58 protein-coding genes (2 of these 58 only partly in view) are annotated in these 56738 nt (G+C 40.9%); 23 read left to right on the top strand and 35 right to left on the bottom strand.

Going from position 1 to position 56738, the window contains the following annotated elements:
• The 6 genes from DFQ04_RS01050 to DFQ04_RS01025 all read right to left on the bottom strand — a co-directional run.
• On the bottom strand, positions 1-843 hold the 5' portion of the coding sequence (locus DFQ04_RS01050) for a M81 family metallopeptidase (protein ID WP_133551835.1). Its footprint begins 723 nt before the window's first position; the window shows 843 of its 1566 coding nt (coding positions 1-843); the start codon lies at positions 841-843; the stop codon falls past the left edge of the window.
• 123 nt (positions 844-966) lie between these two features.
• A complete protein-coding gene (locus DFQ04_RS01045) occupies positions 967-1203 on the bottom strand; it encodes a YdcH family protein (protein ID WP_133551833.1) in 237 nt (78 codons plus the stop codon).
• 65 nt (positions 1204-1268) lie between these two features.
• Positions 1269-1742: a hypothetical protein gene (locus DFQ04_RS01040; protein WP_133551831.1), complete on the bottom strand. Its 474-nt coding sequence runs from the start codon at positions 1740-1742 to the stop codon at positions 1269-1271.
• A 54-nt stretch (positions 1743-1796) separates the two neighbouring features.
• Entirely contained in the window at positions 1797-2504 is a 708-nt protein-coding gene (locus tag DFQ04_RS01035; protein ID WP_133551829.1) for a 2-phosphosulfolactate phosphatase, read from the bottom strand.
• Positions 2504-3598 (bottom strand): glycine cleavage system aminomethyltransferase GcvT, encoded by a 1095-nt coding sequence (gcvT, locus tag DFQ04_RS01030; protein ID WP_133551827.1) that lies wholly within the window; start codon positions 3596-3598, stop codon positions 2504-2506. The genes DFQ04_RS01035 and gcvT overlap by 1 nt, the downstream gene beginning before the upstream one ends.
• Before the next feature lie 145 nt (positions 3599-3743).
• Entirely contained in the window at positions 3744-4070 is a 327-nt protein-coding gene (locus tag DFQ04_RS01025; RefSeq protein WP_133551825.1) for a HesB/IscA family protein, read from the bottom strand.
• Between the two features lie 94 nt (positions 4071-4164).
• Here DFQ04_RS01025 and mce point away from each other — a divergent pair, with 94 nt between their 5' ends.
• Both mce and thiL read left to right on the top strand, forming a co-directional pair.
• Complete coding sequence (gene mce / locus DFQ04_RS01020) at positions 4165-4566, top strand: methylmalonyl-CoA epimerase (RefSeq protein ID WP_133551823.1); 402 nt, start codon at positions 4165-4167, stop codon at positions 4564-4566.
• A gap of 101 nt (positions 4567-4667) precedes the next feature.
• Positions 4668-5696, top strand: coding sequence for a thiamine-phosphate kinase (thiL, locus tag DFQ04_RS01015; protein ID WP_133551821.1), 1029 nt, complete (start codon positions 4668-4670; stop codon positions 5694-5696).
• An 89-nt stretch (positions 5697-5785) separates the two neighbouring features.
• On the opposite strand, the gene DFQ04_RS01010 is transcribed toward thiL, so the two are convergent.
• A complete protein-coding gene (locus DFQ04_RS01010; protein WP_133551819.1) occupies positions 5786-7246 on the bottom strand; it encodes a sulfatase family protein in 1461 nt (486 codons plus the stop codon).
• 230 nt (positions 7247-7476) lie between these two features.
• Between DFQ04_RS01010 and DFQ04_RS01005 the strand changes: the two genes are divergently transcribed.
• Entirely contained in the window at positions 7477-8535 is a 1059-nt protein-coding gene (locus tag DFQ04_RS01005) for a leishmanolysin-related zinc metalloendopeptidase (RefSeq protein ID WP_133551817.1), read from the top strand.
• A 67-nt stretch (positions 8536-8602) separates the two neighbouring features.
• Here DFQ04_RS01005 and dtd read toward each other — a convergent pair whose 3' ends face one another.
• The 5 genes from dtd to DFQ04_RS00980 are packed head-to-tail and all read right to left on the bottom strand — an operon-like array spanning position 8603 to position 11364.
• Positions 8603-9055: a D-aminoacyl-tRNA deacylase gene (gene dtd, locus DFQ04_RS01000; RefSeq protein WP_133551815.1), complete on the bottom strand. Its 453-nt coding sequence runs from the start codon at positions 9053-9055 to the stop codon at positions 8603-8605.
• The gene (locus DFQ04_RS00995; protein WP_133551813.1) at positions 9052-9771 is read right to left on the bottom strand and encodes an NAD-dependent epimerase/dehydratase family protein; all 720 of its coding nucleotides are present in this window, start codon (positions 9769-9771) and stop codon (positions 9052-9054) included. The genes dtd and DFQ04_RS00995 overlap by 4 nt, the downstream gene beginning before the upstream one ends.
• Positions 9768-10391, bottom strand: a complete 624-nt coding sequence (locus DFQ04_RS00990) for a thioredoxin family protein (protein WP_166637225.1) — start codon at positions 10389-10391, stop codon at positions 9768-9770. The genes DFQ04_RS00995 and DFQ04_RS00990 overlap by 4 nt, the downstream gene beginning before the upstream one ends.
• 29 nt (positions 10392-10420) lie before the next feature.
• The gene (locus DFQ04_RS00985) at positions 10421-10837 is read right to left on the bottom strand and encodes a YkvA family protein (protein ID WP_133551809.1); all 417 of its coding nucleotides are present in this window, start codon (positions 10835-10837) and stop codon (positions 10421-10423) included.
• Between the two features lie 5 nt (positions 10838-10842).
• The gene (locus DFQ04_RS00980) at positions 10843-11364 is read right to left on the bottom strand and encodes a DUF7935 family protein (RefSeq protein WP_133551807.1); all 522 of its coding nucleotides are present in this window, start codon (positions 11362-11364) and stop codon (positions 10843-10845) included.
• A 112-nt stretch (positions 11365-11476) separates the two neighbouring features.
• Here DFQ04_RS00980 and DFQ04_RS00975 point away from each other — a divergent pair, with 112 nt between their 5' ends.
• From DFQ04_RS00975 to tnpA, 4 genes are all read left to right on the top strand, one after another.
• The gene (locus tag DFQ04_RS00975; protein ID WP_133554282.1) at positions 11477-11791 is read left to right on the top strand and encodes a HesB/IscA family protein; all 315 of its coding nucleotides are present in this window, start codon (positions 11477-11479) and stop codon (positions 11789-11791) included.
• 33 nt (positions 11792-11824) lie between these two features.
• A complete protein-coding gene (locus DFQ04_RS00970; RefSeq protein ID WP_133551805.1) occupies positions 11825-12319 on the top strand; it encodes a DUF6265 family protein in 495 nt (164 codons plus the stop codon).
• 78 nt (positions 12320-12397) lie between these two features.
• The gene (locus DFQ04_RS00965; RefSeq protein WP_133551802.1) at positions 12398-12931 is read left to right on the top strand and encodes a DUF4136 domain-containing protein; all 534 of its coding nucleotides are present in this window, start codon (positions 12398-12400) and stop codon (positions 12929-12931) included.
• 158 nt (positions 12932-13089) lie between these two features.
• Positions 13090-13542 carry an IS200/IS605 family transposase gene (gene tnpA / locus DFQ04_RS00960; RefSeq protein ID WP_133551800.1) on the top strand — a complete coding sequence of 151 codons (453 nt, stop codon included), beginning with the start codon at positions 13090-13092 and terminating at the stop codon, positions 13540-13542.
• A 113-nt stretch (positions 13543-13655) separates the two neighbouring features.
• Here the strand turns inward: tnpA and DFQ04_RS00955 are convergent, their stop codons facing one another.
• Genes DFQ04_RS00955 through DFQ04_RS00940 form a run of 4 tightly spaced genes read right to left on the bottom strand, consistent with a single transcriptional unit; the run spans position 13656 to position 16386 of the window.
• Positions 13656-14114, bottom strand: a complete 459-nt coding sequence (locus DFQ04_RS00955; protein WP_133551798.1) for a DUF4268 domain-containing protein — start codon at positions 14112-14114, stop codon at positions 13656-13658.
• Positions 14115-14120: 6 nt separating this feature from the next.
• The gene (gene folB / locus DFQ04_RS00950; protein WP_133551796.1) at positions 14121-14486 is read right to left on the bottom strand and encodes a dihydroneopterin aldolase; all 366 of its coding nucleotides are present in this window, start codon (positions 14484-14486) and stop codon (positions 14121-14123) included.
• Positions 14486-15469 carry a DivIVA domain-containing protein gene (locus DFQ04_RS00945; protein WP_133551794.1) on the bottom strand — a complete coding sequence of 328 codons (984 nt, stop codon included), beginning with the start codon at positions 15467-15469 and terminating at the stop codon, positions 14486-14488. Before DFQ04_RS00945 ends, folB begins: the two co-directional genes overlap by 1 nt.
• The gene (locus tag DFQ04_RS00940) at positions 15466-16386 is read right to left on the bottom strand and encodes a WD40 repeat domain-containing protein (RefSeq protein ID WP_133551792.1); all 921 of its coding nucleotides are present in this window, start codon (positions 16384-16386) and stop codon (positions 15466-15468) included. Before DFQ04_RS00940 ends, DFQ04_RS00945 begins: the two co-directional genes overlap by 4 nt.
• Positions 16387-16422: 36 nt before the next feature.
• Between DFQ04_RS00940 and DFQ04_RS00935 the strand changes: the two genes are divergently transcribed.
• Together DFQ04_RS00935 and DFQ04_RS00930 are read left to right on the top strand one after the other, a co-directional pair.
• Positions 16423-17052 carry a 4'-phosphopantetheinyl transferase family protein gene (locus tag DFQ04_RS00935; protein WP_133551790.1) on the top strand — a complete coding sequence of 210 codons (630 nt, stop codon included), beginning with the start codon at positions 16423-16425 and terminating at the stop codon, positions 17050-17052.
• A 15-nt stretch (positions 17053-17067) separates the two neighbouring features.
• Entirely contained in the window at positions 17068-17646 is a 579-nt protein-coding gene (locus tag DFQ04_RS00930) for a redoxin domain-containing protein (protein ID WP_133551788.1), read from the top strand.
• On the opposite strand, the gene DFQ04_RS00925 is transcribed toward DFQ04_RS00930, so the two are convergent.
• The 3 genes from DFQ04_RS00925 to DFQ04_RS00915 form a co-directional block, all read right to left on the bottom strand.
• Complete coding sequence (locus tag DFQ04_RS00925; protein WP_133551786.1) at positions 17640-18485, bottom strand: transglutaminase-like domain-containing protein; 846 nt, start codon at positions 18483-18485, stop codon at positions 17640-17642. The two genes, DFQ04_RS00930 and DFQ04_RS00925, sit on opposite strands and share 7 nt — an antisense overlap.
• Positions 18486-18521: 36 nt before the next feature.
• Complete coding sequence (locus DFQ04_RS00920) at positions 18522-20138, bottom strand: acyl-CoA carboxylase subunit beta (RefSeq protein ID WP_133551784.1); 1617 nt, start codon at positions 20136-20138, stop codon at positions 18522-18524.
• Positions 20139-20272: 134 nt separating this feature from the next.
• Positions 20273-21073: an N-acetylmuramoyl-L-alanine amidase family protein gene (locus tag DFQ04_RS00915; protein ID WP_133551782.1), complete on the bottom strand. Its 801-nt coding sequence runs from the start codon at positions 21071-21073 to the stop codon at positions 20273-20275.
• Here DFQ04_RS00915 and DFQ04_RS00910 point away from each other — a divergent pair.
• Positions 21072-23867, top strand: coding sequence for a putative LPS assembly protein LptD (locus DFQ04_RS00910; RefSeq protein WP_449353860.1), 2796 nt, complete (start codon positions 21072-21074; stop codon positions 23865-23867). The two genes, DFQ04_RS00915 and DFQ04_RS00910, sit on opposite strands and share 2 nt — an antisense overlap.
• Here DFQ04_RS00910 and DFQ04_RS00905 read toward each other — a convergent pair whose 3' ends face one another.
• Positions 23868-25082, bottom strand: coding sequence for an arginine deiminase (locus tag DFQ04_RS00905; protein WP_133551780.1), 1215 nt, complete (start codon positions 25080-25082; stop codon positions 23868-23870).
• A gap of 187 nt (positions 25083-25269) precedes the next feature.
• Between DFQ04_RS00905 and DFQ04_RS00900 the strand changes: the two genes are divergently transcribed.
• Entirely contained in the window at positions 25270-26022 is a 753-nt protein-coding gene (locus DFQ04_RS00900; RefSeq protein WP_133551778.1) for a DUF4197 domain-containing protein, read from the top strand.
• A gap of 39 nt (positions 26023-26061) precedes the next feature.
• Here the strand turns inward: DFQ04_RS00900 and DFQ04_RS00895 are convergent, their stop codons facing one another.
• From DFQ04_RS00895 to DFQ04_RS00885, 3 genes are all read right to left on the bottom strand, one after another.
• Complete coding sequence (locus DFQ04_RS00895; protein ID WP_133551776.1) at positions 26062-26628, bottom strand: hypothetical protein; 567 nt, start codon at positions 26626-26628, stop codon at positions 26062-26064.
• 69 nt (positions 26629-26697) lie between these two features.
• Positions 26698-28401 carry a lysine--tRNA ligase gene (lysS, locus tag DFQ04_RS00890; RefSeq protein ID WP_133551774.1) on the bottom strand — a complete coding sequence of 568 codons (1704 nt, stop codon included), beginning with the start codon at positions 28399-28401 and terminating at the stop codon, positions 26698-26700.
• 157 nt (positions 28402-28558) lie between these two features.
• Entirely contained in the window at positions 28559-29740 is a 1182-nt protein-coding gene (locus DFQ04_RS00885; RefSeq protein ID WP_133551772.1) for a proline dehydrogenase family protein, read from the bottom strand.
• Between the two features lie 515 nt (positions 29741-30255).
• Here DFQ04_RS00885 and DFQ04_RS00880 point away from each other — a divergent pair.
• The 9 genes from DFQ04_RS00880 to DFQ04_RS00840 all read left to right on the top strand — a co-directional run bounded on the left by DFQ04_RS00880 (position 30256) and on the right by DFQ04_RS00840 (position 40069).
• Positions 30256-31353, top strand: coding sequence for a chorismate mutase (locus tag DFQ04_RS00880; protein WP_133551770.1), 1098 nt, complete (start codon positions 30256-30258; stop codon positions 31351-31353).
• Between the two features lie 78 nt (positions 31354-31431).
• Complete coding sequence (gene aroB / locus DFQ04_RS00875; RefSeq protein ID WP_133551768.1) at positions 31432-32466, top strand: 3-dehydroquinate synthase; 1035 nt, start codon at positions 31432-31434, stop codon at positions 32464-32466.
• 27 nt (positions 32467-32493) lie between these two features.
• Positions 32494-33726: a 3-phosphoshikimate 1-carboxyvinyltransferase gene (locus DFQ04_RS00870; protein WP_133551766.1), complete on the top strand. Its 1233-nt coding sequence runs from the start codon at positions 32494-32496 to the stop codon at positions 33724-33726.
• On the top strand, positions 33723-34547 hold the full coding sequence (locus DFQ04_RS00865) for a prephenate dehydratase (RefSeq protein WP_133551764.1): 825 nt from the start codon (positions 33723-33725) through the stop codon (positions 34545-34547). The genes DFQ04_RS00870 and DFQ04_RS00865 overlap by 4 nt, the downstream gene beginning before the upstream one ends.
• Positions 34544-35692 carry a pyridoxal phosphate-dependent aminotransferase gene (locus tag DFQ04_RS00860; protein WP_133551762.1) on the top strand — a complete coding sequence of 383 codons (1149 nt, stop codon included), beginning with the start codon at positions 34544-34546 and terminating at the stop codon, positions 35690-35692. The genes DFQ04_RS00865 and DFQ04_RS00860 overlap by 4 nt, the downstream gene beginning before the upstream one ends.
• A 7-nt stretch (positions 35693-35699) precedes the next feature.
• Positions 35700-36548, top strand: coding sequence for a prephenate dehydrogenase (locus DFQ04_RS00855; protein WP_133551760.1), 849 nt, complete (start codon positions 35700-35702; stop codon positions 36546-36548).
• 139 nt (positions 36549-36687) lie between these two features.
• Positions 36688-37659 (top strand): Kelch repeat-containing protein, encoded by a 972-nt coding sequence (locus DFQ04_RS00850; RefSeq protein WP_133551758.1) that lies wholly within the window; start codon positions 36688-36690, stop codon positions 37657-37659.
• Positions 37660-37750: 91 nt separating this feature from the next.
• The gene (locus DFQ04_RS00845; RefSeq protein ID WP_133551756.1) at positions 37751-38446 is read left to right on the top strand and encodes an SIMPL domain-containing protein; all 696 of its coding nucleotides are present in this window, start codon (positions 37751-37753) and stop codon (positions 38444-38446) included.
• Positions 38447-38551: 105 nt separating this feature from the next.
• Positions 38552-40069 carry a M20/M25/M40 family metallo-hydrolase gene (locus DFQ04_RS00840; RefSeq protein WP_133551754.1) on the top strand — a complete coding sequence of 506 codons (1518 nt, stop codon included), beginning with the start codon at positions 38552-38554 and terminating at the stop codon, positions 40067-40069.
• 3 nt (positions 40070-40072) lie between these two features.
• Here DFQ04_RS00840 and DFQ04_RS00835 read toward each other — a convergent pair whose 3' ends face one another.
• Positions 40073-42337 (bottom strand): helix-turn-helix domain-containing protein, encoded by a 2265-nt coding sequence (locus tag DFQ04_RS00835; RefSeq protein WP_133551752.1) that lies wholly within the window; start codon positions 42335-42337, stop codon positions 40073-40075.
• 84 nt (positions 42338-42421) lie between these two features.
• Between DFQ04_RS00835 and DFQ04_RS00830 the strand changes: the two genes are divergently transcribed.
• Positions 42422-43042 (top strand): FMN-binding negative transcriptional regulator, encoded by a 621-nt coding sequence (locus DFQ04_RS00830; RefSeq protein ID WP_133551750.1) that lies wholly within the window; start codon positions 42422-42424, stop codon positions 43040-43042.
• Positions 43043-43101: 59 nt separating this feature from the next.
• Here the strand turns inward: DFQ04_RS00830 and DFQ04_RS00825 are convergent, their stop codons facing one another.
• Together DFQ04_RS00825 and DFQ04_RS00820 are read right to left on the bottom strand one after the other, a co-directional pair.
• Positions 43102-44484: a S8 family peptidase gene (locus DFQ04_RS00825; protein ID WP_133551748.1), complete on the bottom strand. Its 1383-nt coding sequence runs from the start codon at positions 44482-44484 to the stop codon at positions 43102-43104.
• Between the two features lie 198 nt (positions 44485-44682).
• The gene (locus DFQ04_RS00820) at positions 44683-46290 is read right to left on the bottom strand and encodes a DUF748 domain-containing protein (protein WP_133551746.1); all 1608 of its coding nucleotides are present in this window, start codon (positions 46288-46290) and stop codon (positions 44683-44685) included.
• Between the two features lie 157 nt (positions 46291-46447).
• Between DFQ04_RS00820 and DFQ04_RS00815 the strand changes: the two genes are divergently transcribed.
• Complete coding sequence (locus DFQ04_RS00815; RefSeq protein WP_133551744.1) at positions 46448-47242, top strand: endonuclease/exonuclease/phosphatase family protein; 795 nt, start codon at positions 46448-46450, stop codon at positions 47240-47242.
• A complete protein-coding gene (locus tag DFQ04_RS00810; RefSeq protein WP_133551742.1) occupies positions 47239-48075 on the top strand; it encodes a 3-keto-disaccharide hydrolase in 837 nt (278 codons plus the stop codon). The genes DFQ04_RS00815 and DFQ04_RS00810 overlap by 4 nt, the downstream gene beginning before the upstream one ends.
• Positions 48076-48105: 30 nt before the next feature.
• On the opposite strand, the gene DFQ04_RS00805 is transcribed toward DFQ04_RS00810, so the two are convergent.
• The 9 genes from DFQ04_RS00805 to DFQ04_RS00765 all read right to left on the bottom strand — a co-directional run.
• A complete protein-coding gene (locus DFQ04_RS00805) occupies positions 48106-49512 on the bottom strand; it encodes a Gfo/Idh/MocA family protein (protein ID WP_133551740.1) in 1407 nt (468 codons plus the stop codon).
• Between the two features lie 149 nt (positions 49513-49661).
• Positions 49662-49865, bottom strand: coding sequence for a YgaP family membrane protein (locus tag DFQ04_RS00800; protein WP_133551738.1), 204 nt, complete (start codon positions 49863-49865; stop codon positions 49662-49664).
• A 111-nt stretch (positions 49866-49976) separates the two neighbouring features.
• On the bottom strand, positions 49977-51011 hold the full coding sequence (locus DFQ04_RS00795; protein ID WP_243739607.1) for a glycoside hydrolase family 113: 1035 nt from the start codon (positions 51009-51011) through the stop codon (positions 49977-49979).
• A gap of 9 nt (positions 51012-51020) precedes the next feature.
• The gene (locus tag DFQ04_RS00790; protein ID WP_133551736.1) at positions 51021-51782 is read right to left on the bottom strand and encodes a DUF6503 family protein; all 762 of its coding nucleotides are present in this window, start codon (positions 51780-51782) and stop codon (positions 51021-51023) included.
• A gap of 10 nt (positions 51783-51792) precedes the next feature.
• Positions 51793-52521, bottom strand: coding sequence for a hypothetical protein (locus DFQ04_RS00785; protein WP_133551734.1), 729 nt, complete (start codon positions 52519-52521; stop codon positions 51793-51795).
• Positions 52518-53804, bottom strand: coding sequence for a glycosyltransferase family 87 protein (locus DFQ04_RS00780; RefSeq protein WP_133551732.1), 1287 nt, complete (start codon positions 53802-53804; stop codon positions 52518-52520). Before DFQ04_RS00780 ends, DFQ04_RS00785 begins: the two co-directional genes overlap by 4 nt.
• Positions 53805-53848: 44 nt before the next feature.
• Positions 53849-54745, bottom strand: a complete 897-nt coding sequence (locus tag DFQ04_RS00775; protein WP_243739606.1) for a hypothetical protein — start codon at positions 54743-54745, stop codon at positions 53849-53851.
• 16 nt (positions 54746-54761) lie between these two features.
• Positions 54762-55454, bottom strand: coding sequence for a glycosyltransferase family 2 protein (locus tag DFQ04_RS00770; protein WP_133551730.1), 693 nt, complete (start codon positions 55452-55454; stop codon positions 54762-54764).
• Between the two features lie 5 nt (positions 55455-55459).
• A protein-coding gene (locus DFQ04_RS00765) for a cellulose synthase family protein (RefSeq protein ID WP_133551728.1) crosses the window boundary here: on the bottom strand, positions 55460-56738 show its 3' portion. It continues 191 nt past the right edge of the window; 1279 of the gene's 1470 nt are visible here — the last part of the coding sequence; its start codon lies beyond the right edge, outside the window — the gene reads right to left on this strand; it ends in the stop codon at positions 55460-55462.

The following is a 56738-nucleotide window of genomic DNA, read 5'->3' as shown; positions in this document are numbered from 1 at the left end:
TTCAGCGCTGGCTTTCACCTGAGCTTCATCATCCCCAGTCACCATCACGACAGCGTGGTTTCTGGGTTCGTCCGCCCAGGCATATCCGATCCAAATGGCTGCATCGATGACTCCTTCCTTCTTGGTTTCTGGGTCTACCTTGGCATACAGAGATTTTCCAGGGTCGATTCGGGTACTGGTTTTTTCTCCTGGCAAAAGAATCGGGACAGGGATCCATGCCTTGTATTTGGGTTTTCCTTTTCCAGTTTCCAATCTTTCCAACAGATTTTCTACCGCTCTTTTCTTAGTATCTAAAGCATCCTCATGCGGAGCCATTCTGTAGCAGGTGATCAGGTCTGAGTGCTCGGCAAGTCGCATCGAAACATTTCCATGCAAATCCATCGAAGTAGAAATAAGCGCATCGGGCCCCACTACTTCCCTAACTTTGATAATAAAATCGCCCTCAGGATCATCCAGGCCCTCCACACTCATGGCTCCATGGATATCAAAAAACACCCCATCATAGGGCAAATTCTTCTTGAGCATTTCCAAAGTCACACCCACTAAAGAATCATAGGCGGAACGCGTAACCATCCCTCCCGGAATAGCATGCCCCCGAAGCGTTGGAAACCAAATTGCCCTTGTCCGAATGGTAGAATCAGGCTCCATAAAAGGGTAATATGAAAAAACTTCCTCTCCCACTCTGACCCGAAAGGACTCTGCAGTGGACCTTGCCGGAGAAAAGGTGCTGGACTCTATGGCCAATCCTGCAATAGCAATCCGAGGTAGAGGTTTTGATTCTTCCTGACTTTTGCAGGAAAAAAGGAAGATAATTCCGAGGACAAAAAGAAGGGTGTTTTTCATAAGGAAGGAGATAAACCAGCCCTGAAGATAAAAAACTCAGTTGGTCCTAAATCAAAAAACTGAAAAAGCTGAGTTTTGACCTTGAAAGACACTAAAAAAGCCCTGGAAATTCAGGGCTTTGACTTAGTTATCTTTTAAAAATTGATAAATCTCATCCTTCAAGTGCAGGCGCTTAATTCGAAGTTGATTTATGGTTTCATCGGAAGCGGGTTCAGAATCTGATTCAATCCGGTAAATCTCGTGGTCGAGTTCGTCATAGGAATCAAATAGATTTTTGAAATACTCATTGTCTACTTTAAGCTCAAGGATTTTCTCTTCAAACTCTGGAAATTCTTCGGTTAGGGGATGTTTTCTGATCATAGCTTTTAGGGATTTTATCTTAAGACAAGTCTACCCCTTCCTCAGCTAAAAAACCATGACAAAGGTCACTCAATGGGAAGATTAAAATCGGGAACCTCATAGGAATGGAATGAATCAAGGACTCTCCAACCCAATAATCTCCAAGTAATAAATCCTTCAAGGATAAGTTTCTCGTCCTTTTCTGAGACTCCCAAGTGATGCCAATCTATTCCTGCCACAAAACCACTCATGGTTGAGTTGGTCTCTTCCTGTAGAATCTCACCGGTATCTTTATCCCGAACTAAATTCAAAAAAATAGAATTGGTCAAATTCTCTTCAATCCGAATTACCTCCATCTTCCCATAAATAATCCGGGCTTCAGTTTTCTTCGATTTTGGCATTAACAAAAACCCGGAAATCCCGATAAACAAAACCAGAAAAACGTGCTTTAAATTATAGCCTTCAAAAAATTTCCTTCCTCGTAGGATCAAGCCTAAGGCAAAAAACAGGAAAGCCAACATCAAAAAAAGGTTTAATAAACCCCAAAGGATAAGAATCATTTTGAAAAGATTTAATCTATAAACTATAAATCTATTTCATCCAAAAAACATTTCCTATACCTGAACTAAAAAACCTTCTTCATTAACCTTTACAACCAAATCATATAAATCCAATGTAAGACAGAAATCTATATCTGCATCGATGCCATGATTCTGAAGCCTTTTCGCATGGGAAGCTTGAGATAAATAGGTTTTCAACTGATGGCCTTCCCGTTCAAAAAGTGATTTCATAGCCAAGGCTCCATCCTCATCTGCCAAATGGGTTGATTCCAAAGATTTAACCAAAGCACCAGCATAAAGAGAATCTTCTAAATTGAATCTACCCTTCCACCCTGCACAATGCACCAAGACGTCTTTCCCTTTAGCTTGGATAAAAGCGACAGTAGCTTCAAGATTTGGAAAGGCTCCAATCAAAATCTCAGCTGCTCCCTGGGATTTATCAATGGCTTGAGTTCCATTCGTGGTAGTCATCGCCAATCGAATTCCCGAATAGTTTCCGGATAAAAAGGCAACTGGGGAATTTCCCAATTCAAATCCGGGAGCAGTATGGCCATTGCGCTCACCAGCAATCTTAAAGCCCTTGCTCTCCATAGCTCTGCAAGACTCCAAGTCTGCAAAAGGAAGAATTTCCTTTACTCCATTTGCCAAAGCTGCAACCATGGTAGAGGTGGCTCGAAAAATATCCACCACTACCACGATTTTTCCTTCCAATTCATGCAAATGAATCAGATCCGGACTAAAGCAAACTTCTATATGATTCATTATCCTTTCAATAAAGGAAGTTTTTCAACTTGAGCTTTGAGATTTTTATTTCTTACCTGGATGAAAATCTCTGTTCCGGGCTTGCTGAATTCTGTTTTCACATAACCCAAACCAATCCCCACACCCATACTTGGAGATTGGGTACCGGAAGTCACCTCTCCGATGATTTCTCCTGCAGCGTCAACAATTGGGTAGTGTCCTCTTGGAATCCCTCTTTCCTGCATTACAAATCCAACCAACTTTCGGGAAACACCTTCTTCCTTGTGCTTTTTGATGGCTTCAGAATTAGTGAAATCCTTAGTGAATTTGGTAATCCAACCCAAACCCGCTTCAATTGGAGAAGTGGTGTCGGTGATGTCATTTCCATAAAGGCAATATCCCATTTCCAAACGCAAGGTATCTCGGGCTCCAAGGCCAATAGGTTTGATGTCAAAGTCTTTTCCAGCTTCAAAGATGGCTTTCCACACCTTCTCTGCATCCTCATTTTTCACATATATCTCAAATCCTCCAGCGCCGGTGTAGCCTGTTCCGGAGATGATGACATCTTTCACTCCTGCAAATTCTCCGACGGTAAAATGGTAAAATTTAACTTCAGTAAGATTGACCGGAGTCAAAGATTGAACAGCCTCGATTGCCTTTGGCCCCTGCACCGCAAAAAGTGAATACTCGTCAGAAGCATTGGTCAACTTAGCACCCATGGTATTGTACTTGTTTACCCAGGCCCAGTCCTTATCGATATTCGAAGCATTGACAACAAGCATGTATTTTTCATCAGAAAACTTGTAAACGATCAAATCATCCACAATTCCTCCTGTTTCATTCGGGAAGCAAGAATATTGAGCTTGACCAACCACCAACTTGGAAGCATCATTCGAAGTCACTTTTTGAATCAGCTCCAAGGCATGCGGTCCTTCTACAAAAAATTCACCCATATGGGACACATCAAATACCCCTACTCCATTTCGAACGCAAAGATGCTCTTCATTATCTGAGCTGTAGCGAACTGGCATATTAAAACCTGCGAAAGGAACCATTTTCCCTCCAAGGGATACGTGTAGGTCATTTAAGGCAATCTTTTTGATCTGGTCTTCCATATTTGGGTCGTTTTTTATCGTGGGCAAAGGTAAGGAATGAAGTGAATTTAGGAGAATTGAAATGAGATTTTTGAGGGGATAAACACACAAATAAAAAAGGCATCCTTTTCAGAATGCCTCTTGATTTCTTTTAGTAAGAAGACGTTTAGACGGAGAAGCTTTCCCCGCATCCGCAGGTTCGGCTGGCATTTGGATTGACAAACTGGAAACCTTTTCCATTCAATCCATCAGAAAATTCCAAGGTAGTTCCGGCTAGATAAAGTAGACTTTTACGATCTACGATAATCTTTACTCCTTTGTCTTCAAAGACATGGTCTGTATCAACAATTTTGGCATCAAAGCCCAAATCATACATCAGTCCGGAGCATCCGCCCCCTTTGACTGACACTCGGATATTTTCATTTTCTGTTCGTCCTTCTTCTTTTTTCAATTCAAGAATCCGGTCTTTTGCCTTATCTGAGACGATGATCATAGCTTATTTACTTTACCTTTGATAGTTCTTTCGAATGTGGGTAAAACACCCTACTCGAAAAAAAGATTCAGCCACAAAGATACAAATTTAGCGCATGAGGAAAATTGAACATATCGGAATTGCAGTTGCTGACCTTCAAAAATCCAATGAACTTTTCAAACGACTTCTTGGAAAAGAGCACTTTAAAACAGAAGTGGTAGAAGGGGAAGGAGTGGAAACCAGCTTTTTTCAGGTGGGAGAAACCAAGGTAGAATTACTTCAGGCGACCCGATCAGATAGTCCGATTGCCAAGTATTTGGAGAAAAAATCAGAAGGAGTTCACCATATCGCTTTTGATGTTGCCGATATCCAAGCTGAGGTAAAGCGACTGAAGGATGCTGGCTTTGAAATCTTGAATGAAACGCCAAAAGAGGGGGCAGACAATAAATTAGTGGTATTTTTGCATCCTCGAAGTACCAATGGAGTGCTGGTTGAACTTTGTCAGGAAAAAAAGTAGGCAGTTTCCAGTAGGCAGGAAGGAGTTTGTAAGGCTCAGACCAGAATGCTAAAACCTGAACCAGTCCAGAAAAATCGTAAATCAAAAATCGTAATTCTATAATGTCGGATAAACGAACAGAAATCAGTGAATTGGGTGAATTTGGTCTCATTGACCATTTGAATGAAAAAGTAAAACTTAAAAACTCTTCATCTCTTAAAGGAATTGGGGATGATGCTGCAGTGATTGATGCTGGAGATCATGTAAAGGTAGTTTCCACCGATTTACTTTTGGAAGGAGTTCACTTTGATCTTTCTTATGCACCCCTGCCGCATTTAGGGTTTAAGGCGGTTGCTGTCAATGTCTCTGATATTGCTGCGATGAATGCTATCCCCAAACAAATCACGGTGAGTATTGCGCTTTCCAACCGGTTTTCTGTTGAGGCAGTTGATGCGCTTTACTCGGGAATTCATGCCGCCTGTGAGCATTATGGAGTGGATTTGGTAGGAGGCGATACCACTGCTTCACGAAGCGGATTGGTTATTTCGATCACTGCCATTGGCGAAGCCAAAAAAGAAGAACTAGCCTATCGCTCCGGAGCAAAGGCTAATGATATTCTTTGCGTCACAGGAGATTTGGGTGGTGCTTTGGTAGGTCTTCAAATTTTAGAAAGGGAAAAGCAAGTATTCTTGGCCAATCCCGATATGAAACCGGATTTGGAAAAATATACTATCGTTACAGCCAGACAGTTAAAACCTGATGCACGAATGGATATCATCCATGAATTAAAAGAAATGGGAGTCGTTCCTACGTCTATGATGGATATTTCTGACGGCTTGGCATCCGAGATTTTTCACATCTGCAAAGCCTCTGGAGTTGGTGCAACGATCTATGAAGATAAATTACCAATCGACAAACAGACATTCGACACCGCAGTTGAATTGAATCTGGATCCAATTACCTGTGTACTTAATGGAGGCGAAGACTACGAGCTTTTATTTACCATTGACCAAAAGGATTTTTCAAAACTTGAAAAGCATCCAGATATCCACTTTATCGGCCACATGACCAAGGCTGAAGAGGGTAAATACCTAGTTACAAAAAGCGGGACGGCAGTTCAACTGAAAGCTCAAGGCTGGAAGCATTTTTGAGAAGCGAGTTTTTAGAAGCAAAAAACAAGACAAAAGCCGAATATTTCTATTCGGCTTCTTTGTTTATTCCTTCCCTAAAGACAGAATTCTTATCTATTGATTTGTAGATAATTACTAGCCCTCAGGCTATCCTGACGATCATATAGATAATTCCATCGCGTCATGTACTCATCCGCCGGCAGAAACTCATCTTTTCTCTCTTTAAGTTTGGTTTGAAGCAGATTTTCAAGTTCTTTTTGAAGGGATGCATACTTAGGATTATCCACCAGGTTTGTAAGTTGATAAGGATCGGATTGGTTGTCATACAATAACCATGGACCCCTCAAATCTTTTACGTAAGTATATCTCGAAGTCCTAATTCCTCGGTATTCTCGCCCTCCATTCGCAAATCTCCATTCATGAAAGGGGACAGGAAGCATAATTAACGATGCCTCATTGGAAATATCTTTCCCAGAAATTAATTCATCCGAAAAATCCCTTCCCTCAATAGTAGATGGTTTCTCCAATTGACTTAAGCCCAAAAGTGTAGGAAGCAGGTCTGGTGTACCAATTGGATTTTTTATCCTTCTGGAGATTTTGCCCAATCTATCTGGATATCTTATAAGCAAGGGAACCTGAATAGACTCATCCCAAGGCCTTTGCTTCTTTAATACTCCTTTTGACATCAGCATATCTCCATGCTCCGAGGTAAAAACCACCAAGGTATTATCCGAAATACCCAGACTATCCAGAGCACGGATCAACTTCCCAAATGCATGGTCTATTGCCGTTGCATGGGCATAATATCCAGCCAAAACTCTTCTGGCACTATCCTGAAATTCTTCCGGGACATTGGGTCTCAGAGTTAAATTAGAAGCGTCGTAGAGCTTTTTGAATTCGGCAGGAGCTGAAAAATAGGGATCATGTGGCGGTCCATAAGATAAAACAAGGGCAAATGGCTTGGTCTTATTTTTTGTCATAAAACTGATAGCACTATCGGTCTGAGGAAATACATCATAACCCGGCCAGGTTTGCTTTTCATCCTTTTCATCGAAGTAAAAGCTATTGTTGTAGTCATGGGTAACCTCCCTGACTTTCCAATAATCAAATCCCTGTCTGCGATCTGCAGGAACGGGTTTATCCCGACCACTGAAGGGTTCTTCCCCTCTTTTGTGCCCATTAAGATGCCATTTTCCTATATATCCTGTTTGGTATCCTGCCTCTTTATAAATCTCACCCAAAGTCAAAGCTTTATTTGGAAGGGGTTTGTCATTGTAAAAAATTCCGTGAGTAAGAGGATATTGCCCTGTGAGAAAACTGGCCCGCCAAGGTGCACAAACAGGTAGAGTCGCGATAGAATTTTCAAAAATCAGACTTTCAGAGGCGAATTGATCCAAATTGGGAGTCAAAATCTGGGTATTCCCCATGTACCCCATTTCCTGAGCCCGCCATTGATCAGCTAGGATAAAAACCAGATTAGGTTTGATACTTTGAAAGCTCGGTTCTTTGTGAAATGGGAAAGACATTACCAAGCAATACACAGGAAAAAACCATTGGAAAAGTAGATTCATGGCTAATTGATTTTTTTAAAATTAAAAACTAATCCCAATGAGTGCATCCTGCACTTCCCCTGCTTGGTGGTTGGAATTATTTGTTTACAGAAACTCAGTGTTTTTTTATCAAGGCATAGAATATTTCGAAATTAAACGCCCCTCCCTTCAAACATTTGGCAAAAGAAATCAATTATATATAAGGCTTTCGCTTCAGCCAATTTCATTCAATTATTTTAACCTAATTTTAAATGACTTTAGCTTATTTTACTCGAAAAGGTGGACTAATCGCTTCAAGTATTGCCTTATCCACATTATTATTCTCTTGTTCGGAAACAGAAACTGGCCAAACAGACCCAACCAGTTTGAACAATGAACTCCAAAAAAGTAATTTGACCCTACTTACACCCGATTCTCCAATTTACCTTGAGAACGGAGAAAAATTGGGACAAGGGTTAAACTCAAGAGCAACAACTGCACCTGGAGATGACAGGGGAAGATTCAATATTTCATTAAAATTTATAACCCCGGTGACAGATCGTCAGCGAGAAATTTTTGATGAAGCAGCAGCAAGATGGGAAAGAATCATTATTAAAGATGTTAACTCCATAACTGGACCTCAGACAGGAATTCCTTCTGCTTTTGTTGGTTTTCCTCCCGTAATTGGCGCGGGAGAGGTGCTAGACGACTTGATTATCGAGGTGGCAATCGCTCCGATTGATGGCCCTGGAAGAATCCTGGGACAGGCTGGTCCTAGATTCTATAGAACATCCAATTTTCTTCCGTTGACAGGCGTAATGTTTTTTGACTTGGCAGATCTTGATTTTCTAGATCAATTGGATCTTTTTGATGATGTGATCGTCCACGAAATGGGACATGTTCTCGGTGTAGGAACCGCCTGGAATAGTTTCGGTAGGGAACTTAGAAAAGGCACAAACACTGCGGATGTTTATTTTTCAGGTGAAACTGCAAATAAACATTGGGCAGCTGAAGGAGGAGAAGGATTTTTACCAATTGAAAATCTTGGAGGTCAAGGCACCAGAAATTCTCATTGGAGAGAAGGAATTCTTGTGAATGAACTCATGACTGGATTTATCAACCTTGGAGATAACCCACTAAGCCGAATCACAGCCGGATCAATGAGAGATTTGGGCTATGGCACTGCCATCGTCGGGGAACGGTATGAACTTCCTAAAGGGGCCCCTGGCATTAACCCTGCTGCATTAATGAACAGAACATCTGAAGGCATTAATATCGCAGAAATGGAAACGCTGCTTGAACCAATTGGTTTTATCGTCGACAACGAATAGTCGCTAAGGAGTTGGAAGCGAAACTCCTAAATTGAAAAGGCCAGCAAGATTGATATGCTGGCCTTTTTTATACCTTATTTTTCGAGTCGATAACGATCGTGACTGGCCCGTCATTGATCAGGCTAACTTTCATATCCGCCCCAAACTCCCCCGTTCCTATCGATTTTCCCAACTCATTTTCCAAAGCAGATATCATCTTTTCATACATGGGAATGGCAAAATCCGGCTTAGCCGCCTTGATGTAGGAAGGGCGATTTCCTTTTTTGGTGCTGGCATGAAGTGTAAATTGAGAAATCAAAAGAATCTCTCCTCCTACTTCCAATACACTCCGATTCATCACTCCGTTTTCATCTGGGAAAATTCTTAGGTTGACAATTTTCTTAGAAAGCCAATTAATATCTTCTTGGTTATCAGCATCCTCAATCCCTAGAAGAATCATCAATCCGATACCGATTTCTGATTTGACTTTCCCTTCGATTTTAACGGAAGATTCTGAAACACGCTGAATTACTGCTATCATTTACTTAAATCTTGCATTTGTCCGGAAGTGATGATATCTGCTTGCTGATCTTTGGAGTCAAGTGCAGTTTTCACCATCGCCTTGGCCACCTGGTGATCATAAATCGGTCGAATGTTTTTAAATAATTTCAGCCAAACCATGGGCTTCATCACAATTGAAGCTACCTGCTCGCCAAGACGGAATTCATGTCTATTTCCCAATAAAAGGGAAGGACGGAAAAGTCCGACATAGTCAAATTTAAAAGCTTTGAGATCCTCTTCTGTTTCGCCTTTAACCCGGTTATAAAAAATCGAAGAAGTAGAATCAGAACCCATTGCAGAAACATAAAGGAATTTTCTGGCTCCTAATTTTTTCACCCAAGCCGCAAAGGAAATGACTAGATCATGGTCGATGGCATAGAATTTTTCCTGAGAACCGGCGACTTTGATAGTGGTTCCAATGCTGGAAAAAGCATGAATTTCCGCCGATTTAGCATGAATTGCTTCTACAAACGAATGGTATTCTCCTCCCAAAGTTTGAGACTTTACTTTGTCTTCCCAATCCCATTCCAAAATCTTGGACATGTCCCCTTCTATTTGGATCAGTTTATCATGCTTAAGCGCCAACTTTCTCCGTCCTACACTAAGTACAAAACTGTATTCTGGACTTTTCAAAAGTTGATGGAGCAGCTGCATTCCCACCATTCCAGAGGTTCCGGATATCAAGGCGATTTTCATGAGATCAAAGTAGATTTAATTAAGGGATAAAGCTCTTCCTCCAAATCCTTATTCTTATTTCTTGCATACCAAAGATGCACCTCTTCCTGAAATTCCTTGTAGGGAAGGCCCTTGGAATCATGCTTATATTCTTTGTATCTGTCCAAAAGATACTTTGGCTTTGGTCCCCAAGTAAATAATTCGCATTTCAAATCTCCGGTAAAGGCGACCATTTTAGGAATTGAACGAGCCCCGTTGGTCAAATATTCATCCATGATTTCAGGGTATTCATCCCGCATGATGATACGTAGCTCAATTAAAGGATTTAGCTCGGCTAATTTGGCAATGTAAGGAATGGATTGAGCCCCATCTCCACACCAGGCTTCATTGATAATCAGCCACTTTTGTGGCTCAATGATATACTGAATCAATTTCTCCATTTCCGGGGAAACCTTAGCAGTTTTATTCCAGCGATTCATCCGTTGCAAGGACATTCGGGTATAATCCAGATAAGCAGGGCTTTGATTGGCACCGGTGGTTCTATTTTCCTGAACTAGCAATTCAGTAAATTTCACAAACTCCGGGTAGGTAAACCCTTTTTCAAAAATCAAATGTGTGACTGGGTGACTTAAAGATTCCATTCCGCAATGTTTAGGAAAGGAAACAGGATTTATACTTCTTGGGTTCGCTCCCATTCCAAGAAACTTTCCACTTCGTCTCTTACTTTGGCATATATCGCCATGACGACAGATAGATCATCAGCAAAACCCAAAAAACCAAGAAAATCAGGAATCAAGTCGATAGGAGAAAGGAAGTAAACCAAAGCCAAAACTATCAGACCCAAGGTGCTAAATGCAATTTTGTGTTCTCCTCGAAAATGGGCTTTGATCATTCGAATGAAAATCTGGATGGGCTTTAAAAACTTCTGAACTTTTGGATTTTGACCAACTCTGGAAATTTTTGCTACTACATTTTGAACCAATTCAATCAATTTCTGCTCCTGACGGACAATCACTTCCACCTGCTTACCAAACATGGCTTTTGCACGGTCGATTATTCCTTGAGATTTTTCGGTAAATGGCTCCATAGTCTTTAGAAATACAATTGAACTTCGGATTTGACCTCTTTCAAAGCATAGGAAATTGCATCATTTTTTCTTTCCAGAGACAGGGCAAAAATAGCCTTTGCCAAATCCATCCCGGAAGCCTCAGACTCAAGAGATTGCCTGCTTAAGTTAATGATGGTGACAACTTCCTCCACAGCTCTTCTCACTGCTTCCCAAGTTTTATCGGAGAAATAAACCTGCTGACTCAAGTTGTGATTGAATTCTTCCCTAACCTCATTCAATAGCATGGGGTGTAGCTCAGCCGCCAAAAACTGGCTTGGATTGGATCTTCTCACCAAGTTATTTGGAGTGATTCGCTCCAACAACAAGCAAAGCCTCTCAGCAGCCTGAAGACGAATCGGAAGTATAGTCTGTGTGTTTTGTGTTTTTAAATCCACCAGCATCTTTTCCCGCTCTTTGGAAAGAAAAGACATCACAACCAAATACATCCCATAAAGAACTGCACCTGCCGGAAGAATGAGTTTCAAAAGCTCTAAGAAGTATTCCATGAAATTGATTTTGTTTTCGAATATCGTAATTCTGATTGGTCAAAAAACCGGCCGATTCTATAATTTTGAAGAAATTTCTGAACCAAAGCCCTCAATTTTTGATTTTTCTCCCATGCTAGTTCCTATACAAATCACCCCAAAAGCAGAGGCCGAAATCAAACATATCATGGCCAATAAAAATATCCCGGAAAATTATTTTCTGCGGGTTGGGGTCAAAGGAGGAGGATGCGGAGGAATGTCTTATGCATTGGGTTTTGACAAATCAAAGCCTGAGGATCAAGAGTTTGAAATAGCAGGAATTCCCGTTTTGATCGAAAAAAGACACTTCATGTTTTTAATGGGGATGCAGATAGATTTCTTCGAGGGAGATGAGGCTAGAGGATTTACCTTTGTGAATCCCGACCTCCCCAAACGTCATGATCTTTGATTTTTTGAATATCTTCAGGGAAACAATATCCCGATGAAGGCTTTATTTTCATTTTTCCTTTTCCTGACAATCAGTCACACTACCTTATCCCAAGTCAAGCAGCTAAGTCCTGAAGATACACCTGGAAAAGGGAAGGTCGATGACTTACACTGGATGGTTGGCTATTGGGCCGGGCCTGGTTTGGGAGGAGAATGTGAGGAAGTCTGGATGCCCGCTGTAGATGGACATATGGTGGGTACTTTCCGATTTTGGCAGGATGGAAAATTGGTTTTTTCCGAATTCATGAATCTTGTCCAGGAGGGAGAAAGCATATCCATGAAATTGAAACATTTCAGTGCAGACCTTACAGGATGGGAAGAAAAAGAGGAATGGACCACCTTTAAGTTGATCGAAATGACTGAGAACAAGGCATGGTTTGACGGCTTGACAATCGAGCGCAAAGGTGGTCAGCTGATTTTTCAAGTGAACATTTCAGAAAGTGGAGAACCGAAAATCGAGACATTTACCTACAGCAAAAAGTCACTCTAAAGCTCTGATCGTGAAAATTATTGAACTTTATTTTTTAGTTTACGTCTCATTAATTATTCTTCCCTAAACCAAAAAACCATGAAAACTATTTTAGCAGTCCTCCTCACAATTTTTGCGCTATGCTCCTGCAAAGTCTCCGACTCAGTCACTGCAGATCAAAGAACCAAATACTCTGAAAAATTAACCGTAGATCAAATCACCAAATCCTCAGATTTGGCTGATAAGAAAACTTTCAAAGTAATCGAGACAAAAGATGTTACGAAAAATACCGCTCAAGTAAACCGGATTTTTGAAAAGAAACTGATTGAAAACGGCTTCGCACCGGTAGATGAAAACCCCGAACTTTTGATTCAGAGTGTGATTACTTCGGTAGATTTTGAAAAAGAAGTCTTGGGTTTTTCAAGCACAGTAGGATTGACTGACAGCAATTCTTACTCTCCACCTCGAACCGAGTACGGACAATATGGAAAAGTAATTTTCCTAATTCAAGATGCAAAAACTAACGAGGTGCTTTGGATGGGAACCGGAACAGGACTTTTAACTGCAAACGAAGTACTAAATTCCAAGGAAATCAAATTCGCTTTGAATCAATTGATTGCGGGATTGAAATAGGCTTGAGGTTTTCTTTTCATTGTCTTGAGTTCCTTGATTTTTTTGGAAAATTCTAAAAATTCAGCCCCAAAGGGGCAAAATTTACCAGCGAAGGGTAAAACCCTTCGCTGATTTAATTTGGAATAATTATCCTAAAGCCCCAAAGGGGCGAAACTTTTATGCCACAGTCATTTGTCAAGAATTACCTCCACATTATTTTTAGCACAAAGCTCAGAAGACCCTTTATTTATCCACCCTTTGATGAAAAACTCTATGCCTACCTAGGAGGGATTTGTAAGAATCAGGATTGTCAACCGATTCAAATTGGAGGACATCGAGATCACGTTCATATCCTTTGTTTACTGTCTAAAAAAATCACTTTAATAAAATTTATGGAGGACTTGAAAACCCATTCCTCAAAATACATGAAGACCCTTTCTTCTGAATTGAAAGATTTTTATTGGCAGGATGGGTATGGAGCTTTTTCAGTCAATCCAAGTCAGGTAAGCATCGTTCGGGATTACATCCTTAATCAAGAACTGCATCATCAGAAAAATTCTTTTCAGAAGGAATACCTCGCTTTTTTGAAAAAATACCATGTTGAATATGATGAGAGATATATTTGGGATTAACTGGTATTCGTTTCGCCCCTTTGGGGCTATCTCCTAATACGACCTTGGCATTTTTTCAAATGGCTATGCCATTTGCTTGGCTATTTTGCCCCCTTGGGGCTATTAGTACTTTTTCAAAAATCCTCAAACCCCGGCTTCACATTATCCCAAAACTCATCCAGCGCGATGATTCTAGGCTTGAGAAAGGAAATGATTTTTGACCAATCTTCCTTTTCCAACACATTTACTGAAGGTAAAATTTTCTCAATTTTTGAAACGGTCTGTCCCAATTCATTTTGGCTATGGAGCTTCCAATCCCAATCTTCTTTTAAACTGGATTTCAGCAGGTTTTTCAATTCTTTGAATTGATCAAAAAATAACTCCTGAAGCTCTGGATCATGATGTCCTAGTTCTATGCCAATAGAGGCAAATTCACGCTCAGCACGCATTCGGAAGTAAATGTCTTTAATCCCTGTTCGGTAATTGGGCCAGTTGATCTTTCTACCCTGGGCATTAGGAACTGGCTTCATGTATTGCCCAAAGGCAATCCAGAATTCAGTTTTGATTTTGGATGTTTCGGACCGGGTATACATCCTTTTTCAGGAAAAATCCTCCGGATAGCAAACTGTCACCGCAGAATATTGCACGATTCCACCTAAAGCCGGATGATGTTTTTTAAGGGTCAGTTTAACAGTTTTCACCTTGGGATAAACTTCCAGAATATCTGAAATGATGCGATGGCCAAGATGTTCCAGCAACTTGACTTTGACATCCATTCTGGCTTTTATCAATTGATAAAGTTTCGCATAATCAACCGTATCCTTGAGACTATCGTGGAGCATGGCTTCCCTGAAATCTGTCTCTAATTCCAGATCCAAAGTGAAGCGGTTTCCTAGGACAGACTCCTCTGGATAGGCTCCATGGTACGCGTGAAATTCAATTCCCTCAAGGGCTACTTTTCCCATTAGTCAAATTGGTCAAAAAATGATCCTGAGGACTTCTTGGGATCTTCAGGCTGAGGTTCTTCATTAGGCTGTTCTGGCTCTTTTTCAGCTACAATTTCCTCCTGAATCTCTTCCTCCTCTTTCTGAATTTCTTCCATTTCTTCTTCCACAACCATTTTTACAGGTTCCTCTTCCTCCTCCATTACTTCTTCTTCAGCAGGTATTTCTCCCATTTCTTCCAACTCGTGCTCCAATGCCTCGACTGTTTCTTGGGTTTCATCATCCAAATGCGCATCAGCCATATCTTCCTCGAACTGCTCCTCTGGCTCATCCTCTTTATGAGGGATTGAGGCTGGAACTGTTGCTGCCAAAGTCGAAACGTTGGCAATGGTAAAGTGAGAGGATCTACTTAGTTCTTCTATAGCTCTTTGGTAAGCTTTGGCATCAATTCTGAAAAAATGAGCATCCGAAAGTTCGATTTGATTCAGTGCGTCCTGAGAAAGGCGCTTCAGACTTTTTACTAATGCTTCTCTTTGTTCCAAAAGACCATCATAGCTCCTCACGAGACTTTGCATACTTTCCCGGATTTCTTTGATTGTCTCTTTGGCTTTCACCTCAGCTGCTGAAGTGATAATTCTAGCATTTTCATCCGCTTGTTTCTTTACCTGATCGGCATAATGATGCGCATTTCTGGTACTTTCTTCGGCGATTTGATTCGCCTCGGCTATAATCTGGTCTGCTGCCTCTGTCGCTTCAGTAATAATGCTTGCCCCGGTATCTTCTGCAGTCTTTAAGGTTCTAAATAAAGAATCCTCCACATCCTTCAATCGCTTGGCTTCAGCTTCCACTTGTTGCAGCCTACTTCGGAGCTCCAGGTTTTCCTGGTTGATTTGCTCCATTGCCACGCTCATTTCCTCAAGGAAAGCTGATACTTCTTTCTTTTCATAGCCTCTAAAGGCAGTTTCAAATGCTTTTTGCCGAATTGCGGTTGGGGATATCTTCATAGATTTTTTTCTTCGATTTGCCAGATAGAAATGGTCCGGTCGTCTGAGATGGAGACTACCTGACCGGAATAGGTACTCCAGAGAACTTTATTGATGGAGGTGCCATGACCTGCATTTCTGGCTTTGTCAATGACCTTGAGCAATTTGCGGTTTTCCACGTCCCAAACTTTCATTGACTTATCCATGGAGCAGGTAACCAAGTAATTCCCGTCCTCTTTGAAAGATAAATAATTAATGGCAAACATATGTGCCACGATATTCTCTGAAAGGGAATAATCTCCCGAGTTCCAAAATTTCAATTGAGCGTCTCTTCCTCCACTACACAGGATTTTTTCATCAGGTGAAAAACCCAGAGCGAAAACTGAATTGGTATGCCCTTGAAGATTTGCCAATGGCTCAAAATTATTAGCCAGGTCCAGAATTTTTATAGAGTGGTCACTGAGTCCCAAAGCCAAATGCCTTTTCTCAGGTGCAATGCTCATCACCCGGATACTTTTTGAGCTTAACTTGACATGTTTCTTAACTGCTCGCTCCGGAATTCCAACCACCACCAAAATTCCATCTCCAGTTCCTACTAGTATCTCATTTCCGAAGATTTTGATGTCAAATATGGCCTGATTGGTCAATTGCAAACTCCAGATTTCCTTGTTTTCGTTCAAGTCAATGACATGAATCCCTTCAAAATTATGGCCGATGATCAAGAGATTTCTTTCCCGATCTACCTCCAAAGCATAAACCGAATTGGGGAGCTTGGCGATTAATTTTCCATCCTTGGGATTGTCTAAATCCCACTCCACGACCATACCATCACCAGCCCCAGTATAAAAAAATCGGGGATCGCTCCCCTCACTCAGGGCATAAATGCAGTCATTGTGCCCGGTCAATGTGTGTAATTTATTTACTTGGATTTTTACCATATATTGGACGGAATCTCTATGTTTCCAGAGAGGCGTATGCAAACAAAAATAGAAAAAATTGATTCTTCCTCAGCCATTGCGCTGAAGATTATCGAAGATCAGGAAATGGAGGCTTTGGATTTTTTGAGCTTTAGGGAAAAGCTGTCTTTTGCCAATATCTCTCACCACGAAAAGAAAAAGGAATGGGCTACGGCAAGAATCGCTATCTATGATGCTTTAAATCAACTTAATGAACCCTACCCGGGATTTTTTAAGGATGAGCATGGCAAGTCCCAATCCATGAACGGGCGAGGCTATGTATCATTAAGTCATACTCCTGGGTTGGCCGGGGCGATTTATCACCGAGACCAACCCGTGGGAATAGATATGGATTTGATACGAGAAAAAATCCTCAGAATTGGTTTCCGATTTCTGGATGCTGCTGAGTTGGACTTCTTGGAAAAAGACCCAGTTCACTACACCATGGCCTGGTCGGCAAAGGAATCTATTTTCAAATGCCAAGGAAAAAGAGGGGTTTCGTTTCGGGAAAATATCCTTCTGGAGCCTTTTGATGTCAACACTTCACTGATCAAAGGTAGAATAAGAGGTACGGACTTTGCTGATCATCATTATACCGTGCAAGTCAAGAACTTGGAAAATATCATTTTAACCTATACCATTTGGTAGTTTGACCTCAGTCCGATGAAAAAACTCCTTCTCCTTTTCTTCTTAATTCTGTCCCTTTCAATTCACACCAAAGCACAAAACTATGCTGAGCTAAGCGCCACTGATGCGGTGACAGGTAAAGTAATGGAGTTGGGAAAAATGACTTCTGGAAAAGGCATGGTTTTGATTTTTCATTCCCTATCCTGCCCTTTTGCAAAAATGTATGAAGGCAGAATCAAAGCCATAAAGGAAACCTTTCAGGCCCAGGGGATTGCTTTTGCCTTAATCAATCCCGAAGTAGGAAATTCTGAAGCTGAGCAAATTTCTTTGCGAAGCTTTATTGATGACAGCGGTTTCAAAATGTCATATCTGATAGACAATGGACAGGCTTGGGCGAAACTTTTTCAAGTCACCAAAATCCCTGAAGTCTTGGTCTTAGTTCCAGGAGAAAATGGACTTCAGGTAAAGTACAAAGGTGCCATTGACAATAATCCTCAAGCTGAAACCGCAGTAACAGAAAGGCATCTGGAGCGGGCTCTGAATCAGATTTTAAAAGGGGAAAATCCAGCAGCTGCTCAAGTAAGAGCCGTAGGTTGCAATATCCGAACCTATTGATTTTCCAAAATGGAAATCAACTCCTGAATTTCCTCCACCTTAGGCGCTTCTCCTAATTTCTCAAAGGCATGAGCCAAATTTCTCAGGGATCTTAGGAGAATATCCAAGTGTGCACAAGGCTCAAAAAACTCTTCCTTTGGGGTAATTTTCAGGTGCTCCAGATAGTTGAAAATGTCTTGTCTACTGAATACCAAACCCTTATTAAAAGCATTGATGTAAAAGGTGATATCTGCAGACTTATAAGTCAGGATAAACAGATTGGGCAAATTGACTCCATAGATCGGCAAGCCTAGTTTTTTAGCCACCAACAGATAAATGGCGCAAAGCGTGATCGGATTTCCTTTTTTAGTATCCAATACGGTGGAAAGCATGCTGTTTCCAGGAGAATGAAAATTCTTGGTATTGGCAGAAAATCTCAGGGTATTGAATAAGACATTGTTTATGATCCGAACCTGATCGTAAGGTTGGAGGTCATTTTTAAAGGAAGTCCAAACCTCAAAATAGATCTGATGCATCTCTGCATTCAACTTTTCAAAATCCAGATCAGGATACTGGTAGGTGTTTAAAATCCAAAGTCCAGTCAACAAATCTCTGTCCTCAGAATCTCTCCATTCAATCAATCGCCTCTTTAGCAAGGAAAATTGGAGATCATGGACGAGTTCCTCGATCTCCTTTTGAATTTCCGGATTAAAGCTGGTTTCCCATTTTTGCTCCAGAAAAGGAATTACTTCAGCGCCCAAAGAAATTATTTTTCCTCTGACATGGTTTTTCACTTCCAAATCAGGGTCATCCAAAAGTGAAACCAATGCATTTAACTGGGCAGGGGTCAGTTCCTCCATTAAGACAGGTTTGAATTACTTTAAGATAATAAAAGATCAGGTTTGAATCACGCCCACATTGAATCTTTCTGTAATCGGGGAGTGATTTGCCGCTTCAATTCCCATAGAGATCACCTTTCTAGTTTCTCTAGGGTCAATGACTCCATCCACCCAAAGTCTTGCCGCAGCATAATAAGGACTAAGTTCCTCATTGTATTTATTCGTAATTTCTTCCAAAAGCTGATTTTCCTCCTCAGGAGAAATTTCCTTTCCCGATTTTTTCAAGGATGAAACCTTAATCTGAAGAAGGGTTTTGGCAGCTGAAGCTCCAGACATCACGGCCATTTGGGCTGTTGGCCAGGAATAAATTAAGCGTGGATCATAGGCCTTTCCGCACATGGCATAATTGCCGGCTCCGTAGCTATTTCCCACGATCAGGGTGAATTTCGGTACCACAGAATTAGCCATGGCATTAACCATTTTTGCGCCGTCTTTGATGATTCCTCCATGTTCAGCTTTTGATCCGACCATAAACCCACTGACATCTTGGATAAAAAGCAGAGGGATTTTCCGCTGATTGCAATTCATGATAAATCGAGCCGCCTTATCCGCAGAATCTGAGTAAATCACCCCACCCATCTGCATTTCTCCTTTGGCGGTTTTAACGATTTTGCGCTGATTAGCCACAATCCCTACAGCCCAACCGTCGATTCTGGCGGTTCCGCAAATCAGGGTTTTGCCATAGTCCTTTTTGTATTCATCCAGCTCTCCCCCATCGACTAAAGCTGAGATTACCTCCAGCATATCGTAGGGTTTCACTCGGTCGGTTGGGAAAATTTCCAATAATTTTTCTCCAGAAATGGCCGCGTTTTTTGATTCAATTCGGTCAAAACCAGCCTTTGGATTATGTCCAAGCTTGGAAAAGATCTTACGGATTTCCTCTAAGCATTCTTGATCATTAGCAAATTTATTATCCGTCACGCCCGAGATTTCGCAGTGGGTCGTTGCTCCACCTAGAGTTTCATTGTCTACATTTTCCCCAATCGCAGCTTTTACCAAATAGGAACCAGCCAAAAAAATGGAACCTGTCTTGTCTACGATAAGAGCCTCGTCGGACATAATCGGCAAATAAGCCCCACCTGCTACGCAGCTCCCCATTATTGCCGCGACCTGTACAATTCCCATCGAAGACATCTTTGCATTATTTCTGAATTGCCTGCCAAAGTGTTCCTTGTCTGGAAAAATCTCGTTTTGCATGGGTAGGAAAACACCTGCGCTATCGACCAAATAAATAATTGGAAGATGGTTTTCCATGGCGATTTCCTGAGCTCGGAGATTTTTTTTGGCTGTCATCGGAAACCAAGCTCCAGCTTTTACGGTGGCATCGTTAGCCACGATCACGCACATTCTTCCACTCACATATCCTATTCCCATAACCACCCCTGCTGATGGGCATCCGCCCTCTTCTTCATACATCCCATCTGCCGCGAAAGCTCCTACTTCCAAAAATTCTGATCCTGGATCAATCAAAAAATCTATTCTTTCTCTGGCAGTTAATTTTCCTTTGGCGTGTTCAGAATCGATTCGCTTTTTTCCTCCACCATGTTTTACAGTCTCGGCTTTTTTGTTGAGGTTCTGGATCAATCCCATCATTCCGGAAGTGTAATTTTCCATAAAGTTGGTCTAGTTATTTTGGGTTTGTTTGAGGTAAAAACTCGGTATTGAATTAGAAAGTTTACCCTTGAAGCTATAAAAAAAGCCCCATTTAAACCTAAACGGGGCCTGCAATTAGTTTATGCCATTGAAAATCAATTGGCTTCGATTTGCTCTTTGTAATCCTTAATGGATCGATAAATTGCAGAGGCCATGTATTCCTGACCTTGCTTAGTCATCAGGAACTTTTCCTCCTCAGAATTAGAAAGGAAGCCAAGTTCTACCAATACGCTTGGCATAGATGGAGTCCAAAGCACATAAAATGGACCATGCTTTACTCCACGGCTTTTTCTACCCACGCGATCTCTAAATTGAGTTTCAATTTGCTCTGCAAGTGATATACTATTTCCTATGTAAGCCTTCTGTGTTAAGTTAAAAAGCATATAGGATTCAGGAGAAGTCGGATCGAATCCTTCGTATTCCTCTTCGTAATTTTCTTCGAGAAGAATCACTGAGTTTTCCTTTTTAACGATATCAAAGTTTGCTTCGAAGTGTTTTGTACCCATTACAAAAGTCTCAGTTCCAAAAGCCGATTTATTCGGGGCTGAGTTGGAATGTATGGAAACAAAAAGATCTGCTTTATTCGTGTTTGCAATCTGAGGCCGTTGCTTTAGGGTCGGAAAACTATCGTCATCACGCGTATAAATCACCTCGACATCTGGCATATTTTCCTTGATATATTTACCGACCAAGAGGGTTACTGCTAGATTAATGTCTTTTTCTCGAGATTTTGAACCTAAATTCCCAGGATCACTTCCACCATGACCAGCATCCAAAACGATTTTTTTCATCCGAAATGCGGGCATCATCGTTTCATCTGGAATAAATCCACCAAACAAAAAGGGAATAGCAATAAGAAAACTTAAGAGAATTTTTTTGTTATTAAACCGTTCCATGAGGGCAATCGAATTAACTTTACGCGAAATTTCAACCAAATTAATCAAAGCGCAAGCCACAGTGTCGGGTTTTAGAATCCTTTTTTTATTGACCTTCCTTTTGGGCATTTTACCCATGACTGTCTTGGCACAGCGACCTACTAATCCCCCTCGGGAAAAAGTTCTCATTGCTCCTGACACCCTGACTCCTCCTCAAACGAGGCTTAGTCAATTGGATTCCAGCCTAACCAGACAAGACACTTTGGTTAGTTTGGATTCGGCAAAAATTATGCCCAGAAGCGATATCCAGACCGATATTCTTTATTTCGCTGAGGATAGTATCGTTACGGATTTTATCGAAAACAAAGTTTACCTCTATAAAAACGCTTGGTTTGAATATGGGGAGATGAGATTGGATGCGGACCGCATCGTGATTGACTGGAAAAATTCCGAACTCTATGCATCAGGCGTTACAGATAGTTTGGGAAATATTTCAGGTAACCCATTCTTCAAAGATCAAGGCACTACCTACGAAATCCGCAAAGAGATGCGGTACAATTTCAAAACCCAAAAAGCCATCATCAAAGATGTGGTCACAGAGCAACAGGACGGAATACTACGCGGGGAGACTATCAAAAAGACTGAGGATGGAAGTATATATCTGGACCATGGATACTATACGACGTGTAAATTAACTGATCCTCACTGGCATATTTCTTCCACTAAAATCAAATCCATCCAGGGAAAACAAGTCGTTTCAGGTCCATTCAATTTGTATTTCAATGGAATCCCTACGCCGCTTGGGTTGCCTTTTGGAATTATCCCTGATACCCCTGAAGAAAAGGCATCGGGAATTGTTTTTCCGAGCTATGGAAAAGAGCAAGTTCGAGGATTATACTTGCGCGACTTTGGGTACTATTTTGCCCTAAATGATTATATCCATTTACGATTTACCGGAGACATTTATTCCAAAGGAGGTTGGGGAGCAAAATCTCAGGCGGTATATACCAAAAGATATCGATTCAGTGGTGGTTTTAACCTCGATTTCCAAAAGTTCGTTAGCCCTGAAACGGAACTCAATCCGGTTAATTACAATACGTTTCGGGTACAATGGAGCCACAATCCGGTTTCAAGAGGAAGCAGTAGATTTTCAGCTTCAGTAAACGCAGGGTCTACGAGTTATTTCAACAACGTAATCAGCCAAAATAACTTTGCCAACAATATTACATCGGACCTGAATTCAAACATCTCCTATTCCAAGACTTTTACCGGAACTCCCTTCTCTATGTCTGCCAATTTCAGACATTCCCAAAGTGTGCAGACTGGAGAGGTACGATTGGACTTGCCGACCGTTTCCATGAACATGAACCGGCAGAATCCTTTCAAAAACGTGGAATTCGAACCTCTCAAGACCTTGAATATTGCATGGAACTTCAACATGCAAAACACGATCTCGAATAGAATTCAGCAGAATTTTGGGGTAAATAATCCCGAGGCGCCAAGTGGACCACAGACGATCCCATTCAACCTAGACAACTTTAGCCTCTTGCTGAGAAATGCCAATAATGGAGCGAGAAATACCATTCCTTTAAGCTCTAATTTCACCCTTTTCAAGTATTTCACAGGAACTGCCTCGATTAACTATACTGAACTTTGGTATCTCCAAAGGCTTAATTTCTATTACAATCCAGCTACTCAGCGGGTGGATCAGATCACTCAGGATGGCTTTAATCGGGTTGGATTTTACAACAGTTCCTTTTCCATGAATACCAACTTCTATGGATTCTATAATTTCAAAGGAAAAGGCAAGCTTCAGACTATCCGACATCATGCAGCTCCTACACTATCCTTTAATTTCAACCCGGATTTTTCAGACCCGGCTTTTGGGTACTATCAGGAAGTCCAGGTTGACGAAACAGGACGGACACAATATTTCTCCAGACATCAAGGGTATATTTTTGGGGGAGCACCATTGGGAGAATCTAGAGCGGTAAGTTTTGGTTTGAGAAATGTCTTGGAAGGAAAAATCAGAACAGAAAACGACAGCACAGAGGAAACCTCCAAAAAGATCCCAATCCTAGAATCCCTGAACTTGAACAGTGCTTACAATTTTGCGGCTGATTCCTTTAATCTTTCCCCTTTCCAGATTTCAGCGAGAACCAGCTTTTTTGAAAGAAAACTGTCTGTGAACGTCAATACCACCATTGACCCCTATTCTGTTTTGGAATTTCAGAATGAAAATCAGTCCTCATCTACCTTTCGTCGTGTCAATCAATTTGCTTGGAAAAATGGACAGGGAATCGGAGCCATTCGAAATGCTTCCTTGAATTTAAATGCTTCCCTGAATCCTAGAGGAGGCCAAGACCCAGGTGAAGTTCGAGATGAATTGACACAGGATTTCTTGCAAAGAGGAGGAGTTTTAGATGAATTTGCCAAGCAGGAAATCAACAGAATCGTTTCTGATCCTAGCCAATACATCGATTGGGACATTCCTTGGAATTTGACGATAGGCTACAATTTGTCCTACAATAAGCAAATCAATAACACCACTAACATCACTCAGGGTGTCAACCTGAGTGGGGATGTTTCTATCAGTGAAAAGTGGAAAATCAACTTCAATACGAGTTACGATTTTCAATCCCAGGAATTCGCCCAGACCATGATCGGAATTGCTAGGGATCTTCATTGCTGGCAGATGAATGTAAACTGGATTCCTTTCGGAAGATTTACTTCCTACAATATTGACATTCGTGTCAAGTCCAGCATTCTTCAGGATTTGAAGGTCTCTAGGAGAAGATCGTTTTTCGATCGTTAATCAGACTTTTGATCGACTGAGCGGCATGGTCATACACCTTGGGCCTCCCAAGCCACGGGAGAGTTCAGAACTTGGAATCTCCAAAACCTCCACCCCTGTATTCCTCAAAGCCCTGTTGGTGTGAATATTTCGGTTATAAGAAATCACCCTTCTCGGACCAATAGCAAAGACATTCGCTCCATCAAACCACTGTTCTCTTTGGGAATAATCCGGATTGCCGTCAGCAGTTGCTAACACTTCCAAGTGAGGAATTTCTCGTTCCAAAACCGTCAACAATGATTCTTTTAACACCTCTCTTTTGATCGTTACTTTATCCCCGTTTACTTCCTTTAAAGTATAAAGGGAAGTTTGCAAAACGGAATTTATTGCATCAGGATAGGTCAGCACCAGATTCTCATCCAAGACAGTAAAAACAGTATCCAAATGCATGTATTGGCGCTTTTTAGGCAAATGAACCTCGTACACCCGCTGTACCGTTCCCTCTGCCAATAAGGCTTTTGCTGCATGATAGATCGCTTTTTCGTCTGTTCTCTCAGAGTTCCCAATGGCAACAGCCTCATGGGAAAGGATGATCACATCGCCTCCTTCTATGCTTGGGGGATTGTCATGACCATTGATGGGATACATGGTTTTTACATGGTCTTTGAATTCAGGATGATTTTCAAAAATGGTCCTCAATAAATCTGCTTCTCGCTGCCTTCCTTCCATTTTCATGGAAGAGAAAATTATTCCCCCGGGGGTCAAAGCCATTGGATCACGTTGAAAATACAAATTAGGACAAGGTGGAATGGCAAATGCAAAGTCCATCAACTCTCCAGGATTCAAATTAGGCAGCTTTCGCTTGAGCTCATGAATCTTTAAACCAGCCGTTAGAATTCCTGCGCATTCAGCCGTGGAATATCTCTCCAAAATATCCTCAGCAATATGGGAAAGCCCAGATCTTTTGAGAGAATCCCGCATTAACTGAAGAAGAATATCTTGGTCATACAAAACCCGGATCAACAACTCTCTCAACTGATAAACCTGCGCTCCGGTGGATTCTTTAATCAGATTCGAAAAAGCATCATGCTCCTTCTGAAGAGCTTCTAAATAAGGTACATCTTCGAAAAGCAAGAACTCCTTGTTGTAAGGAGTCAGTCGGTCAATTTCCTTTCCAGGTCTGTGCATCAAAACAGCCTTAAGAGTCCCAAATTCAGAATTTATCCTCAGATTCATTATTTTTCATTTTTATAACAAAAAGAATATTTTTCTACTATTATCAAAATTTAAAGTCCTATTATTTAAATATTCATCAAAAATAAGATCAATCACTAAATGCTCTAAATTTTAAAAACCTGTAATAATTATAGAATCCATATCCAATTCAGTCTTGTAAGCGTTAGCATTGTCAAACAACTCACCCATGTCATTTTCGGAATTAAAATCCTCTTTTAGAATTCTTACCTTAGTAATTTCCTCCTTTTATTTCTTTGCCTGCCAATCTTCTGCCCAAATCAACAAACTCCTTGAAAAAGCGGGGCAATTATCCTCTACCCCTACCGGGGCTGAAATAAGTTCCGGACTGAAAGAAGCCTTAGAAAAAGGAACAGGAATCAGTGTGGATCGTCTTTCCTTGGAAAATGGATACTTGGGAAACTTGGATGTGAAAATCCTATTTCCAGAAGAGGCCAAACAAGCTGAGCGAACTTTAAGAAATTTGGGAATGGGTTCGCTTTGTGATCAGGTCATCACCAGTGTCAATCGAGCAGCTGAGGATGCAGCTATGCAAGCAAAGCCTATTTTCACTGCAGCTATCAAGCAGATGAGCTTCCAGGATGTCCAGAAAATTCTTTTGGGAGAACAAAACGCCGCAACTCAATACTTCCAAAAAACCACTTCAGACTCCTTAACCGTAAAATTTAAACCCGTTATCGAGAAAAGTTTGGAAAAGGTAAATGCTACAAAATACTGGGATGATTTGGTGACCCAATACAATAAAGTTCCAATGGTGAAAAAGATGAATCCGGACCTGACGACCTATGTGACTCAAAAAGCTATCGATGGATTATTTGTTGAAATCGCCAAAGAAGAATTGAAAATCAGAAATCAATTGGGAGCGAGAACTTCCCCTTTGCTTCAAAAGGTCTTTGGTTATGCAGAGAGTCAGAAAAAATAAAAACACGGAATAAACTCCGAATTTTCGCCTTTTCCTGAATCAATTCTCCCATCTATGAACATATTTTTCGACCAGCCATTTATCATTTTCTTTAACTAGGAGATGGATACCACCTCCACCAAAATAACCGTAGTATTCATCATGTTGAAGAATGAAAGCTGAAGAATCCTGATTAAAAATTGGCTTATAAAATATATAACAACGACCTGGCCATGACTTTTCAAATTTTCTCAACTTCAAATCGCTGTTAACTAGCTGAGTTGGACTTCTATTTTCATTTAGATAAATCAGCTGATCTCGAACAAACACTTTTGTGATTGAATCTTTCGGGAAATATTCAGAGTCAACCCATTCAATAATATCCTCTTCATTTATGGCAAATGGACTTGGAGGAGGAAATAAAAGGCTATCTTCAGAATACTCTCTGGTGTAATAATCGATTGTTTTTAACTGGTTAACAATTGGAACATCTCGATCTATATTTCCATTTTCTAACATATAACTTAGAACTCTTCCAATATCGAAACCATCAGGATTTTCTCCAGCCAGATTGTTTGATTTGCAGCCAAGTAATAATAAAATTAAAGCAATAACTACCAACTTCATTAACCAAAAGATAAAATAAAAAAAACCTGAATTCTCATTCAGGGTATTACTTTTTTAATCTTTATCCATTTAAATAAGGTCTACTAGCAATGTATCGCCTTCTTTCTTCACGGAAAGCACTCCCTTTTGAGTCAAGCCTTTCATGGATACGTCCCATTTTTTTCCACTCAAACCTGCTTGAGATTTGATATCCGCCAAAGCAGCCGGATGATTTTTAGACACTAGGTAGAAAATGATTTTTTCTTCCTCAGTCATTTCCACCTGCTTTTTCTCCGGTCTCATCTGAGGGAAGAAGAGCACCTCCTGAATAGTAGAATTGTCGGTCAAAAGCATAGTCAGACGATCAATTCCAATTCCTAATCCAGAAGTTGGAGGCATGCCATATTCCAAAGCACGGAGGAAATCCTCATCCATAGCCATGGCTTCATCGTCTCCCCTTGCTGCCAATTTCAACTGATCCTCAAATCGCTCTCGCTGATCGATTGGGTCATTCAACTCAGAATAAGCATTGGCGATTTCTTTTCCATTCACAAAAAGTTCAAAACGCTCTACCAAACCTGGCTTGCTTCTGTGCTTTTTCGCTAAAGGAGTCATTTCGATAGGATAATCCGTGATATAGGTAGGCTGGATCAGGTTTGCCTCGACTTTTTCTCCAAAAATCTCATCAATCAATTTGCCTTTTCCCATGGAAGGATCTACCTCGATTCCTATTTCAGCACAAACCTTTCTCAAACCTTCCTCATCCATTTCACTGACATCCACTCCTGCATATTCCTTGATAGAATCATACATGGTCAAGCGTCTGTATGGCCCAGCGAAGTCGATCTGCTTATCTCCAACTTTCACTTTAGCATCTCCATGGATAGATAGCGTCACTTTTTCCAAAAGCTCCTCCACCATTTCCATCATCCAGATGTAGTCTTTGTAGGCCACATAGATTTCCATGGAGGTAAACTCAGGATTATGGGTCCGGTCCATTCCTTCATTTCGGAACATTTTCCCAAACTCATACACCCCGTCAAAACCACCTACGATCAATCTTTTCAGATACAATTCATTCGCAATTCTTAAGAAAAGCGGCATATCCAAAGTATTGTGATGAGTCTGGAATGGACGTGCAGCGGCACCTCCATGAACTGCCTGAAGAATAGGCGTCTCCACTTCTAACCATCCATGATCGTCGAAATAGCGACGCATGTTGGAGATAATTTTGGAACGGGTAATGAAGGTCTGCTTGACCTCTGGATTTACCGTAAGATCCACATAGCGTTGACGATACCGCTGTTCAGGGTCAGTGAATCCGTCATAAGTATTTCCTTCCTCATCTCTCTTTACAATAGGAAGAGGCTTTACAGACTTAGAAAGGATCTTCAAGTCAGTCACGTGAAGGGATATTTCTCCAGTTTGGGTGGTGAAAATATATCCTTTCACCCCTACGAAATCACCAATTCCCAAAAGCTTTTTGAAAACTGAATTGTAAAAAGTCTTGTCCTCACCAGGGCAGATATCGTCTCTTCTGACATAAATCTGCAAACGACCCGTTGAGTCTTGAATTTCAGCAAATGAAGCAGAACCCATGATTCGGCGGCTCATCAAACGCCCAGCGATAGAAATATCCTTGTAGTCAGTTTTTCTGTTTTCGTAGTTTCTATGGATATCCTCCGCAGTGACATTGATAGGGAAAGATTCTGCTGGATAGGGATTAATTCCCAAAGCCATCAGCTCTTCTCTGTCTTTTCTTCGCTCGAGTTCCTGTTCGCTCAAAAGTTGCATTATGTTGATTAATTATTGTCCGATGTTTGATGACCGATTTCCGTTGTTTTAAAACACCGCAAATTAGGCCATCAATCTTGTTTCTATTTATTACTTACTATTTACTAATCTAGCCTTTGACTTCACTCGGCCCATACGCAAAACCACTGCCTACTGATCACTGCTTACTGCTCTTCCTTCGCTTCATTTCCCTTTTCACGAGTTCAAATTCCCTACTGCTTTGTCCTGCAATTGAGGTGTTTTCAGCAGCTCTTCGGGTTAAGTAAGGCATTACTTTTTCAACCGGTCCGTAGGGAACATACTTTACCACATGGTATCCGGCCTTAGCCAAATTGAAGGAAATATTATCACTCATTCCATAGAGTTGGGAGAAGTAAATCAATTCAGATTTTGGCTCTATCCCATGAATATTCATCTGCTCAGTAAGCTTCAGGGCACTTTTTTCATTGTGGGTCGCGCAGACTAAATGGATTCTGTTTTCCACACAATAATGAATCGCTTCATTGTAATCTTGATCAGTGGCCTCTTTATTGGTTTGGATAGGATCCAAATATCCCAATTCCTCGGCACGCTCTCTTTCCTTCTCCATATAGGCGCCCCTCACAGGTTTTGCTCCTAGCAAATACCCTTTTTCCAAGGCCTCTTGGTGAGCCTTTTTCAATCTCTCCAAAGAATCATGTCTGTACATTTGGTAAGTATTGTACACCACACATCTTTCTCGGTTGTATTTTTCCATGGCCTCGTAGGCCAGGTCATCTATCACGCTCTGAAACCAGCTTTCTTCGGCATCCACCAAGATCTTGAGACCAAGGTCATGAGCAGCTTTACAAAGCTTATCCACTCTTGACTTCAGTTTTCCAAAAGCAATTTCTTCATCCTTGGTCAATTTCTCATTGGCCTGAATCTTTTCCATGATATGGAAATCCCCTAACCCTGTAACTTTGAAAACCCCAAAAGGCATATAGGTTGTCTTTGCAGACTCAACCATGGTTTGATAGATTTCCTCACAAGTTTGATCAAAGGATTCCTCATCCCCTTTTCCTTCCACCGATAAATCCAAAATGGAACTCACCCCGAAATCAGCCAAATGCTTGCAAGCATAAATACTTTCCGCGATGGTTTCACCTCCACAGAAATGACCAAACATGGTTTTTTTCATGATTCCTTTGACAGGCAGCTTCAATTTGAAAGCAAGATTGGCCAAGCCAATTCCCAGGTCAGAAATCAGGTTATTATTCAGGGTCGCGAAAATCAAGTACATTTTCCTCAGTTCCGCATCACTTTTGGAAGCAAAGGCCACTTCAAGATTCTCGAAAGAAATAGTGGGTTTGACCGTCATAGGGCTATTTTAAGGCTGCAAAGATATCAAAAAAACAGCTTGATTCGGGAGATTGTTCTGAGAAATGGCAAATCGCCTCAAAGTTTCAAAAAAGAAAAAACTCAAGGTTAAAAACTTCCATTCTCTTTATTTCTTCCAAAAACAATCTATACCAAATTAATATGGCTGAAAAAATTTTATCAAAATTTTATAATAAATAATGATTTAAAATCAGAACATAATTCTGTTAAGAATTGATTTTTTATGAATTTTGCCGAAAAATCAACAAAACACACTCCTAATTAAGGAATGATTAAAAAAATGAAGAAAATTTATTTTTGTTTTTAAACTCGAGTCCTTTACATTTGGAACATGTTAATCACAGCAGCGATCTATTTTACCTTCTTTTACTTTTACTTTCGAAGCCAAAGTCGAATCGGAGCTGTGTATTGTCTAGCCAAAAACTAAAAAGAACATAAAAACACAAAAGCCCGATTCGAAAGAGTCGGGCTTTTTTCATTTAAATGCTCAGTCGTATGAAGCCACACAAACAAATCAAAGATTGGGGACTTGGTCTCACCACCCCTCTAATTATCGCAGGACCTTGCTCTGCAGAAACACCGGAACAAATCGAGCAGATTTGCAAAGAGATGAAAGAGGAAAATATGATTCCTCAACTTTTCAGAGCTGGAATTTGGAAGCCAAGAACTAGACCAGGATCATTTGAGGGTGTTGGAGAAGAAGGCTTGAAATGGATGGAAATTGTCCGTCATAATTTGAATATCCCGATTACTACTGAAGTGGGTAATGCTGCTCACGTAGAATTAGCCCTAAAACATAAAGTAGATGTACTTTGGATTGGGGCCAGAACTACCGTCAATCCTTTTGCGGTGCAAGAAATTGCAGAAGCACTAAGAGGTGTAGATATTCCCGTCATGATCAAAAACCCGATGAATCCAGACTTAGAGCTTTGGGTTGGGGCATTGGAAAGAATGTACGCAGTCGGAATTGACAAGCTTGCTGCTATTCATAGAGGCTTCTCAGACGCATACGACAAGCGATTCAGAAATAAACCAAACTGGTCTATGCCGATCCACCTAAAGCGGGTGTGGACAGGAATGGAAGTGATCAATGACCCTTCCCACATCGTAGGCCGAAGAGATGGCTTGCAGGAAGTGGCTCAGAGAGCTATGAATTTCGGATTGGATGGCTTGATGATCGAGACTCACCATGATCCAGATAAGGCTTGGTCTGATGCGAAGCAGCAAATTACTCCTCAGCGCCTGAAGGAAATGATTGATTCCATTGATTTCAAAGAACCTTTGGAAACAATGGGACCAGACGAAAAACTTCAGGATTTAAGACGTGCCGTGGATCACTTAGATGACCAATTGTTGGATATTCTTCAGGAAAGATTTGCAGTAATTGACCAAATAGGTGCTCATAAACGAGAGCATCACCTCACTGTTTTTCAATCCAATAGATGGAAGGAAGTGATGGAAAGCAGAACTCAAAAGGGCGTTGCCAAGCATCTGAGTGAAAAATTCATGAAGGAATTGCTTTATTGCATCCATGAAGAATCTGTAAAAAGACAGGAAAAACAGCTTCGAGAAGCAGAGCCAATCAAAAAATAATTTGAAGATCAATCCGGAAAGCTGTCTTATTTAGGGCAGCTTTCCATTCTTTTGTAGTCTTACTTAAAAACCAATTTCTTGGAAACCGTAATTTTCGCATCGGAAGCCCAAAAATCTCTTTTGGAGGTGCTCAATCAGCTGACTTTTTCCAGGCTGGTAATTCTCACAGATAGCAATACCCAATTGCATTGCCTTCCTTTAATTCAGGCGATTTTACCATCTGATGCATTATTTATTACTGTCCCGGCAGGGGAAATCAATAAAAATCTTGAGACTTGTTCTTCGATTTGGTCTCGGATGACCGAGGCAGCATTGGATAGAAAAGCTTTGATGGTAAACTTGGGAGGGGGAGTAATCGGAGACATGGGAGGTTTTTGCGCGAGTATTTACAAAAGGGGAATTCGGTTTATCAATATGCCCACTACCCTACTTTCACAGGTTGATGCAAGTGTTGGTGGAAAATTGGGGGTTGATTTCCAAGGATTGAAAAATCATCTCGGGGTTTTCAATGAACCTGAAACTGTCTTGATTGCTCCTGAATTTCTAAAAACCTTACCTATCCAAGAGCTTCGCTCAGGCTATGCGGAAATACTCAAGCATGGGCTGATTCAGGACGCCAAGTATTTTACTTCTCTCCAATCTGAAAATTGGGAAAATCAAGACTGGGAAAGCCTGATCAAGCATTCAGTCCAAATCAAGAAAAATGTAGTGGAGCAAGACCCAAAAGAGCAGGGTTTAAGAAAAATCCTAAACTTTGGTCATACCATTGGGCATGCTTTTGAATCCCATTTTCTTGATTCAGCAAATCATCTGTTGCATGGGGAAGCCATTGCTTTGGGTATGATTTGCGAAGGATATCTTTCCATCAAAAAGACCGGCTTGAGTCAATCCGAATTCCAAGAAATGACTCAAAAACTCCTTGATATCTACGGGAAGGTTAATTTCAACGAAACCGACCTAGATCCAATTTTGGACCTTTGCCTTCAGGACAAAAAGAATGAAGGTTCCACCCTGATGTTTTCCCTTCTTGAAAAGATTGGCTCCTGCACCTTCAATATTCCTGTTAATCGGGACGAAATCCGGGAAGCTATTCTTTTTTACCAAAAACTCTAATTGATTAACGACTTGAACCTATCGACCATGCAAACGCTTCGCCTTCCTCAAAAAAGCGAGTTTGATTCCATAAGAATACCCCTGCCCTCTTCCAAAAGCGAGTCCAATCGTGCCTTGGTCATCGATGCCCTGACTGAAGGAAAAAATGAGATCAGCAACCTTGCCGAAGCTCGAGACACGCAGACTATGATCAGGCTTTTGGAGAAAAACCCTCCGGTTTTTGATGTTTTGGACGCGGGAACCACGATGCGTTTTTTGACGGCCTATGTGACTGTCACTAATCAAAAGAAAGTCATGACCGGCACAGCAAGGATGTGCGAAAGACCGATTGGGATTTTGGTTGATGCTCTTCGATCTATAGGTGCTGAAATTCATTATCTGAACAAAGAGGGTTATCCGCCTTTGGCAATTCATGGCCTACCTCAACAAACTTCCGGAAAAGTAAAAATCCGAGGGGATGTTTCCAGCCAATACATTTCAGCTATGTTGATGATTGCTCCAGTTCTTCCTTTGGGATTGGAAATTGAATTGGAAGGAAAGGTTGGCAGCCAGACCTACATTGAAATGACTTTGGAGTTGATGGCTCAATTTGGCATTGAATACACCTGGAAAAACAATAATATCCACGTTCCTCATCAAAGTTATCAGCCCACTCAATTTGCTGTAGAAAGCGATTGGTCTGGAGCCAGTTATTGGTTTAGCTTGCTGGCTTGTGCGGATTCAGGGGAGTTGTTTCTGGAAGGTTTAAAAGAAAACAGCCTTCAGGGAGACTCAGCGATTGTGGACATCATGGACTTATTGGGAGTAAAATCCACTTTCAAAAAGGGAGGAGTTCTTCTGCAAAAACAGGAGGTAAAAGGGCTAAAAAAATGGGATTTTACCCATTGCCCAGACCTGGCACAAACTGTAGCAGTAACCTGTGCAATTCTTGGACAAAATGCAACCTTCATTGGACTGGAAAGTCTTAGAATTAAGGAAACCGATAGAATTTATGCCCTTCAACAGGAATTGGCCAAGTTTAATGCGGAGCTTAGAGAAATCGAACCTGAAGTTTTTCAGGTAATTCCATCTGTTACTATGCCGAATTCGGTACAAATTCACACCTATGAAGATCACCGGATGGCCATGGCCTTTATGCCACTTTTAACCAAAACTGAAGTGATTATTGAAGACCCTGAAGTGGTTAACAAATCCTATCCTAGCTTTTGGAAGCATTGCGGAATTGCAGGAATAAACTCTGAAATCCAGGAAACGCTATGAGCCTCAAGATTGCCATACAGGGAGTTCCCGGCTCATTTCACCATCAAGTAGCTTTAAAAAATTTTGGAGAAACCAGTACCATTCTGGCTTTCAATACTTTTGAACCTGTAGCCAAATCAGTAGCCAATGGGGAAGCGGATTTTGGAGTAATGGCTATAGAAAACTCCATTGCCGGAGCCATTTTACCCAACTATGATTTGATTGATCGCTATGGACTTTTTATTCGGGATGAATATTACCTTCCCATTGCCCATCAATTGATGGCTTTACCCGGCCAAAAAATCCAAGAAATAACTGAGGTAAGATCCCACCCAATGGCCCTGCTTCAATGCAAGACCTTTTTAGCAAATTATCCTCACATCCAACAATTCGATGATGTCGATACAGCCTCTGTGGCTAAAAGAATTGCTGAGGAAAACTTAAAAGGAACTGCAGCAATTGCCAGTGAAATTGCGGCAGAAATCTATGGATTGGAGATTCTTGCAAAAGACATCCAAACTGTCAAGGATAATTTTACCAGATTTATCATCCTTCAAAAAGAGAACATTCAAACCAAAATCCTCCCAAATAAAGCCTCTTTCAAAATTACCATTCGAAATGAAGCAGGAGGTTTGGCCAAATTGCTGACTCTCCTGGCGGAGAAGAAACTGAATCTTAGTAAAATTCAGTCCATACCAGTAATTGAAAAACCTTGGGAATATGCGTTTTTCATAGATGCAGAATTCCAGGATTACAACCTATTTAGAGAAGCCATGCATTTGGTAACCAAGGACTTTGGTGAGTTAAAAATTTTCGGAGAATATAGAAGCAGAAAAGGATGAAAGGATTTGCGAATAGAATCAATTCGGTAGAGGAATATTATTTTTCTGCAAAGCTCCGGGAAGTCAATCAAATGATGGCTGAAGGAAAACCGGTAATCAATTTAGGAATAGGTTCTCCCGACCTTGCTCCAGACAGAGCTGTTATCGATGCATTAAAAAACACCGCTGAAAACCCAAAAGCCCATGGATACCAGAGCTATCAAGGAATCCCTGAATTGAGGGTTGCCATGGCTGAGTTTTACAGCCGGGAATATGGAGTCTCTCTCAATCCCCAAAATGAAATTCTTCCTCTGATCGGTTCAAAGGAAGGAATTTTACATATCAGCATGGCATTCCTGAATCCAGGAGATCAGGTTTTGATCCCAAACCCAGGCTATCCTACCTATTCCTCCGTCACCAAACTCCTAGAAGCGGAACCTGTTTTTTATCATTTGGATCTTGAGAAAAAAGGAAGACCCAACTTCGAGGAATTGGAAACCTGGGATTTATCCAAGGTAAAACTGATGTGGATTAATTACCCCCACATGCCTACAGGTGCCTCTGGATCAACCCAAATTTTGAAAGAACTCATTGACTTTGCCAAAAGACACCAAATCATTTTGGTGAATGACAACCCTTACAGCCATATCCTGAACCCGGAACCTTTAAGCATTTTTAAAGTCGAAGGAGGAAAGGATGTAGCCCTAGAATTAAATTCCCTAAGTAAAACTTTCAACATGCCTGGCTGGAGGATCGGCATGCTATGCGGTCGCGCAGATTGGGTAGAAGCTGTGCTTAAAATAAAATCCAATATGGATTCGGGCATGTTTCTCGGCCTACAAAAAGGAGCGATAGCTGCGTTGAATCTGGGAAAAAGCTGGTTTAAGGATCAAAACCAAGAGTACAGCAATCGAAGAAATCTGATTTGGAAACTGGCTGATCAATTGAATTTATCCTATGATAAAAATTCAACAGGGCTTTTTGTCTGGTGCAAAACTCCTGAGGGGAAATCGCCTGAAGAGCTGGTCGATTGGCTTTTGTACGAAAAAAACATCTTCATCACTCCGGGTAAAATCTTCGGTAGCGAAGGAAATCAGTATGTTCGATTTTCCCTTTGCATGCCTGAATTCAAAATTCTCGAAGCAATCAATAGAATCAAATCCTAATTAACCTATGAAAAAAATTCATATCGTCGGGCTAGGACTTTTGGGAGGCTCATTTGGCTTGGGCGCAAGACAAAAGTTTCCAGAAATAAGCATCTCAGGGCACGACTCTAATCCTCAAAATCTAAAAGATGCCTTGACTCTTGGAATCATCACCGAGGCAAAAGAAAATCCCGATCCAGATACCGATTTGGTGATTTTGGCAACTCCAGCAGATACATTAGGAGAATTGTTGGTGAAAACTTTGGATCAGGTGGGCGAAAAAACCTTGGTTTTTGATTTGGGTTCAACCAAAGCAAAGCTTTGTGCCTTGATGGCAAATCATCCCAAAAGAAAACAGTACTTGGCTGGTCACCCAATAGCAGGAACGGAGTATTCTGGTCCTAAAGCTGCCTTTGCAGAATTGCTGGATAGAAAAGTGATGATCATCTGCGAATTGGAAAAAACTGACCTCCATTTGAAGGAAAAGGCTTACCAACTTTTTGATGCCCTGAATCTGAAACTCAGATTTATGGACCCTGAGGAGCATGATCGTCATTTGGCTTTTGTATCGCATTTATCCCATATTTCTTCATTTATGTTGGGAGAGACTGTTTTACAAAAGATGGCTGATGAGAAAAATATCTTTGACATGGCTGGATCTGGCTTCGCGTCCACTGTGCGACTTGCAAAATCCAGCCCTGCTATGTGGGCTCCGATTTTCACTGAAAACAAAGAAAATATCCTTAGCGCCTTGGATGGATACATCTCCAATCTGAGCAATTTCAGAGATAAAATTGCCAAGGAAGATAGCGAAGGAATGTATCAGGAAATGGCCGAAATCAATAAAATCCGGGATATTCTGGATTTGGGAAAATAAGAAAAACAAAAGCCATGATAAAGTTCATGGCTTTTGTTTTATATATGAGGATTTATAAAGCTTGAATAAAATCAAAACCAGGTTTAAAAGATTAAACCTACAGAATAGTTAACTTGTATTATCCGCTTAATTCACTTCAATGAGAAAATTATCTATCCTATTTCTAATATTCTTTGGGTTTGATTGTTTGGCTCAAGAATCCTGGACTGTCATTCAACCTAAAACAGAAGCCACTCCCCGGCATGAAAATTCCTTTGTGGCTTGCGATGGAAAATTGTATTCCTTAGGGGGAAGAGGTCAAAGACCTGTAGAAGAATATGATCCTGCCATGAATACTTGGGCCAAGGTATCAGACGCACCGATGGAAATTCATCATTTTCAGGCTATCTCCTACCAAAACGAAATCTGGGTGGTGGGAGCTTTGACTGGAGGCTATCCTCATGAGACCCCAATTCCCAACATCCTCATATTCAATCCAAAGACAAAAACTTGGAGAGATGGTCCCAAGCTTCCAGAAAACCGGGTTCGTGGTTCGGCAGGAGTTTTTGTGAAAAATGATAAAATCTACATGGTTTGCGGAATTCAGGATGGACACTGGGACGGTTTTGTGTCTTGGTTTGATGAATTGGATCCGAAGACCGGAAAATGGAAAGCTTTGCCAGATGCCCCCAGAGCAAGAGATCATGTGAGTGCAGCACTTGTGGAAGGCAATCTATATCTGGCCGGCGGCCGAACTTCAAATGCCAAAAACAACCGGGTAATTGACACCACTATCAAGGAGGTCGACTTATTTGATTTTGAAAAAGGAAGCTGGGAAACGCTATCAACCCAACTTCCCACGGAAAGAGCAGGAAATTCCAATTTGGGAATCGGGAGATTTTTGGTGGTGATGAATGGTGAAAGTGGCAACCAAGTACCCGCCCATGCAGAGGTGGAAGTTTTGGATACCAAAAATTTAACCTGGACTAAACTACCCAATTTAAACCAAGGTAGACACGGAACTGGAAATGCGTTTTTGGACGGAAAAATATACGTTCAGGCAGGCTCTGCCAATCGTGGAGGAGGGCCAGAAGTCAGTTCCATGGAAGTCATAGAATGGAAGTTGAAATAAAATCAATTCTTAATTTCTCTAAAATTCAGTTGCGGAATCTATCAATGGTTCGTCTTTTGACTGAAAACATAACCTACTAAATACAGAAGCCATGAAAAGAATTTTGATTTTACTAATAACCTTCGGGATAGCGAATGTGCTTGTTGCTCAGCAGGTCCAGCAGGTTCCCCTTATAGAAGTTGAAGGCTATGCAGAAAGGAAATTAGCTCCTGATGAGGCAGTCTATCTGATCAATTTGGAGGAAAAGGCATTACAGGTAAATGGTGCAGTAAACGCTCTGAATAAAAAAACTCAGACCTTGGCAGATGCCCTAAAAAAGGCCAGAATTAAAGACTACAAGTTGATCGCCGACAATTATTCTGTAGATATCAACAGAATTTATAGAAGTGGAACCGCAAAGGACAGTGGTTTTGTAGCCAGACAAACTCTTCGAATCGTTACTACTCCAACCAACGAAGACCTTCAAAAAATTGCTGATGCCATTCAGGGTATTGGGGACATGAGTTATAATCTTCACTTCGGAGTTTCCGAGGAAACCAGAAAATCTCTAGAAAACACATTACTGACTGAAGCCTTGAAAAATGCAGAAGCGAAAGCCCGATTGATCGGAACCACCTTAGCTCTTAGCAATTTAAAAGTATTTTATGTCGGAATGGACCAAAGCTACATTCCTCAACCCAAGTATATGATGAATGCAAGGCCAATGTTGGCTGAAGCGGCCGATATGCTAGTTCAACCCGATGATCAGACGATAAGTCGAAGGGTTTACATTAAATATACTTATTAATCAAAGGCCGCTTTTGCGGCTTTTTTTATGGGCTTACTCACCATTTGGTAGAATAAACTTTGCCACTGGATTGGCTTTTCCCTATTTTCCCAAAAAACTTCACCCATGAAAAAGTTGCTTTTTCTTCCCTTGCTGATCCTATCCTTGATTGTCGAAGCCCAAACTTTGGAAAAATCGAAACTGGAAAGTATGACTGAATCAAGCTGGCAAAACGGCCTTCAATTGCTTCAGGAAATTGTATCCATGCCAAATGACGCCTACTACCCAGAGCAGATCGCTGTAAATATCAAATGGTGCGAAGATCAATTTGCAAAAAGAGGATGGACTTCCGAACGCTTGGAAACAGGTGGAATTCCCCTTCTTTTGGCTGAAAAGAAACAAGCTGGAGCCAAAAAAACAGCTCTATTTTACTTTCATATTGATGGTCAAGCAGTAGATCGAAGTAAATGGTTTCAGAAAGATCCCTACGAACCCGTCCTAAAAGCCCAAAAATCAGATGGATCCTGGGAGGAACTTCCCATCCAAAAACTTCAAAAGGAATACGATGCAGAATGGAGAATTTTTGGGAGATCTACCTCAGATGATAAAGGTCCCTTTGCCATGTTTCTTACTGGCTGGGACGCCCTAACTCAAGCAGGGATGAATCCTGATTACTCCATTAAAATCATTCTTGATTTTGAAGAAGAACAAGGATCACCTAATCTACCGGGTGCTGTGACTCAATACAAAGAAAAGCTTGCATCAGATCTTATGCTGATCATGGATGGTCCAAGACATACCTCCAACCTTCCTACGCTTAGCTATGGAGCTCGTGGAATTTCGGAGTTATTCTTGACTACTTATGGTCCGAAGCTTCCACAGCACAGCGGGCATTATGGAAATTATGCGCCTAACCCAGCCTTGATGATGAGTCAGTTATTGGCTTCAATGAAGGATGAAAATGGTGTGGTAGTAATTCCCGGATTTTATGATGGAATCAATCTTTCCTCCCAGGAAAAAGAAATTTTGTCGGCAGTTCCAGATGATGAGGTAGCTATTAAAAAAAGACTTGGATTAGGAAGAACAGATCAGGTAGGCCAAACCTATCAGGAAAGTATTCAATATCCTTCATTAAATATTCGAGGAATGCGCTCTGCTTGGGTTGGTCCTGAAGCCAGAACTATTGTGCCAGACGTGGCTGTAGCAGAATTGGATATGCGATTGGTACCAGAATCCGACCCCAACCGGCTTTTTGGATTGATCAAAGAACACATTAAAAAGCAAGGTTTCCATATCGTAGAAAATGATCCAACCGATGAGGAAAGAATGAAGTATCCTAAAATTGTCAAAGTGAAAACTTCCATTTCCTATCAAGCCTTTAGAACTCCCATGGATTCTCCAACAGGGGCTTGGCTGAGAAAGGCAATGAGCAGAGCTTTTGGGGAAGAGCCGGTACAAATCCGAATTTCTGGGGGCTCTATTCCAATTTCTCCATTTGTGGACGCCTTGGGAATTCCTGCTGTTACGATCCCTACCGTTAACGCAGATAATAACCAACATAGCCCGAATGAGAATCTCCGCTTGGGTAACTATAAGGAAGGAATCCTTACCATCCTAAGTGTCCTCACAGAACCCATGTACTAAAATCTAATCGAAATCCTCCCGGTTTTGGGAATACAGTACCAGCCGGAGGGTTTCGTAGTCATACTTCCCTTCAAAAAACTCAAAGTAGGCCTTCATGGAGGTCAGTCTTTTTTCAACTCCAGTTATTTCCGAAATGATTTCCTGATCGACCAAATTCTCCAAAGGGATTTTCCCGATTTTGACCCCAAAGGCAAGGTGGCGCATAATAGTACCAACAGTATATCCCCTCTCTTGGGCAATTTTTTCAGGTGACTTTCCTTCGGAAAAAAGCCTAATGCTATGCTCTTTCGTATCCTCCTTTTTCTCCTTACCCGTCTTTCCTTTAGTCTTCCTTTTCCCAGTTTTCTTGCCAGACCCTTCTCCTAAAGGAATTTCCTTTTCAATAGTCCTCAGCAATTCCTTCCGCATGACTTCCATGACTCGGTCAATTTCGTCAAGTTTGGTTACCGGCTTATTCAAGAGGATACTTTCTATCAATTTCCCGCTTTTGGCGATTGAGGCATATTTTCTAAAAAGTTCAAGCTCCAATTCTTCCAATCCATTGTAGTAAGATTTTATTCTTGAAAAATTCTCCACTTTTCGCTGGTGCCTTAGCAAGATCTCAATGGTCCTTTCAAGTAAGTCCAAGTAGTACCTCGTTCCTTTTTCCACCCGATCGAAAAGCCTTTCCTTATTTTTAGAATGAATCAAAGCCCTTAATTGCACACGGAATTTTTCGGAATTTTCCACTTCGGACTGGAAAATTTGATAGAGTTTCGGGAGGTCTTTTCGAATTTCTTCATCCTCAAACTCAAAGCTGCTTTCATGTTCCTTTGCAAATTGGGTGAGCGATTGAGTCAAGGAATCAAACTCAAAAGTAGCTTCAACCAATTGGAGCAAGTAGTCGTTTTGAGCCTGAATCAAATCCCCAGTAAGATTCTGAACCTTACCTTTTGAAGAAGTATAGTCCACAACTTTAGGATCAGAATAGAGCACATCTTCTCGGATTTTTGTCCGAAGAACTAATCCATCTAAAGATCTAAGTCGGCTCAAGGCAACATAAACCTGACCCGGAGCAAAGGCCTGACCTACATCTACTATAGCTCGATCGAATGTTAATCCCTGACTTTTATGAACGGTCACTGCCCAAGCTAGCTTGATTGGATATTGAGAAAATGTCCCGATTACCTCTTCCTCCAGTTCCTTTGATTCAGGATTGATGGTGTACTTTTTATTTTCCCAGACTTCTTTTTTAAGGTAATATTCTTCTAAGGAATCATCCATTTTTACCTTAATCTGGTCAGACTCCAATTCTATGACCGTAGCTAATTTGCCATTGAAATAGGAAGAAAGACCAGAGGTGTCATTTTTTATAAACATGATCCTGGCCCCAACTTTCAGCTCAATGGATTCTGGAAGCGGATAAAGAGATTCTGGGAATTCCCTCTCAATCTCTGCATCATAAAAGAAAGATTTCGAGTCAAGGCTTCTTAGCTCTCTTAGGTTCAGTTCATCTGCCTTGTAATTATGCGTAGTAAGGGTAATACAAGGCGGCAACCGTTCAATTTCGTCTAAGGTTTTGTAGTATGAATTTAAAATCCGAATGTCTTCAGCACTTGGCTTGTTGTCCCTCAGGTTGTTAAGAATTCGAATAAAAGTCTCATCCTGCTGTCTGAAAATCTTATCAAGCTCGAGATAAATCAAACCCGAATTCTGCAAAGCTTTGGCCTCAAAGAAATGCATGGAGGAATAAAACCTACTTAAGACTCCCCATTCCTCATCCTTTACTACGGGAGGAAGTTGATACAAATCCCCTATAAACAATACCTGAACCCCTCCAAAAGGCACCTTGTAATTCCTTTTTGCGCTTCGCATCCGGTAATCAATGGCATCTAAAATATCCGCCCGAAGCATGCTCACTTCGTCAATTACCATCAAGTCAATGGATTTTAAGACACTTCTGCGGTGTTGATTTAGAGGATGCCTTCTGGCCAAAGTCTGCTGAGTGAAAAATCCATGGCGATCGGTATAATTACCTTCAGCGTCTCTTACGGGAAGAAAAGTACCGAAAGGAAGCAAAAATTGCGAATGGATAGTAACTCCTTTTGCATTCAATGCCGCAATTCCTGTAGGAGCTAAAACAACAAACTTCTTGTGAGTTCGACGTGCCAACTCCCTGAGGAAAGTTGTTTTTCCTGTCCCAGCTTTCCCTGTTAAAAAAATCGGTACTCCTGTTGTGTTGACAAACAGGGCTGCCAACTCCAATTTGTCGGTTGAAAAATTATCCATTGTTCGAATTTAATTTTTTAAGCTCATTCTCGGAATTAGAAAGTAAAAAATCCATTTTTGAAACGCCTTTTTATCTACCAAACTATGTATATCCATCCACTTAATTCCTGGGAAAACGAATCTGAAATCGTTGATTTTATTCAGAAGAATGCCTTTGCTACGCTGATTTCTCAGGTCGATGGAAAACCTTGGGCTACACATTTACCTTTCTTTCTGGATAAAAATTCGGATGGGGAAGCAATATTGCATGGACATTTAGCCAAAGCCAATCCCCAATGGAAATCATTCGAAGACCAAGAAGAAGTCTTGGTGATTTTTCAAGGTCCCCATGCCTACATTTCCTCCTCTTGGTATAATCATGAAAATGTCCCGACTTGGAATTATCTGGCAGTTCATATTTATGGAAAAATCAGAATCATTGAGGGTGAGGAATTGATGCATCATCTTAAAACTCTGGTAGACAACTATGAAGAAGGAAGACCAAATCGAGTGCGGGTAGAAACCATGTCTCCAAGCTATGTAGCCGGGCAGGTTAAGGCTTTGGTTGGAATAGAAATAAAAATCGAGGAGGTAAAAGCAAGCGCTAAACTATCTCAAAACCGGGATGAGGTTAATTACAAAAACATCGTCAGCCAGCTGGAAAAAAGTCCTTTTGCTCTAGATCAGGAAGTAGCTTCTGAAATGAAAAAGAGAAAAAATAATTAAATAAAAAGAGGCTTCCCCAAAATTGAGGAAGCCTCTTTCACTTTTTAAAACAATAAGGATTAGAATCCAGAAACATTCAATCTTCCGCCTGTTACAGTTTTACCAGCAAGAGAAGAAGTTGCAGTGGTACTTCCCAATATGGCCGCCTTAATCTGTGCTGCAGAAGCATTTGGATTAAGCGAAGCATATAAAGCAGCAGCACCAGTTACGTGCGGAGTAGCCATTGAGGTTCCATTATAGCTAGCATAGCCAGATCCGATAGTTGCATTTTTTCCTTTGCCTACAGCTACTGGTACAGTTGACCAAATACCTGATCCTGGAGCTCCCAAATCTACGGTTGTTGCTCCATACTGTGAGAAGGAAGAAAGCGCACCAGTACTTGTAATGGACGCTACAGCAATCACATTAGGGCTATCGTAGTTGGATGGGTAACTAGCAGAAGCATCGTTGTTGGTTCCGGAATTTCCGGCTGCAGCAATGAAAAGAATCCCAGCTGCATTTGCTCTATCAATAGCATCTTTCAAGGCCTGAGAATATCCTCCTCCTCCCCAAGAATTATTGGTAGCTACGATATTTAAACCTTGGCTAGTCTTAAGATCAGTGAAATAATCTACAGCCTTAATAGCATTTGCTGTAGTACCCCCTCTGGAACCCAAGAATTTTGCTCCAAGCATTTTTACATTCCAATTCACTCCGGCAACTCCAATTCCATTTCCTCCTACACCGCCGATAGTTCCTGCTACGTGAGTGCCATGATCATCTCCAGTTCCGTCGAAAAGCGTACTGTTATTTCCGTCAAAGTCCCATCCATAAACGTCATCTACCAGACCATTTCCATCGTCATCTGCCCCGTTACCGGCAATTTCTCCAGGATTTACCCCTGCATTAGCTGCAAGGTCCTCGTGTGTGTACATGTAGCCCTCATCGATGATTCCTACATATACTGTGTTGGAGCCTAATTTATTAGCAGCCCAAGCAACTGAAGCTTGAGATCCAAAAGTACCTGTCATACCCCAAAGTTGACCACTTGAAACGTAAGTATCATTGGAGGTAGCGAAATGCTGATAAATCCAGTTAGGTTCGGCATATTCTATTTCAGGCATCGCTCTTAATCTTTCGATAGCTTCAAAAGTACCCAACTTACTTTCTACTAAAAGAAGGTCACCTGTAGGAACGCTTTTTCTAGCATTTGCTTCAACCATAGCTGAGGTGCTAATTTCTTCAACAACATTAGCCTGAATCAAAGCTAAAACGTCTTGAGAAAGTCTAGAACCTTGACTCGCAGTCTTATACTTAATCAGTAATTGACCGGGAACAAAATTCTCCCGTGAGAGCTGCTCAGAAACTTCTGAAACTGCGACTTCATTTTCAATGATTTCGCCACATGATGCTGCCAAACCCATTAGGGCTGAAAAGGACAGAACAGAATAAAGTTTTTTCATAAAGAATTGTTGGTGGAAAATATTTTGTGAAATGTATGATTTCGCCAAATCATTTACAATAGATTTCTCCAACAACTAAAAAATATTTTTTGACATCAAATAAAACAATACTGGCAGTTAAAAATTTGCATTTTGATTAAGAGTTTTCAATTCCTTATCCAAAATTGAATGACACTTTTTATCCTGGATAGGAGCTTTCTACTTTTCATTAGAATTTAAAATCTCCTTTGCAGCTCCTCCGGGAATTACTTCCAGCATTCCGGTTTTTGTACTTTGCCAAATCAAATTAAATGGACCTCGGAATTTATTTCTGGGCTGGATAAAAGATGGACTCAAGTATCTTTTTTCTCCTGGAAGGTTGGAATTGTTGATAGCTAAATTTGCTAAGATAGAAACCAATTTATTCGCCTTTTTACCAGACTTTTTAAACAATACAACTTTCAATTCTGTGTAGTCAAAAATAAAGTTTACCTGAGCTTGAGATTCATTGGCTTTCATCTTCAATCTCATTCGATCTAGGTGACCATTGGTAATTTCTCCGTTCATAATTGGTTTTAAAATATCATTTAGTTTTGCAATGGGAAAATCTCTTAAATCCACCTCCAATTCAAATTCATCTTTTTCGTATGGCACAGTTATTTTTGTTTGCATTTTTCCAAGACCATTTAGTTTACTAGAAAATCCTATGTCAAAGGTTCCCTTTTTGGCTTGATTTTCTGGTAGTGTCGTTAGGTTTAGGATAACTCCATTTAAATCATCAAAATGGATTCTCCAGTTTTCTCCCTTTTCAGGAACTGACTCCCCATAGGAAAGAGTGGTATTAGTAAATTTCAGTGTATCTAAACTTATTGGAAAGTCTATCCTTGAAATCAATCCTTGGAACATTGGTTTGTCTTCGTCTTTTGGCCGCGGGTGGGCTTTATCACGAAAATCGTCTAGTATAAATCCAAACAATTCCATTTTTTCTCCTCGAACATCCAAGCCTGAGTACAATCGAATGTCGTGTGCAAAACCGGTAAGCTTTAGTGAATCAATTTGAATTTCCACAAAATCCTTTTGAACAGATTGAGATTTTGCATACTTCATCAAGCCTTCGGCATAGGTAAGTGAAATTGATTTTAGGGTAAATTCATGCAAGTCGGTATCAAACTGCATTTTCCCAAGCTTTAAATTTTGGTCCTTGTCAAGCTGGTAAGAGAGGCTATCAAAGGAAAAAACCAAACGCTTGTAATCGAAAGGGATCGGGTATTGAACCTTAATTGAATCCGTTTCTAATTCAGTAGCCAAAATTCCTAAGTTATAAAATCCTCCTTTTTGAATAGAGTCAAGACGAATTTCCGCATTGCCCCGGTACAGGATGAAGTTTTTTATCTTCCCTCTGTAAAGGATTTCTCCGAAAAAATTTTGAAGCGCATCACCAGGGCTATCTTTTTCCTTCTGGCTTGAAAAAAGCTGAACTTCAAAAAAAGGATCTAAAAATTCAAGATCATCCAAAACCAAGTGTTTTTTGAAAATCAAATCGATTAATTGGACCTTCCTAAAAATAGCCTTTCGGATTTTCCCGTTGACCCGATTGGTAGAATCTAAATTTCTGGAGTTAATCTCTAAGTCATCAAGTGAAATTGATCTTCCCAATAAATTTAGCCTAACTTCCTTTAAATGAAAATCATACTTTCTCTCTGGGTTTTGATTAAAAATATCTTCCAGATGATTATTAAACCAACGCTCACCAAAATAAGCTAAGGCCCCTCCGAGTAAAACCAAACCTATACTCAAGACAATCAAAAATTTAAAAAGCTTCTTCATTGGGAAAGTCCATTTTAGAAAAAAGATTTACTTAAATGGAAATTAGGATAATCATAGAATTTCCGAAATTTCATTACGAAATCAATATAAGTTCAATATCCTCAATTCGATTTCCTAACTTACCTCTTGAAAAAAAAGAATCCGGCATTCAATTCATATGGATAAATTCTTCCTTTCCTGCTTGTTCTGTTTATTTTTTGGCCTTGCCAATGCTCAGGAAATCAAAATCATCACTTTCAACATCTACCATGGAGAAAACCCGGCAAAGCTTGGGGATAGTACTTTACACCTTCTTGCTGATTTCCTGATTTTAAATCAACCGGAAGTCGTAGCTCTTCAAGAAGTAGATAGCATGACCCTTAGATCAGAAAAAATCTATGGTAAAAAGTTAAACTTCATGTCCAAAATAGGCCGGGAGACAGGCTACAAGAACTATTTCGGCAAAGCTATGGCCTTTGACGAAGGAGGATACGGAGAAGGTCTTTTAGCTAAAAAAGGATCTGCCTATCACACACTTCAGCTTCCCAATCCTGCTGGTGGCGAACCTAGATCCATCGCTTGGGTCAAGGCTGAATTGAAAACTTTACAAGAATTCTATTTTGGCGGGACTCATCTTTGCCATGAATTCACAGAAAACAGAATTGCTCAGGTAGATTCTATTTTCTCCTACGCAGAGACTTTGGATAAGCCGGTAGTCATTGCGGGGGATTTTAACTTTTCCCCTGATTCCCTGGAATATTCCAAAATTCCATCCCATTGGAAAGAAGCCGGAGCTGTAGCCGGCAATTCCCAAAACACCTACGGTACTGCGGAAGAAGGTGCTCGAATCGACTACATCTGGTACGATTCCAGAAAATTCGAATTGGTGGAATATAGAGTCATGACTGAAATTACCTTTTCAGATCATTTCCCGGTTTGGGCGATTTTGAGAATGAAAAAACCTGAAGAATGAAAAAGCTACTCTTTGGAATTTGCCTTTTAGGTCTTGTCTCTTTTTCAATTCACCAACATTCAAATCAAGCCAACCCAAAATGGATTGAACTTTTCAATGGGAAAGATCTAAAGGACTGGACTGTAAAAATCAGAACCCACGAGTTAGGCGAAAATTTCGGAAATACATTTCGTGCGGAAGATGGACTGATGAAAGTCCGATACGATGGCTATACTTCATTCAGTCAACAATACGGACATATTTTTTACAAAAAACCTTTCTCCTATTACTTGCTGACAGTAGAATATCGATTTGTTGGCGAGCAGTGTCCGGGAGGAGAAGGCTGGGCCTTAAGAAATAGTGGAGCCATGCTTCATTCCCAGGATCCTAAGACCATGCTAAAGGATCAGGATTTTCCGATTTCTATTGAAGCTCAGTTTTTAGGCGGAAATGGAAAGGACAAGCGATCCACCTGCAACCTTTGTACTCCTGGGACAAATGTGGTCATGGGAGACACCTTATTCACACCTCATTGCATCAATTCGAAATCAGAAACTTATCACGGAGATCAATGGGTCAAAGCAAACTTTATTGTTTTGGGAGATCGGGAAGTTCACCACCTTGTAGGAACTGATACCGTGATTAGCTATTACCAGCCTCAGATTGGAGGCGGAAATGTGGCTCCAGTTAATCCAGGGGTAAAAATTGACGGCAAACTTTTAGAGTTCGGGTACATCAGTCTGCAAAGCGAAAGTCATCCCATAGACTTCCGAAAAGTCGCTTTATTGGATTTATCTGCCTATAAGGACGATAAGAAAAAACTGGAAGAACTCATCCATCAAGCTTTAAAATAAAAAAGGAGGTAAAAACCTCCTTTTCATTTTTTATACCCTAACCTTAGTCGTCCCTCCGCCTTCCAAAGTAATCGGAACAGGTTTATTTGTCTTCCAATTTCCTCCTGTAAAATCAGGCACATCGATAGAATTGGATCGATTAGCCACAGACCATTCGCTAAGTGGAGTAATACAGCTCCATAGTGCGGCATCATAGACATCTTGGTCTAAAGGAAGTCCATTTCTAAGACAATCAATCAATCTCCAATCCATCATGAAATCCATACCTCCATGTCCACCAATTTGCTTGGCAAGTTCTCCAACCTTTTGAACAATCTCAGGAGTGTATTTGGATTGTAGGTCTTTCATTTCCTCTTCCTTCATCCAGCTATGGCCTTTAGCCACTTTTTGTTCAGGGTATTTCTGGGCATATCCTTCTGTACCACTCACGACATGAAGTCTGGAATATGGTCTAGGAGAAGTCACGTCATGCTGGATCATAATTGACTTACCATGCTTGGTTTTAACGACCGTGGTATTCATATTTCCACGGTAATTTTTAGCCGCATACGAATTCCAAAACGCGTCCTGCTCGGCTAGTTCCTGGGCTTTTTTCTTCATCTGAAAATCATTGGAAGAAAGTGAGGTCAAATAATCCATTTGATCCCCTCTGTTGATATTCAAAATCTGACAAATCGGACCCAAGCCATGCGTAGGATAAAGATTTCCATTTCGGAAGTTTTCTTCCAATCTCCACATTCCCTGATAGCCTTTTTCCTTGTCAAAATTCAACCAAAGCAAGTCATGGATATAAGCCCCTTCTACATGGAGAACTTCCCCAAAGAAGCCTTCTCTGGCCATTTTCAAAGTCATCAATTCAAAAAAGTCATAACAGCAGTTCTCCAATTGCATGCAATGCTTTTTAGTCCGCTCAGAAGTCTCTACCAATTGCCAGCATTCATCAAGGGTGCGGGCTGCAGGAACTTCCACAGCGGCGTGTTTACCGGCTTCCATGGCATAGACCGCCATTGGAGTATGCCATTCCCAAGGAGTAGCGATATAGATCAAATCCAAGTCTGGACGCTCACACATTTTTTTCCAGGCAAAGGCACTTCCCGAATAAAGCTCAGGTTGGTGAATGGTGCCCTCCAGAGATTTCTTAGCCTTTTCAGCTCGTTCAGGAAGTAAATCGCAAAGAGCCTTGATTTCTACTCCTTCAATTTTACTAAGTCGATCCACGGCTCCTGGACCCCTCATTCCCAAGCCAACAATTCCCACCCGGACTGTTTGGATTTTAGGAGCAGAATAGCCACTCATGTTAAAATTGGATATTCTTGAAGCCCCATATTTGGCCTCCAAAGGCAATGTCTCAAGCTCTTTTGCCAAGCCTTTTGTGGCTCCTAAAAAACCTAATCCTGCAATCCCTGCAGATTTAAGAAAGTCTCTCCTATTATTCATGTGTGGGAATTTTTCTGCTTTAGAAAATCTAATTAATCAAAAAATTCAAAGAAGTCCTTCCCGATTATAATAAAGTCACAAAAAAACCGGAAGCAAAGGCCTCCGGTATTTCCCTCAATTTGAAAGCACTATCAATTATCTATAATCTATTACGCTCTTGAACAGGTGTTTAACCCAATTAGCGTGTACAAAGGACAAAAACTTACCAAACTCGTTACTGCAAAAACTGCAGCCACTACCAAACCAACTATTCCCAATGTACCTGTAATGGTTCCAGAGAAATAAAGGACTACCAAAACTGCTGCAACCAAGAGTCTAACTGCCCGGTCTGCACTTCCCATATTTTTTTTCATTGTTGAAGGGTTTAGGGTTAAAAGGATCGTTTGCTACTTAGATTAACTGAAGTAAACCTACCCTATCCATCAAAAAATATCCATGACAAAAGTCACATAAGGAGGTGATTTTCAATCCAAAAGAAAATAGCTAGCCATTACCTTTTCAGCTCTTTTTCCCTGAGGAGTAAAGTCTGGCTCCCTAGTGTGTCTTTCCGGATACCACTTCCAAAAGAACACTCCTGCCAACCAATCTTTTTTCCAGGCTGTCTGAAAAAATGCTTCATAGCAAATGGCCTGCACATCCTCAGAAAATTCCATTTCTCTTCTTTCGTTTGGCCAAACCCAAGGCTGAATAGCTGCATCCACCGTATTGCAATAACCTATTTCTGTAAACAAAACCGGCTTCTTGTATTTTCTAACCACTTTTTCAACTTGAGGAATATGAGAATTCCAAGAGGAGATCAATTCTTCGAGTTTAGGATTGTGATCCTTAGCCAATGGGAAATAGGCCTGCACTCCGATATAATCTAGGGCATCCCAAAATTTCACTTGCTCAAACTCGGTGAAGTTGGCCGCGTAGGTTATTTTCCCTGAATAAACTTTCCTAACCTCTGCAATAATTTTTCTCCATTCCTTCTCCTTTGAAGAAGTCTTCTCCAATTCAGTTCCAATGCATAACATCGGCATCTTTAACTCCTCGGCAAGTTTTGCATAGTCAAGGATGAAAGCCTGATAATTGGAAAACCAGGTATTCCAATCCGACTCATTTTTCATTTCTATCTCTCCAACCCAGCCTTCCCTTACCCAAAGATGAGGTTTAAGCATATTCATGATACCCTGCTGGGAGGATGAATCCAGAGTAACTTGAATGCCCATAGGGGTTTCACCCCACCAACGCCTTTCATTGCTCATGTCCCATCGGATTTCAGGGGAATTTTTATCGGCTTGCCAGCCAAAAGGGGTTTGAGAAATGGCATTTGCACCTGTAGACTTCAGAGCAGAAATTTCACCACCCTGGAGCGGCTGTCGGCTACCCACCCAACATACCCCTTTCCATTTTTCATTAACTGACAAAAGGGGTTCCTCAGGCAAAAACCACCAGAAAAAGAACATCAAAAAAATCATGCCCACGGAACTAAATAGATATGTTTTTGTTGAGGGCATTTCGGTGATTTAGTCTTTAGGGATAGGAACTACTTGAATATTTTCCAGATTGATTTCGGAAAGTTTTTCCAATTTACCAGAAACATAGAGTTCTTCCATCATATCCAATGGAGTATTTTTATCTTCGGGCTTGAGATTCAGATAGTTTTGAAAACGAATCCCCCCAACTTCCTGAATTCCACTTACCTCTCTCCAGCGTACTCCTCCCCCGTCGGTGTAATACAAGTACGCCATATAATCCATCAAATGATCCTCCTTTCCAAACCAATAAAGGAACTGATCTTCAAAATGATCACCTCCGCCCTCTTGTTGGAAAGTCACCTTAATGACATCGTATTTTTTCCCTTTAATTTCCGACTCACCTAGCAAGGTTTTGATAGCGGCCGCATCATTCAATCCGTAAGGAAGAAACGCAAAGTAGGCAACTGAATTTACTGATCTGGAAAAAGCCCCAATCCGCTCCTCCGGAAGGGTGTCGATTTTAACTCCATTAACTGTCCTTAGAAAACCAGAATTATTCAGGACATCTTTGACATTTCCTGTAGAGTCGGTGAACTCACGGGAATATTCAAATCCATTGGGAGATTTGTAAATGCTGTAATGGAAGTTTCTGAAATCAAAATCGATTTTGGCATCCAGATAAGCTTCTCCTCCATGAGCCTCAATTGCTGCATCCACGATTTTCTCAGCCTCAGTTCTTTGGTCACAGGATGCTATTCCAAAAACCAATACGATCAATCCAAGAAGTTTACTACTAATTCTATTATCCATTACGATCAATTCAATTTTTAAAGGTGATTTTGTAATCGCTGTAGAGGTACTCAGCTCTTAAAAAAAGCCTTTCTCCCTTTTCATTAATTCTCCAACTTTCTCTTCGACCATGAAGTTTCAATCCTTCGATATTTTCTTCTTCTAGGTCATAAACCAAACTTCGATGGTCTTTCAGCTGAACTTCACTTGCAACCATAAGGTGAGATTGACTATCGAAATGATACCACCAAATGTCTTTGTCCGGACCATAATCTACTCGAATAGATTCAACTTCCTGATTGTTCTCCAAAGTTTTTCTTCCTTCATAGCTCAGCTTTCCTCCCCCATCCAAAAGCTTCCAAGGCTGAGCAAGGGTATAGAAAGCAGCATCAAAATCCTTCTTTTTTGCTGCTAAAAAATCACGGTTCTTCACCTCATTTCCTCCCAAAAAATAGGAAATCTCCGCCCCATCAAAGGATACTACATGATCAATGCTGTCCTTGGCCCAGGATATTTTTCCCTCGAAATAGGGTTTGAACCTGAATTCATGCCATTGATTTAATTCGGATTCAACATTTCCATTTTCATCCAAAAGCTTCGTCCATTTGGTAAATTGAATGACTGCTAGTTGATCCCACGCATCCTCTCCTCCATGGGCCTCAATGGATTTTTTTAAGAGATCATGCGCTTTCTCCTCATTTGTGGGATTACATCCAAAGAGTAGAAGACCAATTGCTGCCAGAATAAACCAATTTTTCATGCCATGAAATTAGGACTTCTTTCCTTTTTAAAATAATCCACATACACTCCAAAGAAAACCACCCCATACGCCAAAAAGAGAAAGACCGAATTTTCCATAAAGTCTGGATTTCCATAAGCCTGATAGGAAAAAATTGCCGCAAAGGACCAAAGCAGGAAGGTTACTTTTCTCGAAAAAATGCTGAGCCCAAGACCCGGTAAAATATACCAAGGATGGACCACAGGTTGAAGGATTAGGTAAATCAAATAGATCAAAACCCACAAATCCAGCATGTCTTGTAGAGTCTTGGATTTTCTTTTAAAGGAGAAAAATAAAATCAAAACCAAGGTCAAAATACTAAGGCCCTTGGTCAGATCTGCAATGATATTGTAGCCTTTAATCCAAAATCCAATTTCCCGAAGTAAGTAATACATAGAAGCGTTGAATTCAAATTTCCCTTGGTATAACTTGAGACTTTGGAAAAAATTCATCCAGGAATTCTCAATGAAAAGTGGAGAAAAACACAGAACCAGAATTAGAATAGTTCCCAACCAGAACAACCTTGACTTCCTGACTTTTTCATTTGCCAAAAAGGCCGGAGCCAAAATCAATGGAAGTAACTTCACCCCAATTGCCAAAGCCCAAAATCCTCCAGAAAATCCCAACCTACCCTTTTGAAAAAACCATAAAGAGGCGAGCAGGAAAAGTAAAACAAACCCCTCGAAATGTAGATTTCCAACAATCTCTAGGACCACCAAGGGATTTAGCCAATACCATAAGATCTGCTTTTGGGGAAGCTCAAAAACCCTCAAAAGCTTCCAAAGAAGAATGAAAACAGCGCTTTCCGCCAAAATCAAAATCAGCCTAAGCATCATGTAACCATTCCAGACAAAGCCCATGGAAGCCTTAGCACCAATCCAAAAAATCAACTGATTTATAGGAGGATAAACCGAATAGTAATCCCGGGAATTTAATCCTTCGAAAAGCTGATTCAGGTAAGCAGAAGAGTCATTCGCAGATTTTTCAAGAAAGTCTCTGGGTATTTCCAGATAGGGATTTTCTCCCATTTCTAGCAATTCCCCATCCCAGAGAAATCGGAAATAATCATCAGACCATTGAGGAGAAAAAAAGAAAACTGCAACTCTCATAGTCAGGCCAGCCAAAAAAAGATTTCTCCAAGAAATGACTTTTGGGCTTAAAAGATAAAGCGCAACCAAACCACCGAAAATCGCTGAATAAAGCAGAAAAGTTATTCCAAAACTAGTCCTAGGAATCCCAGACAAAAAAGCAATCCCGATAGTCATCAGAGCCCAAATCCCCACTTGGAGCCCTTGCCTAATCCTTGGACTCAAAGCCCCAAATCCTTTCTGAGCGGCTCAAAAAGCTTCTCATTTTTGTTCCAATAATCCATCATTTGCATGTTGGATCGGGTGGCAGTGGTTACCTCTTGTTGTCCGTTTGCTTTGGTCCATGTTTCAGTAAATCCTAAAATTTCAAACGGGAAAAACTGCTGGTATCGAATGGAAATTTTTCTACCGATTTCATTATATACCACCTCGATTTCTGATTGATTTTGCCCCAAGTCCTTTTTAGAAATCGTCGCCTGTTCACCTTTCAAAGGAATATGGGCAAATCGCTGAAAGATCAAGCTTGGAATCATTTTCACATTTCCCATTGGAACCAACTCTGGATTAAGTCGAATGAGGTTAAAAATCTCTTCCTCAGCAACTCCAGCAGTCTTACCTGACTGATCACCCTCCGATTCGAAATAGGAAAACTGCTGAAAACTGTAATTCCCATTTTTGAAATTCATCTGGGTATAGGATTGGCCACACCATTCCGTAACCGAGGCAGAAAGCTTGGGAGAGGATGCCTCCTCATAAACTGGAGTAAAAACGGATAGCATAGTATGATAAGGGTAGACTCCCGTCAAAAACTCCCGGGTCATATTTAGCTTGAGGACTTTCTGGGCATCATTGGGATTATCCTGAGGATTATCCAGCTTGACTTGCTTCTTTTTAGAAAAGTCCTCCGTTACAAAAATCATGACCGCCTTTCCAGGTCTCACCTCTCCATATCGGCTTTGCTGCAAATCAAACACATTGATTTCGGCTTTTCCCTGATACCAATACTTGGCGAATTGCTCCTCTTCAACTCCTTCTCTTCCTGACGAAGAGCAAGAAAACAAGGCTATTCCAATGCCTAGAAGAAGGAAGACTGAAAGCAATTTCTTATCGATTCGCATAGCTTTTTCAGGTTTTTCACCAATACTTAAAGATCGTCAAAATTATTTTATACCCTGCACCAAAAACACCCTTGACCGTTCCACTCACTTTGGAGACTCCAATGCGTTTTCGATAATTCACCGGAACTTCCATATATCTCAAACCGGCTTTATGGGCTTTGATCTGCATCTCTATGGTCCAGCCATAATTTTGATCGACCATATTTAAGTTTAATAATTTATTCCAGACAATCGCCCGAAAAGGGCCCAAATCAGAAAATTTTGCTCCCTGAATATACTTCATCATCGTTGTCGCCAGCCAATTTCCAAAGACCTGAGGCAATGTCATAGAACCACGTTCTCTTTCACCCAATGCTCTTGATCCAATGACCATATCTGCTTTATCCTCCAAAATTGGTGCGATCAAGTCAGTCATTTCCTCCGGGTAGTCGCTATAATCTCCATCCAAAAAGACCACGATTTCGGGTTGTACCTCTTGGCTCTTAATCCAAGCCATCGCAGTCAAACAGGCTTTGCCGTAGCCTTTTTGTCCTTCGAAGACAACTTTTGCCCCGGCAGCTTCGGCAACTTTTGCGGTTTGATCTGTGGAGTTGTTGTTGGCAACTACAATATTTCTAACCCAATCAGGAATATCATGGATGACCTTGGAAATGGACTTTTCCTCATTGAATGCAGGAATAATTACATCTACAATTGGAATGGATTTCATGGATTTTATCGGCCCAGGCCGTAAGATTTAAAGGAAGTGGCAAAGACCAGGGTGTATCCAAATGCCAGGAGAAAATGAAATGGTAGAAAGAGAAAATTACTTTCTCTAAAAGCCAGATAAACCATCCCCCAAAATACCACCGCCAGAATAGCCTCAAACCAAGTGGTCAAAGGCATTTTATGCAGCAGGTATTTGTTTCTGGCTAATCCCACTTTTCCAGACTCCAAATTAAACTTGGGAGTTCGAATAAATGGGGATTTTTTACCTGTTAGGCCCTCCCAAACTGCCTGAGCGTTGTGAAGGGCCAATCCCATGGAAACAGAGAGGAATAATGGCAATTGCCAAATGACTCCGAAAACCGCTTTGGAAGAACCTTTTTTTGCATAAAAAAATGAAACCAAATAGACTCCTGCTATCAATACAAAACCTATCAGGAAAAGCCCGGATAGTTTTACAAAGAAATCGGGAATCAAGCCCAATTCACCAGCCCACCAAACGCCCAAACTACTTAAGCTAGTCAGCAGAACGGCAATGAAAATAGTTGAATTAAAAAGGTGAGCAAAGGCATGAAACTTCACCTGAAATGGGTGCTTTTCATGGCTCACGGCATTAGCATGTTTGACTGCGCATTCCGCCCCACCTTTTGTCCAGCGAAACTGCTGACTTTTTATGGCAGACATTACCGGAGGTAGCTCTGCAGGAGACTCAATTTCTGGTCGATAGACAAACTTCCAGCCTTTTCTTTGGGCTCTATAGCTCAGGTCCAAATCCTCCGTTAAGGTGTCATCATGCCAATTTCCCGCATCCTGAATACAGGATTTTCTCCAAATACCTCCAGTCCCATTAAAATTGATAAAGGCTCCCTGTTGATTTCTTCCCATTTGCTCGATAAAAAAATGAGCATCCAAAGCAAAGGCCTGAAGACGGGTTAAAATCGAGTAATCCCGATTCAAATGAGTCCAACGGGTTTGGACCATCCCTATTTTTTCATTGGAGAAAAAAGGAATCGTTTTGATCAGAAAGTCTGGATCAGGGACAAAATCCGCATCAAAAATCGCTATAAATTCCCCGGAAGCTGTTTCAAGTCCTTCTCTCAAGGCACCAGCCTTAAATCCTTGCCTATTTGTCCTATGGACATACGAAAAATTCACCTCTGGAAATTCCTTGATTTTCTCCTGAATCAACTCCACCGTCTGGTCGGTACTGTCATCCAAAATCTGGATTTCCAGCAATTCCTTAGAATAATTCAATCTCGCTGCCGATTCAATCAATCGCTCAACGACA

This window comes from Algoriphagus boseongensis, from assembly GCF_004362805.1.
GTDB classification, from domain to species: Bacteria; Bacteroidota; Bacteroidia; order Cytophagales; family Cyclobacteriaceae; genus Algoriphagus; species Algoriphagus boseongensis.
The sequence above is the reverse complement of the archived record's forward strand: the minus strand, read 5'-3'. Positions and strand labels throughout refer to the sequence as shown.

What these genes read in the sequence shown, in the direction of transcription:
- DFQ04_RS00965 (WP_133551802.1), top strand. Translation starts at nt 12,398, where the DNA reads ATGAAAACTATTTTAGCAGTCCTCCTCACAATTTTTGCGCTATGCTCC.
- DFQ04_RS00780 (WP_133551732.1), bottom strand. Translation starts at nt 53,804, where the DNA reads ATGACTATCGGGATTGCTTTTTTGTCTGGGATTCCTAGGACTAGTTTT.
- DFQ04_RS00860 (WP_133551762.1), top strand. Translation starts at nt 34,544, where the DNA reads ATGAAAGGATTTGCGAATAGAATCAATTCGGTAGAGGAATATTATTTT.
- DFQ04_RS01040 (WP_133551831.1), bottom strand. Translation starts at nt 1,742, where the DNA reads ATGATTCTTATCCTTTGGGGTTTATTAAACCTTTTTTTGATGTTGGCT.
- DFQ04_RS00970 (WP_133551805.1), top strand. Translation starts at nt 11,825, where the DNA reads ATGAAGGCTTTATTTTCATTTTTCCTTTTCCTGACAATCAGTCACACT.
- DFQ04_RS00955 (WP_133551798.1), bottom strand. Translation starts at nt 14,114, where the DNA reads ATGTATACCCGGTCCGAAACATCCAAAATCAAAACTGAATTCTGGATT.
- DFQ04_RS00820 (WP_133551746.1), bottom strand. Translation starts at nt 46,290, where the DNA reads ATGAAGAAGCTTTTTAAATTTTTGATTGTCTTGAGTATAGGTTTGGTT.
- folB (WP_133551796.1), bottom strand. Translation starts at nt 14,486, where the DNA reads ATGGGAAAAGTAGCCCTTGAGGGAATTGAATTTCACGCGTACCATGGA.
- DFQ04_RS01005 (WP_133551817.1), top strand. Translation starts at nt 7,477, where the DNA reads ATGACTTTAGCTTATTTTACTCGAAAAGGTGGACTAATCGCTTCAAGT.
- DFQ04_RS00870 (WP_133551766.1), top strand. Translation starts at nt 32,494, where the DNA reads ATGCAAACGCTTCGCCTTCCTCAAAAAAGCGAGTTTGATTCCATAAGA.
- DFQ04_RS00800 (WP_133551738.1), bottom strand. Translation starts at nt 49,865, where the DNA reads ATGAAAAAAAATATGGGAAGTGCAGACCGGGCAGTTAGACTCTTGGTT.
- DFQ04_RS00915 (WP_133551782.1), bottom strand. Translation starts at nt 21,073, where the DNA reads ATGGAACGGTTTAATAACAAAAAAATTCTCTTAAGTTTTCTTATTGCT.
- DFQ04_RS00910 (WP_449353860.1), top strand. Translation starts at nt 21,072, where the DNA reads ATGAGGGCAATCGAATTAACTTTACGCGAAATTTCAACCAAATTAATC.
- DFQ04_RS00835 (WP_133551752.1), bottom strand. Translation starts at nt 42,337, where the DNA reads ATGGATAATTTTTCAACCGACAAATTGGAGTTGGCAGCCCTGTTTGTC.
- DFQ04_RS00840 (WP_133551754.1), top strand. Translation starts at nt 38,552, where the DNA reads ATGAAAAAGTTGCTTTTTCTTCCCTTGCTGATCCTATCCTTGATTGTC.
- DFQ04_RS00790 (WP_133551736.1), bottom strand. Translation starts at nt 51,782, where the DNA reads ATGGATAATAGAATTAGTAGTAAACTTCTTGGATTGATCGTATTGGTT.
- DFQ04_RS01045 (WP_133551833.1), bottom strand. Translation starts at nt 1,203, where the DNA reads ATGATCAGAAAACATCCCCTAACCGAAGAATTTCCAGAGTTTGAAGAG.
- DFQ04_RS01035 (WP_133551829.1), bottom strand. Translation starts at nt 2,504, where the DNA reads ATGAATCATATAGAAGTTTGCTTTAGTCCGGATCTGATTCATTTGCAT.
- DFQ04_RS00945 (WP_133551794.1), bottom strand. Translation starts at nt 15,469, where the DNA reads ATGAAGATATCCCCAACCGCAATTCGGCAAAAAGCATTTGAAACTGCC.
- DFQ04_RS00980 (WP_133551807.1), bottom strand. Translation starts at nt 11,364, where the DNA reads ATGGAATACTTCTTAGAGCTTTTGAAACTCATTCTTCCGGCAGGTGCA.
- DFQ04_RS00880 (WP_133551770.1), top strand. Translation starts at nt 30,256, where the DNA reads ATGAAGCCACACAAACAAATCAAAGATTGGGGACTTGGTCTCACCACC.
- DFQ04_RS00825 (WP_133551748.1), bottom strand. Translation starts at nt 44,484, where the DNA reads ATGAAAAAACTTTATTCTGTTCTGTCCTTTTCAGCCCTAATGGGTTTG.
- mce (WP_133551823.1), top strand. Translation starts at nt 4,165, where the DNA reads ATGAGGAAAATTGAACATATCGGAATTGCAGTTGCTGACCTTCAAAAA.
- DFQ04_RS00895 (WP_133551776.1), bottom strand. Translation starts at nt 26,628, where the DNA reads ATGAAGTTGGTAGTTATTGCTTTAATTTTATTATTACTTGGCTGCAAA.
- DFQ04_RS00850 (WP_133551758.1), top strand. Translation starts at nt 36,688, where the DNA reads ATGAGAAAATTATCTATCCTATTTCTAATATTCTTTGGGTTTGATTGT.
- DFQ04_RS00985 (WP_133551809.1), bottom strand. Translation starts at nt 10,837, where the DNA reads ATGGAGCCATTTACCGAAAAATCTCAAGGAATAATCGACCGTGCAAAA.
- DFQ04_RS00795 (WP_243739607.1), bottom strand. Translation starts at nt 51,011, where the DNA reads ATGCCCTCAACAAAAACATATCTATTTAGTTCCGTGGGCATGATTTTT.
- DFQ04_RS00990 (WP_166637225.1), bottom strand. Translation starts at nt 10,391, where the DNA reads ATGGAATCTTTAAGTCACCCAGTCACACATTTGATTTTTGAAAAAGGG.
- DFQ04_RS00805 (WP_133551740.1), bottom strand. Translation starts at nt 49,512, where the DNA reads ATGAATAATAGGAGAGACTTTCTTAAATCTGCAGGGATTGCAGGATTA.
- DFQ04_RS00900 (WP_133551778.1), top strand. Translation starts at nt 25,270, where the DNA reads ATGTCATTTTCGGAATTAAAATCCTCTTTTAGAATTCTTACCTTAGTA.
- DFQ04_RS00940 (WP_133551792.1), bottom strand. Translation starts at nt 16,386, where the DNA reads ATGGTAAAAATCCAAGTAAATAAATTACACACATTGACCGGGCACAAT.
- DFQ04_RS00930 (WP_133551788.1), top strand. Translation starts at nt 17,068, where the DNA reads ATGAAAAAACTCCTTCTCCTTTTCTTCTTAATTCTGTCCCTTTCAATT.
- DFQ04_RS00845 (WP_133551756.1), top strand. Translation starts at nt 37,751, where the DNA reads ATGAAAAGAATTTTGATTTTACTAATAACCTTCGGGATAGCGAATGTG.
- DFQ04_RS00865 (WP_133551764.1), top strand. Translation starts at nt 33,723, where the DNA reads ATGAGCCTCAAGATTGCCATACAGGGAGTTCCCGGCTCATTTCACCAT.
- DFQ04_RS00785 (WP_133551734.1), bottom strand. Translation starts at nt 52,521, where the DNA reads ATGAAAAATTGGTTTATTCTGGCAGCAATTGGTCTTCTACTCTTTGGA.
- DFQ04_RS00885 (WP_133551772.1), bottom strand. Translation starts at nt 29,740, where the DNA reads ATGACGGTCAAACCCACTATTTCTTTCGAGAATCTTGAAGTGGCCTTT.
- DFQ04_RS01025 (WP_133551825.1), bottom strand. Translation starts at nt 4,070, where the DNA reads ATGATCATCGTCTCAGATAAGGCAAAAGACCGGATTCTTGAATTGAAA.
- DFQ04_RS00855 (WP_133551760.1), top strand. Translation starts at nt 35,700, where the DNA reads ATGAAAAAAATTCATATCGTCGGGCTAGGACTTTTGGGAGGCTCATTT.
- DFQ04_RS00975 (WP_133554282.1), top strand. Translation starts at nt 11,477, where the DNA reads ATGCTAGTTCCTATACAAATCACCCCAAAAGCAGAGGCCGAAATCAAA.
- DFQ04_RS00905 (WP_133551780.1), bottom strand. Translation starts at nt 25,082, where the DNA reads ATGAATCTGAGGATAAATTCTGAATTTGGGACTCTTAAGGCTGTTTTG.
- DFQ04_RS00830 (WP_133551750.1), top strand. Translation starts at nt 42,422, where the DNA reads ATGTATATCCATCCACTTAATTCCTGGGAAAACGAATCTGAAATCGTT.
- DFQ04_RS00815 (WP_133551744.1), top strand. Translation starts at nt 46,448, where the DNA reads ATGGATAAATTCTTCCTTTCCTGCTTGTTCTGTTTATTTTTTGGCCTT.
- DFQ04_RS00810 (WP_133551742.1), top strand. Translation starts at nt 47,239, where the DNA reads ATGAAAAAGCTACTCTTTGGAATTTGCCTTTTAGGTCTTGTCTCTTTT.
- DFQ04_RS00995 (WP_133551813.1), bottom strand. Translation starts at nt 9,771, where the DNA reads ATGAAAATCGCCTTGATATCCGGAACCTCTGGAATGGTGGGAATGCAG.
- gcvT (WP_133551827.1), bottom strand. Translation starts at nt 3,598, where the DNA reads ATGGAAGACCAGATCAAAAAGATTGCCTTAAATGACCTACACGTATCC.
- lysS (WP_133551774.1), bottom strand. Translation starts at nt 28,401, where the DNA reads ATGCAACTTTTGAGCGAACAGGAACTCGAGCGAAGAAAAGACAGAGAA.
- DFQ04_RS00920 (WP_133551784.1), bottom strand. Translation starts at nt 20,138, where the DNA reads ATGGAAAATTACACTTCCGGAATGATGGGATTGATCCAGAACCTCAAC.
- DFQ04_RS01010 (WP_133551819.1), bottom strand. Translation starts at nt 7,246, where the DNA reads ATGAATCTACTTTTCCAATGGTTTTTTCCTGTGTATTGCTTGGTAATG.
- thiL (WP_133551821.1), top strand. Translation starts at nt 4,668, where the DNA reads ATGTCGGATAAACGAACAGAAATCAGTGAATTGGGTGAATTTGGTCTC.
- DFQ04_RS00770 (WP_133551730.1), bottom strand. Translation starts at nt 55,454, where the DNA reads ATGAAATCCATTCCAATTGTAGATGTAATTATTCCTGCATTCAATGAG.
- tnpA (WP_133551800.1), top strand. Translation starts at nt 13,090, where the DNA reads ATGCCACAGTCATTTGTCAAGAATTACCTCCACATTATTTTTAGCACA.
- DFQ04_RS00775 (WP_243739606.1), bottom strand. Translation starts at nt 54,745, where the DNA reads ATGCGAATCGATAAGAAATTGCTTTCAGTCTTCCTTCTTCTAGGCATT.
- DFQ04_RS00925 (WP_133551786.1), bottom strand. Translation starts at nt 18,485, where the DNA reads ATGGAGGAACTGACCCCTGCCCAGTTAAATGCATTGGTTTCACTTTTG.
- DFQ04_RS00935 (WP_133551790.1), top strand. Translation starts at nt 16,423, where the DNA reads ATGCAAACAAAAATAGAAAAAATTGATTCTTCCTCAGCCATTGCGCTG.
- dtd (WP_133551815.1), bottom strand. Translation starts at nt 9,055, where the DNA reads ATGATAGCAGTAATTCAGCGTGTTTCAGAATCTTCCGTTAAAATCGAA.